The 52,652-nt window shown below is 68.9% G+C and carries 47 protein-coding genes, 1 tRNA gene and 1 pseudogene (1 of these 49 running past the window's edge); 22 read left to right on the top strand and 27 right to left on the bottom strand.

Translation table 11 applies throughout. The features are described from left to right. From O7R11_RS06820 to O7R11_RS06800, 5 genes and pseudogenes are all read right to left on the bottom strand, one after another. Positions 1–297 (bottom strand): annotated as a pseudogene (locus tag O7R11_RS06820) (2-oxoglutarate decarboxylase); the annotation flags it as partial. Between the two features lie 182 nt (positions 298–479). Further along, positions 480–1,145: a glutathione S-transferase family protein gene (locus O7R11_RS06815; RefSeq protein ID WP_337996750.1), complete on the bottom strand. Its 666-nt coding sequence runs from the start codon at positions 1,143–1,145 to the stop codon at positions 480–482. 48 nt (positions 1,146–1,193) lie between these two features. Further along, positions 1,194–2,006: a hypothetical protein gene (locus tag O7R11_RS06810; protein ID WP_337996749.1), complete on the bottom strand. Its 813-nt coding sequence runs from the start codon at positions 2,004–2,006 to the stop codon at positions 1,194–1,196. A gap of 163 nt (positions 2,007–2,169) precedes the next feature. Further along, positions 2,170–6,750 carry a glutamate synthase large subunit gene (gene gltB, locus O7R11_RS06805; RefSeq protein WP_420792974.1) on the bottom strand — a complete coding sequence of 1,527 codons (4,581 nt, stop codon included), beginning with the start codon at positions 6,748–6,750 and terminating at the stop codon, positions 2,170–2,172. A 13-nt stretch (positions 6,751–6,763) separates the two neighbouring features. Further along, complete coding sequence (locus O7R11_RS06800; RefSeq protein ID WP_337996748.1) at positions 6,764–8,212, bottom strand: NAD(P)-dependent oxidoreductase; 1,449 nt, start codon at positions 8,210–8,212, stop codon at positions 6,764–6,766. 326 nt (positions 8,213–8,538) lie between these two features. Here O7R11_RS06800 and O7R11_RS06795 point away from each other — a divergent pair, with 326 nt between their 5' ends. After that, complete coding sequence (locus tag O7R11_RS06795; RefSeq protein ID WP_337996747.1) at positions 8,539–9,366, top strand: undecaprenyl-diphosphate phosphatase; 828 nt, start codon at positions 8,539–8,541, stop codon at positions 9,364–9,366. A gap of 185 nt (positions 9,367–9,551) precedes the next feature. Here O7R11_RS06795 and O7R11_RS06790 read toward each other — a convergent pair whose 3' ends face one another. Next, positions 9,552–10,535: a complex I NDUFA9 subunit family protein gene (locus O7R11_RS06790; protein ID WP_337996746.1), complete on the bottom strand. Its 984-nt coding sequence runs from the start codon at positions 10,533–10,535 to the stop codon at positions 9,552–9,554. Between the two features lie 277 nt (positions 10,536–10,812). On the opposite strand from O7R11_RS06790, the gene O7R11_RS06785 reads away from it, so the two are divergent. The 10 genes from O7R11_RS06785 (at position 10,813) to O7R11_RS06740 (ending at position 18,698) form a co-directional block, all read left to right on the top strand. Then, a tRNA-Leu gene (locus O7R11_RS06785) sits at positions 10,813–10,899 on the top strand. Positions 10,900–11,013: 114 nt separating this feature from the next. Next, the gene (locus O7R11_RS06780) at positions 11,014–11,622 is read left to right on the top strand and encodes a ribonuclease D (RefSeq protein WP_337996745.1); all 609 of its coding nucleotides are present in this window, start codon (positions 11,014–11,016) and stop codon (positions 11,620–11,622) included. Positions 11,623–11,648: 26 nt separating this feature from the next. Further along, positions 11,649–12,650, top strand: a complete 1,002-nt coding sequence (locus O7R11_RS06775) for a KpsF/GutQ family sugar-phosphate isomerase (protein WP_337996744.1) — start codon at positions 11,649–11,651, stop codon at positions 12,648–12,650. Beyond that, positions 12,647–13,378 carry an LPS export ABC transporter periplasmic protein LptC gene (gene lptC / locus O7R11_RS06770; RefSeq protein ID WP_337996743.1) on the top strand — a complete coding sequence of 244 codons (732 nt, stop codon included), beginning with the start codon at positions 12,647–12,649 and terminating at the stop codon, positions 13,376–13,378. The genes O7R11_RS06775 and lptC overlap by 4 nt, the downstream gene beginning before the upstream one ends. Beyond that, positions 13,362–14,306 (top strand): LptA/OstA family protein, encoded by a 945-nt coding sequence (locus tag O7R11_RS06765; protein WP_337996742.1) that lies wholly within the window; start codon positions 13,362–13,364, stop codon positions 14,304–14,306. The genes lptC and O7R11_RS06765 overlap by 17 nt, the downstream gene beginning before the upstream one ends. A gap of 161 nt (positions 14,307–14,467) precedes the next feature. Then, a complete protein-coding gene (gene lptB, locus O7R11_RS06760; protein WP_337996741.1) occupies positions 14,468–15,256 on the top strand; it encodes an LPS export ABC transporter ATP-binding protein in 789 nt (262 codons plus the stop codon). Between the two features lie 12 nt (positions 15,257–15,268). Beyond that, a complete protein-coding gene (gene rpoN / locus O7R11_RS06755) occupies positions 15,269–16,765 on the top strand; it encodes an RNA polymerase factor sigma-54 (protein ID WP_337996740.1) in 1,497 nt (498 codons plus the stop codon). A 259-nt stretch (positions 16,766–17,024) separates the two neighbouring features. Then, positions 17,025–17,603 carry a ribosome hibernation-promoting factor, HPF/YfiA family gene (gene hpf / locus O7R11_RS06750; RefSeq protein WP_337996739.1) on the top strand — a complete coding sequence of 193 codons (579 nt, stop codon included), beginning with the start codon at positions 17,025–17,027 and terminating at the stop codon, positions 17,601–17,603. Between the two features lie 146 nt (positions 17,604–17,749). Beyond that, entirely contained in the window at positions 17,750–18,214 is a 465-nt protein-coding gene (gene ptsN, locus O7R11_RS06745; protein ID WP_337996738.1) for a PTS IIA-like nitrogen regulatory protein PtsN, read from the top strand. A gap of 73 nt (positions 18,215–18,287) precedes the next feature. Next, the gene (locus O7R11_RS06740; protein ID WP_337996737.1) at positions 18,288–18,698 is read left to right on the top strand and encodes an acyl-CoA thioesterase; all 411 of its coding nucleotides are present in this window, start codon (positions 18,288–18,290) and stop codon (positions 18,696–18,698) included. A gap of 242 nt (positions 18,699–18,940) precedes the next feature. Here the strand turns inward: O7R11_RS06740 and O7R11_RS06735 are convergent, their stop codons facing one another. Next, on the bottom strand, positions 18,941–19,399 hold the full coding sequence (locus O7R11_RS06735; RefSeq protein ID WP_337996736.1) for an Hsp20 family protein: 459 nt from the start codon (positions 19,397–19,399) through the stop codon (positions 18,941–18,943). Between the two features lie 316 nt (positions 19,400–19,715). Between O7R11_RS06735 and O7R11_RS06730 the strand changes: the two genes are divergently transcribed. From O7R11_RS06730 to O7R11_RS06720, 3 genes are all read left to right on the top strand, one after another. After that, on the top strand, positions 19,716–21,362 hold the full coding sequence (locus tag O7R11_RS06730) for a SulP family inorganic anion transporter (protein WP_337996735.1): 1,647 nt from the start codon (positions 19,716–19,718) through the stop codon (positions 21,360–21,362). Between the two features lie 221 nt (positions 21,363–21,583). After that, a complete protein-coding gene (locus O7R11_RS06725) occupies positions 21,584–23,110 on the top strand; it encodes an inorganic phosphate transporter (RefSeq protein ID WP_337996734.1) in 1,527 nt (508 codons plus the stop codon). 36 nt (positions 23,111–23,146) lie between these two features. Beyond that, a complete protein-coding gene (locus O7R11_RS06720) occupies positions 23,147–24,169 on the top strand; it encodes a substrate-binding domain-containing protein (protein WP_337996733.1) in 1,023 nt (340 codons plus the stop codon). 174 nt (positions 24,170–24,343) lie between these two features. Here the strand turns inward: O7R11_RS06720 and O7R11_RS06715 are convergent, their stop codons facing one another. Further along, the gene (locus O7R11_RS06715) at positions 24,344–26,608 is read right to left on the bottom strand and encodes a methyl-accepting chemotaxis protein (protein WP_337996732.1); all 2,265 of its coding nucleotides are present in this window, start codon (positions 26,606–26,608) and stop codon (positions 24,344–24,346) included. Between O7R11_RS06715 and O7R11_RS06710 the strand changes: the two genes are divergently transcribed. After that, positions 26,607–26,834, top strand: a complete 228-nt coding sequence (locus O7R11_RS06710; protein WP_337996731.1) for a hypothetical protein — start codon at positions 26,607–26,609, stop codon at positions 26,832–26,834. The two genes, O7R11_RS06715 and O7R11_RS06710, sit on opposite strands and share 2 nt — an antisense overlap. 261 nt (positions 26,835–27,095) lie before the next feature. On the opposite strand, the gene modC is transcribed toward O7R11_RS06710, so the two are convergent. From modC to ccmA, 13 genes are all read right to left on the bottom strand, one after another. Next, positions 27,096–28,187: a molybdenum ABC transporter ATP-binding protein gene (modC, locus tag O7R11_RS06705; RefSeq protein WP_337996730.1), complete on the bottom strand. Its 1,092-nt coding sequence runs from the start codon at positions 28,185–28,187 to the stop codon at positions 27,096–27,098. Continuing rightward, a complete protein-coding gene (gene modB / locus O7R11_RS06700; protein WP_337996729.1) occupies positions 28,184–28,849 on the bottom strand; it encodes a molybdate ABC transporter permease subunit in 666 nt (221 codons plus the stop codon). Before modB ends, modC begins: the two co-directional genes overlap by 4 nt. Positions 28,850–28,872: 23 nt before the next feature. Continuing rightward, positions 28,873–29,622: a molybdate ABC transporter substrate-binding protein gene (modA, locus tag O7R11_RS06695; protein WP_337996728.1), complete on the bottom strand. Its 750-nt coding sequence runs from the start codon at positions 29,620–29,622 to the stop codon at positions 28,873–28,875. Positions 29,623–29,648: 26 nt separating this feature from the next. After that, positions 29,649–30,452 (bottom strand): TOBE domain-containing protein, encoded by an 804-nt coding sequence (locus O7R11_RS06690; protein WP_337996727.1) that lies wholly within the window; start codon positions 30,450–30,452, stop codon positions 29,649–29,651. A gap of 206 nt (positions 30,453–30,658) precedes the next feature. After that, on the bottom strand, positions 30,659–31,282 hold the full coding sequence (locus tag O7R11_RS06685; RefSeq protein ID WP_337996726.1) for a cytochrome b: 624 nt from the start codon (positions 31,280–31,282) through the stop codon (positions 30,659–30,661). Positions 31,283–31,326: 44 nt separating this feature from the next. After that, positions 31,327–32,337, bottom strand: coding sequence for a cytochrome c-type biogenesis protein CcmH (locus tag O7R11_RS06680; RefSeq protein WP_337996725.1), 1,011 nt, complete (start codon positions 32,335–32,337; stop codon positions 31,327–31,329). After that, entirely contained in the window at positions 32,337–32,852 is a 516-nt protein-coding gene (locus tag O7R11_RS06675) for a DsbE family thiol:disulfide interchange protein (RefSeq protein ID WP_337996724.1), read from the bottom strand. The genes O7R11_RS06680 and O7R11_RS06675 overlap by 1 nt, the downstream gene beginning before the upstream one ends. Then, entirely contained in the window at positions 32,849–34,744 is a 1,896-nt protein-coding gene (locus O7R11_RS06670) for a heme lyase CcmF/NrfE family subunit (RefSeq protein WP_337996723.1), read from the bottom strand. Before O7R11_RS06670 ends, O7R11_RS06675 begins: the two co-directional genes overlap by 4 nt. Then, complete coding sequence (gene ccmE, locus O7R11_RS06665; RefSeq protein ID WP_337996722.1) at positions 34,726–35,157, bottom strand: cytochrome c maturation protein CcmE; 432 nt, start codon at positions 35,155–35,157, stop codon at positions 34,726–34,728. Before ccmE ends, O7R11_RS06670 begins: the two co-directional genes overlap by 19 nt. Then, on the bottom strand, positions 35,154–35,306 hold the full coding sequence (ccmD, locus tag O7R11_RS06660; protein WP_337996721.1) for a heme exporter protein CcmD: 153 nt from the start codon (positions 35,304–35,306) through the stop codon (positions 35,154–35,156). Before ccmD ends, ccmE begins: the two co-directional genes overlap by 4 nt. Further along, on the bottom strand, positions 35,303–36,031 hold the full coding sequence (ccmC, locus tag O7R11_RS06655) for a heme ABC transporter permease CcmC (RefSeq protein WP_420792976.1): 729 nt from the start codon (positions 36,029–36,031) through the stop codon (positions 35,303–35,305). Before ccmC ends, ccmD begins: the two co-directional genes overlap by 4 nt. Before the next feature lie 40 nt (positions 36,032–36,071). Then, complete coding sequence (ccmB, locus tag O7R11_RS06650; protein ID WP_337996719.1) at positions 36,072–36,737, bottom strand: heme exporter protein CcmB; 666 nt, start codon at positions 36,735–36,737, stop codon at positions 36,072–36,074. Further along, complete coding sequence (gene ccmA / locus O7R11_RS06645; protein WP_337996718.1) at positions 36,734–37,381, bottom strand: heme ABC exporter ATP-binding protein CcmA; 648 nt, start codon at positions 37,379–37,381, stop codon at positions 36,734–36,736. Before ccmA ends, ccmB begins: the two co-directional genes overlap by 4 nt. 129 nt (positions 37,382–37,510) lie before the next feature. Between ccmA and O7R11_RS06640 the strand changes: the two genes are divergently transcribed. The 5 genes from O7R11_RS06640 to O7R11_RS06620 all read left to right on the top strand — a co-directional run bounded on the left by O7R11_RS06640 (position 37,511) and on the right by O7R11_RS06620 (position 42,913). Continuing rightward, positions 37,511–38,086: a YeeE/YedE thiosulfate transporter family protein gene (locus tag O7R11_RS06640; RefSeq protein WP_337996717.1), complete on the top strand. Its 576-nt coding sequence runs from the start codon at positions 37,511–37,513 to the stop codon at positions 38,084–38,086. Between the two features lie 12 nt (positions 38,087–38,098). Further along, complete coding sequence (locus O7R11_RS06635; RefSeq protein WP_337996716.1) at positions 38,099–38,674, top strand: YeeE/YedE thiosulfate transporter family protein; 576 nt, start codon at positions 38,099–38,101, stop codon at positions 38,672–38,674. A gap of 360 nt (positions 38,675–39,034) precedes the next feature. Further along, positions 39,035–41,707, top strand: a complete 2,673-nt coding sequence (gene acnA / locus O7R11_RS06630; RefSeq protein ID WP_337996715.1) for an aconitate hydratase AcnA — start codon at positions 39,035–39,037, stop codon at positions 41,705–41,707. Between the two features lie 201 nt (positions 41,708–41,908). Then, positions 41,909–42,097 carry a hypothetical protein gene (locus O7R11_RS06625; RefSeq protein ID WP_337996714.1) on the top strand — a complete coding sequence of 63 codons (189 nt, stop codon included), beginning with the start codon at positions 41,909–41,911 and terminating at the stop codon, positions 42,095–42,097. A 93-nt stretch (positions 42,098–42,190) separates the two neighbouring features. Then, positions 42,191–42,913, top strand: a complete 723-nt coding sequence (locus O7R11_RS06620) for a transaldolase (RefSeq protein ID WP_337996713.1) — start codon at positions 42,191–42,193, stop codon at positions 42,911–42,913. A 114-nt stretch (positions 42,914–43,027) separates the two neighbouring features. Here the strand turns inward: O7R11_RS06620 and O7R11_RS06615 are convergent, their stop codons facing one another. After that, the gene (locus tag O7R11_RS06615) at positions 43,028–43,978 is read right to left on the bottom strand and encodes a LysR substrate-binding domain-containing protein (protein WP_337996712.1); all 951 of its coding nucleotides are present in this window, start codon (positions 43,976–43,978) and stop codon (positions 43,028–43,030) included. Between the two features lie 98 nt (positions 43,979–44,076). On the opposite strand from O7R11_RS06615, the gene O7R11_RS06610 reads away from it, so the two are divergent. Continuing rightward, positions 44,077–45,051 carry a TDT family transporter gene (locus tag O7R11_RS06610; protein ID WP_337996711.1) on the top strand — a complete coding sequence of 325 codons (975 nt, stop codon included), beginning with the start codon at positions 44,077–44,079 and terminating at the stop codon, positions 45,049–45,051. Between the two features lie 185 nt (positions 45,052–45,236). Here O7R11_RS06610 and O7R11_RS06605 read toward each other — a convergent pair whose 3' ends face one another. The 5 genes from O7R11_RS06605 to O7R11_RS06585 all read right to left on the bottom strand — a co-directional run bounded on the left by O7R11_RS06605 (position 45,237) and on the right by O7R11_RS06585 (position 50,730). Then, on the bottom strand, positions 45,237–46,049 hold the full coding sequence (locus O7R11_RS06605; RefSeq protein ID WP_337996710.1) for a metallophosphoesterase family protein: 813 nt from the start codon (positions 46,047–46,049) through the stop codon (positions 45,237–45,239). Between the two features lie 92 nt (positions 46,050–46,141). Continuing rightward, positions 46,142–46,636: a CarD family transcriptional regulator gene (locus tag O7R11_RS06600; RefSeq protein ID WP_337996709.1), complete on the bottom strand. Its 495-nt coding sequence runs from the start codon at positions 46,634–46,636 to the stop codon at positions 46,142–46,144. Between the two features lie 342 nt (positions 46,637–46,978). Further along, entirely contained in the window at positions 46,979–47,311 is a 333-nt protein-coding gene (gene fdxA / locus O7R11_RS06595; RefSeq protein WP_337996708.1) for a ferredoxin FdxA, read from the bottom strand. A 69-nt stretch (positions 47,312–47,380) separates the two neighbouring features. Then, positions 47,381–47,770, bottom strand: coding sequence for an RNA-binding S4 domain-containing protein (locus O7R11_RS06590; protein ID WP_337996707.1), 390 nt, complete (start codon positions 47,768–47,770; stop codon positions 47,381–47,383). Then, the gene (locus O7R11_RS06585; RefSeq protein WP_337996706.1) at positions 47,770–50,730 is read right to left on the bottom strand and encodes a helicase-related protein; all 2,961 of its coding nucleotides are present in this window, start codon (positions 50,728–50,730) and stop codon (positions 47,770–47,772) included. The genes O7R11_RS06590 and O7R11_RS06585 overlap by 1 nt, the downstream gene beginning before the upstream one ends. A gap of 209 nt (positions 50,731–50,939) precedes the next feature. Between O7R11_RS06585 and htpG the strand changes: the two genes are divergently transcribed. Then, on the top strand, positions 50,940–52,652 hold the 5' portion of the coding sequence (gene htpG, locus O7R11_RS06580) for a molecular chaperone HtpG (RefSeq protein ID WP_337996705.1). The gene runs 171 nt beyond the window's last position; 1,713 of the gene's 1,884 nt are visible here — the first part of the coding sequence; the start codon lies at positions 50,940–50,942; its stop codon lies off the right edge, out of view.

The following is a 52,652-nucleotide window of genomic DNA, read 5'->3' as shown; positions in this document are numbered from 1 at the left end:
CACCACGCCGTCCTCGTAGTGGCGGTAGCCGAGCAGGTTCTGCCCGCGCAGCAGCATCTGCAAGGGCGTCTTCGGCAGCAGCTTCTTGAAGGCGCGCAGGCGCTCCCACGGATCCTCGTTGAGGAAGCGGATACAGGAGTCGAAGGTCGCGCCGCCCCAGCACTCCAGCGACCAGTAGCCCGCGTTGTCCAGATCCTCGCAAGCGGGGACCATGTCCTCCATGGCCATGCGCGTCGCCAACAGGCTCTGGTGCGCGTCCCGCAAGATCACGTCCGTGATTTCCACCACCCGTCCCATGTCGATCCTTTCCTGCAATGCCGTGCGCCGGGGCGCTGCGCGCCCTCCATCCGGTCGATTCAACGTGCGACTCCTCGCCCGGCTTTTCAACCGGGGGCGAGCGAACCGGAAACATATTACCCCTGAAGGCGGAAGGGCCAAACACGATTCTCCCACCCGACCGGGCGGGGCGCGCCGCAGGCTCAGAAATCCAGATCGGCGTAGTGGGCGGGCGGCAGGACGCCGGGCAGACGGTCGGCGAGCAGCGGGCGGAAGGCGGGGCGGGACTTGATGCGGGCGTACCAGTCCTTCGCCTCCGGGTGGCGGCCCCAGGGCACCTCGCCCGCGTAGTCGAGGATGGAGAGCTGCGCCGCCGCCGCGATGTCGGCCAGCGTCATGTTCTCCCCGGCAAGCCAGCGGCGGCGTTCCATCAGCCAGGCGACGTAGTCGAGGTGGACGTGGATGTTGAGCCGCCCGGCGGAGATGGCGCGGGAATTCGGCGGCCCGGCCAGGGCGATGCGCTTGCCGATCTTCTCGCCCGCCACCGGCTGGGTGACCTCCGCCTCGAATTTGGTGAGGAACCAGTGGAGCAGGCGGCGCACCTCCGCCCGCTGTCCCGAGTCGCGGCCGAGAAGCGGCGGCTCGGGGTGGAGTTCCTCGACGTATTCCAGCGCCGGTCCGGCGCCCGCGATCACCTTGGCCCCGTCCAGCAGCACCGGCACCTCGCCCGCCGGGTTGAGGCGCAGGAATTCGGGCGCGCGTTCCCACGGGCGCTCCGGCCGCAGCTCGAAGGAGAGCCCCTTCTCGGCCAGCTGCACCCGCAGCGTGCGCGACGCCGCGTTCAGAAGATGATGCACGCAAACGATCATGACACCGTCTCGACCCTGGGGCGCATCCAGCCCCTGGTGAAAGGTGTGTTAGAATAAACGCTTATCGTCAAGCAGCTTGACGTCCATCTTGACCCGCTCCACCGTCTTCAGGCGTTCCTCGCCGATGTTCTTGAGGAGTTCGGCCTTTCCCCCCGCGTCCATGCCCGAAGGATCGACGCGGCGGATCATCGCCATCATCAGGATCTTCAGCCGCCCCTCGTTGAACAGATACGAACTGGCCACGCTGCCGCGCATGTCGCCGCCGCCGGCGTTGTAGTTGAGCGCCTTGACGATCCACACCTTCTTCTTGTCGAAGTCCTCGCGGAAATAGACGATGAAGCGCGAGATCGCGCGCTGCTGCACGCGGCGCACCGCGGCATCGGCGAAGAAGACATCCCAGGTGAAGGCCTCGCCGTCGCGCGCCTGGATGACGCGGCGCACCTCGCGGCAGGTGAAGGCGGACTTCTCGAGGAACTCGGTGCCGAGAATCTGCCGCACCGCGTGGAAGAAGGCGGGCAGCACCTCGCGCGGAACGCGGTCCGCCGGGGTCTTCGCGCCCTTGGGCACGCTGCGGTCCACCAGATAGTCCTCGAAACTTTCGACGAGCAGGCGGTTGAACTCGTCGGAGCGCATGCGGTTCATCGCCATCGCCGCATTGACGCGGTCATAGGCGGAAAACAGCTGTGCGTAGAAGGCGTCGAGTTCCGGACTGCCGGCACGGAAATAGGCCGTGATCGCCTCCACCTCCTCGCGGGAGAGGGTGGTGTCGCCCGAGCGGCTGAACTTCTCCAACAAGGCGTTGGAAAACAACTGGAACAGCGCCTCGATGGTGGCGCGGTACGGCGGTTCCCTTGGCGGCATTCGGCCGGAACTTTCCCTGTTGGTCCGAAGTCTTTTTCTGATTTTGGGCGCAAGCTACCATTACCGCCACGCCAAGGAAACCCCTGTCCACCGCCGTTCGATGAAAAAACGCCGGACCCGCAGCGCGGGTCCGGCAGCAGGGCGTTCGCCGCGGACGGACGGTCTATTCCGCCGCCACCGCCACGGTCACCGGCACCGCGAGCTTGTCGAGCATCTCCTTCGGCACCACCTGCCAGAAGCGCTTCACGAAGAGGTCCCAGTTGAGCAGGATCTCCTGCGCGTGGCGCGAGGCGGTCTCCTGCACGTGCTCCTCGACCAGGGCCTTGAGCTTCTCCTCGTAGAAGGGCGCCTCGATGCGCTGGAAGATCACCGAGCCGGAATTGACCAGCTCCGCGAAGCGGTTGTCCGGGTCGTAGACGAAGGCCATGCCGCCGGTCATCCCCGCCCCGAAATTGTGGCCCACCGGGCCGAGGATCACCGCGGTGCCGCCGGTCATGTATTCGCAGCCGTTGGAGCCGCAGCCCTCCACCACCACCTCGGCGCCGGAGTTGCGCACGCAGAAGCGCTCGCCCGCCTGCCCCGCGGCGAACAGCTTGCCCGCCGTCGCGCCGTAGAGCACGGTGTTGCCGATGATGGTGTTGTTGTGGCTTTCGAGCTTGCTGGCGATCGGCGGGCGGATGGTGATGAGGCCGCCGGAGAGGCCCTTGCCCACGTAGTCGTTGGCGTCGCCCTGCACCTCGAGCTTCAGGCCCTGCACCGCGAAGGCGCCGAGCGACTGCCCGGCGGAGCCGCGCAACTGCACGGTGATGTGGCCGGGGCGCAGCCCGAACATGCCGTAGCGGGTGACGATGTGGTGCGACATCCGCGTGCCGATGGCGCGCTGCACGTTGCGCACGTCGTAGGAGAGCTGCATCTTCTCGCCGTCTTCCAGCGCCTGGCGGGCGTCGTGGATCATCTGCGCGTCCAGGGTGTCCGGCACCTCGTTGCGCTCGCCCTCGGCGAGGGTGCAGCGGCTCGGCCAGCCGCCGACGTCCGGCTGCACCAGGATCGGGTTGAGGTCGAGGTCGTCGAGGTGCGCCGCGCCGCGGCTGACCTGATGCAACAGGTCGGAGCGGCCGACGACTTCGCCCAGGCTCTTCACGCCGATCCTGGCGAGGATTTCCTTCACCTCCTCGGCGAGGAAGGTGAAGAGGTTGACGACGCGCTCCGGCGTGCCCTTGAACTTGGCGCGCAGGTCCTCGTCCTGGGTGCACACCCCGACCGGGCAGGTGTTGGAATGGCACTGCCGCACCATGATGCAGCCCATGGAGATCAAGGACAGGGTGCCGATGCCGAATTCCTCGGCGCCCAGCATCGCGGCGATGACGATGTCGCGGCCGGTCTTGATGCCGCCGTCGGTGCGCAGCGTCACGCGGTGGCGCAGGCGGTTCAGCGTCAGCATCTGATGCGCCTCGGCGAGGCCCAGCTCCCACGGCAGGCCGGCGAACTTGATCGAGGTCATCGGCGAAGCGCCGGTGCCGCCGGAGTTGGCGGAGATCGAGATGATGTCCGCCTTCGCCTTGGCCACGCCCGCGGCGATGGTGCCGATGCCCGAGCGCGCCACCAGCTTGACGCACACCCGCGCCTTGGGGTTGATCTGCTTCAAGTCGTAGATCAGCTGCGCCAGGTCCTCGATCGAGTAGATGTCGTGGTGCGGCGGCGGGCTGATCAGCATCACCCCGGGGGTGGAGTGGCGCAGCTTCGCCACCATCTCGGTGACCTTGAAGCCGGGCAGCTGGCCGCCCTCGCCGGGCTTCGCGCCTTGGGCGACCTTGATCTCGATTTCGCGGCACTGGTTGAGGTATTCCGCGGTGACGCCGAAGCGCCCGGAGGCCACCTGCTTGATCGCCGAGTTGGGGTTGTCGCCCTCCGGCGTCGGGTGGTAGCGCTCGCGCACCTCGCCGCCCTCGCCGGAGCACGACTTCGCGCCGATGCGGTTCATCGCGATGTTGAGCGCGCCGTGCGCCTCGGGCGACAGCGCGCCCAAGGACATCCCCGGGGTGAGGAAATGCTTGCGGATCTCGGTGACCGATTCCACCTCCTCCGACTGCACCTCCGGACCGGCGGACTTGATCTCCAAGAGGTCGCGCACGTTGATCGGCGGCATCGCGTAGACGCCCTGGGCGTATTCCTTGTAGAGCGCGTAGTTGCCGGTGGCGCAGGCCTTCTGCACCAGGTGGATGAGCTTGCCGTCCCAGGCATGCGCCTCGCCGCCGTTGCGGTAGCGGTAGAAGCCGCCCATCGGCAGCATCGGATGCTCCATGACGTAGGCGCGCTGGTGCTGCTCCACCAGCTTGTGCTGCAAGCCGGAAAGCCCGATGCCGGAAATGCGCGAGTTCATCCCGGGGAAGAACTCGGCGACCAGGGTGCGCGAAAGCCCCACCGCCTCGAAGTTGTAGCCGCCGCGGTAGGAGCTGATCATCCCCACGCCCATCTTCGACATGATCTTGAGGAGGCCCTGGTCGATCGCGGTCTTGTAGTTCTTCAGGCACTGCTCGAAGGCGAGGCCGGGGAAGAGGCCGCGGCGGTGGCGCTCGGCGATCGCCTCCTGGGAGAGATAGGCGTTGACCGTGGTCGCGCCGACGCCGATGAGCACCGCGAAGTAGTGGGTGTCCATGCACTTGCCGCAGCGCACGTTGAGCGAGGTGAAGGTGCGCAGCGAGTTGCGCACGAGGTGCGAATGCACCGCGCCGACGGCGAGAATCATCGGAATCGGCGCACGCTGCTCGCTCAGGCTGACGTCGGTGAGGATGAGGTGGACGCAACCGCCGCGCACCGCGTCCTCCGCCTCGCGCTGAATCCGCATGATCGCGGTGCGCAGCGCATTGGGGCCGCCGTCGGGGTTGAAGGTGGCGTCGATCTCGTACGCGGTGTCGCCCATGTAGGCGCGCATCGCGTCGAATTCCTTGTTGGTCAGCACCGGGCTGTCGAGTTGCAGCAGGTTGCACTGGCCCTCCTCTTCCGCGAGGATGTTGCCGAGGTTGCCGAGCCGGGTCTTGAGCGACATCACGCGGGTCTCGCGCAGGCTGTCGATCGGCGGGTTGGTCACCTGCGAGAAGTTCTGGCGGAAGAAGTGGTGCAGGCCGCGGTAGTTGTCGGAGAGCACCGCGAGCGGCACGTCGTCGCCCATCGAGCCGATCGCCTCCTTGCCGTCCTCGACCATCGGCTGGAGGATCAGCTCCATGTCTTCCATGGTCAGGCCGTAGACCAGCTGGCGGCGGCGCAGTTCGGTCTCCTCCAGCTCCGGGGTCTCCGGGGTGTCGGGCTTGATCAGGTCGTCGATCTGGGTGATCCGCTTCACCCATTCGGTGAACGGCTTCTTGGCGGAGAGCAGGTCCTTGATCTCGCGGTCGTGGTAGAAGCGCCCCTCGGCGAGGTCCACGGCGATCATCTGGCCGGGGCCGATGCGGCCCTTCTCGAGGATCGTCTCCTCCGGCACCCGCACCATGCCCGCCTCGGAGCCGACGAACAGCAGGCCGTCGGCGGTGACGGTGTAGCGCATCGGGCGCAGGCCGTTGCGGTCCATCCCCGCGATCGCCCAGCGGCCGTCGGTGGCGGCGATCGCCGCCGGGCCGTCCCACGGCGTCATCACGGTGTTGAAGTACCAGAACATCGCGCGGTGCGCCTCGGGCATGCCGCTGTTCTGGCCGATCGATTCCGGGATCATCATGCACTTGACCATCGGCGCGGTGCGCCCGGCGCGCACCAGAAGCTCGAACACGTTGTCGAGGCAGGCGGAGTCCGAACCGCCCGGCTGGATCACCGGCTTCAAGTCCGGAATCGCCGCGCCGAAGGCCTCCTCGGCCATGCGCGCCTCGTAGGACTTCATCCAGTTGATGTTGCCCGCGAGCGTGTTGATCTCGCCGTTGTGCGCCAGCATGCGGAAGGGCTGCGCCAGCCGCCAGGTGGGGAATGTGTTGGTGGAATAGCGCTGGTGGAAGATCGCGAAGCTCGAAACGAAGCGCTCGTCCAACAGGTCGGGGTAGAACGCGGTGAGCTGCTCGGCGAGGAACAGGCCCTTGTAGATCACCGAGCGGCACGACATCGAGCAGATATAGAAGTCGGGGATGTTGTTCTGCCGCACCTGGTTCTCGATGCGGCGGCGGATGATGTAGAGGTCGCGCTCGAACTCGTCCTCACCGGTGTGCTTGGTGTTGACGATCATGATCTGTTCGATCTCGGGGCGCGTCGCGTTCGCCTTTTCGCCGATCACCGAAACGTTCACCGGCACCTGACGCCAGCCGTAGAGGCCGTAGCCGAACTGCAGCACCTCGTTCTCGACGATGGCGCGGCAGGCCTCCTGCGCGTTGAGGTCGGTCTTCGGCAGGAAGATCATGCCGATGGCGAGGCGGCCCTTCTCCGGCTCGTGGCCGGTGCGGCGCACGTGGTCCTTGAAGAAGTCCTGCGGAATCTGCACGTGGATGCCCGCGCCGTCGCCGGTCTTGCCGTCGGCGTCCACCGCGCCGCGGTGGAACACCACCTTCAGCGCCTCGATCGCGGCCTCCACCACGCGGCGGCGCGGCTTGCCGTCCAGCGCCGCGACGAGGCCGACGCCGCAGGCGTCGTGCGCATCCATCGGGTCCGCCGCGCCCGCGGCGAGCATGCGGTTGCGGTTTTCGGCGAAACCGCGGACGAACTGTTCGCCGCTTTCCGGCTGCCCATCGTCCCAGGCCGAGGACCAGGCGTTCATCATCTTCTCCGTCATCGTCGGTTCCTCCTCAACCCGCGTTCGCCAGGGACGGCGCCGCCGCCGCCCGCCGCACATAGGCGTGCACGTGCTGCGCCACGTCGCGCCCGTCGCGCACCGCCCACACCACCAGGGAGGCGCCGCGCACGATGTCCCCCGCCGCGAACACCCCGGGCAGGCTGGTCATCAGCGCATCGTCCACCGCGAGCGTGCCGTTGCGCTTCACCTTGAGTTCCGGCGCGCCGAAGATCGTCGGCAGGTCCTCCGGCTCGAAGCCGAGCGCCTCGATCACCATCTCGGCGGGCAGGGTGTATTCCGAGCCCGGCACCGGAGTGGGGCTCTGGCGGCCCGAGGCGTCGGGCAGGCCGAGGTGCATCTTCACCGTGCGCACGCCGGAAACCCGGCCGGAGGCTCCCTCCACCGCTTCCGGAGCGGCCTGCCAGATGAACTCCGCGCCTTCCTCGATGGCGTTGTCCACCTCGCGCTGCGAGCCGGGCATGTTGGCGCGGTCGCGGCGGTAGAGGCACTTCACCGAGGTCGCGCCCTGGCGCAGCGCGGTGCGCAGGCAGTCCATGGCGGTGTCGCCGCCGCCGACCACCACCACCCGCTTGCCCGCGGCGTTGAGGCGGCCGCTGTCGAAGTCGGCCACGCTGTCGCCCATGTTGAGGCGGTTGGAGCAGGTGAGGAACTCCAGCGCCGGGATCACGCCGTCGAGCGTGTTGCCGGAAATCTCCAGCCCGCGCGCCGCATAGACGCCGGTGGCGATGACCACCGCGGCGTGCTTCCTGCGCATTTCGGCGAGGGTGACGTCGCGGCCGACGTCCACGTCGGTGTGGAAGATCACGCCGCTCTCCACGAACACCGCGACGCGGCGGGCGACCACGTCCTTTTCCAGCTTGAAGCCGGGAATGCCGTAGGTGAGCAGGCCGCCCGCACGGTCGTGGCGGTCGTACACCTCGACGCGGTAGCCGAGCATGCGCAACTGTTCCGCCGCGGCCAGGCCCGCCGGACCCGCGCCGATGACGCCCACCGATTCCAGGCGCTCGATGCGCGGGGAGAACGGCTTCACCCAGCCCGCCGCGAAGGCGGAGTCGGTGATGTGCTTCTCCATCGCGCCGATGGTCACGCCGCCGTGGGAGGACTGTTCGAGCACGCAGGAGCCCTCGCACAGGCGGTCCTGCGGGCAGATGCGGCCGCAGATCTCCGGCAGGGTGTTGGTCGCCGAGGCGACCGCGTAGGCCTCCTCCATGCGCCCGGTCGCCGCCAGCATCAGCCAGTCGGGAATGTTGTTGTGCAGCGGGCAGTGCAGGCTGCAGAAGGGAATGCCGCACTGTTCGCAGCGCGATGCCTGTTCGCCCGCGCGCGGCGTGGCGAAGCCGCCGTAGATCTCGGCGAAGTCCTCGGTGCGTTCGGCGGCCGGACGCTTGTCCGGGGTGCGGCGGTCCACTTTGGTGAACTGGAGCATCTTCTGCTGCGCCATGGTGTGTTCCTCTTCTTCTGCGCCTGCCTCGCGGCGCGCGAACGGCCCCGACCCCACCCCCGCCCGCGCGAAGGCAGTCGAGCGGATTCTTAGTGGATTTTCTCCCTGATTGCGAGTGAAAAAACGCATATAGGTCAGCTCTACTGACCTAAAGTAACAAAAATTCGCGAGAACGAGGCGTGTTCCGAGGATGCCCCCAAAATATAGTCATCATGTGTTTACTATTTACCCGTTTGGGGGCAGGCGACGCATCGTGATATGAAGAAGCCGGTCCGCGCCGGACGGAGGCGCGCCGGACAAGAAAAACACCCGAGGGAAACACCATCATGACCTGGCTGAACCTGATCGTTCTGGCGGTCGTCCAAGGGATTACCGAGTTCCTGCCGATCAGTTCCTCGGCGCACCTCATCCTCGTGCCCTGCCTCGCCGACTGGCCGGATCAGGGCCTCGACATGGACATCGCGCTCCACGTCGGAACCCTCGGCGCGGTGATGCTCTACTTCTGGCGCGACATCTGGCAGATGCTCGCCGGCCTTTGGGCCGCGCTGCGGATGCGCCGCTCGCCGGGGGCGAAACTCGCGCTCCACATCGTCGTCGGCACCATCCCGGTGGTCGCCGCCGGGCTGCTCGCCAAGGACATGGTGGAAACCATGGCGCGCTCCATCCTCGTCCTCGGCTGGACGACGCTCGGCTTCGGCATCCTGCTCCACATCGCCGACCGTATCGGGCTGACCGTCCGCCGCATCGAACACATGGGCCTGCCCGACGCCCTGGTCATCGGCATCGCCCAGGCGATCGCACTGATCCCCGGCACCAGCCGCAGCGGCATCACCATGACCGCCGCCCGCCTCCTCGGCTACGAACGCGGCGAAGCCGCCCGCTTCTCCATGCTGCTCTCCATCCCCACCATCGTCGCCGCGGGAACCCTGGCCGGGCTCGATATCTACCGCCTCGACCAGCCGGTGCTCACCACCGCCGCCCTCTACGCCGCGGGGTTCTCCTTCCTCACCGCGCTCGTCGCCATCGCGGTGCTGATGCACTGGCTGAAACGCGCCAGCTTCGCCCCCTTCGCCCTCTACCGCCTGATCCTCGGCGCAGCCCTGCTCGCCGCCGCCTACGGCTACATCCCCGGCTTCGACCGCTGCCTGGGGTGAAAAACCAGGTCAGGGCGCTGCCCTGGACCCGCAAGGGGTCGCAGCCCCCTTGACCCCTTAAGTGGTTTTTGCCGCGCAGCGGCCATCAACCGCCACGCCGCGTGACGGCGCTCTCGCGCTACGCGCAAAAACCATAAAGCCATGGGGAGCGCGAGGGGACCGAATCCCCTCGCAACGTTTTCACTCTACCGCTTGATGATCTGGCGGTGGTCTTTGCGGAAGCGGTTGAGGTAGGTAGGCAGGATGGTTTCCGCGGTGGTGGGTTCGATGCCGAGTTCGGCGAAGCCCGGGCAGCTTCCGGAAACCACGTTGTCGCGCATCATCATCAGCACCTGGTCGCGGGTGAGCAGGGGCTTGGGCATCAGGCGCATCAGCGCCGCCTGGCAGCGCGCCATGCCGAAGGTCATCGGCAGCAGCCGGCGCTCGCGGCGGATTTCGGCGAGCGTCATTTCCATGATTTGACGCATCGAGTAGACGTGCGGCCCGCCGAGTTCGTAGGTCTTGCCGCCGTGGGCGGCGCTTTTCAGCGCGGCGAGGATGGCGTCGGCGACATCGCCGACGTAGACCGGCTGGAACTTCGGCCCGCCGTCGCCGAAAAGGCCCTTGCCGCCGAAGCTCCAGGCGTTCTTGTCGATCACCGGCAGGAAGGGGGAGAAGGTCGCCATCCGGGCGAAGAGGTTGAAGAAGTTGTCCTCCGGGCCGAAGACGACGCTCGGACGGACGATCGTCGCCTCGGGAAAGGCGGCGAACACCGCGGCCTCGCCTTCCGCCTTGGTGCGGGCATAGGCGGATTCCGCATCGGCGGTCGCGCCCATGGCGGAGATATGGACGAAGCGCGAGGCTCCGGCGGCCTTGGCCGCGGCGGCGATTTCGCCCGGCGCCTTGGCGTGGAGGTTTTCGAAGGTATGGCGTCCGCGCGGATGGAAGATGCCCACCAGGTTGACCACCCAGTCCGCACCCTCGGCGGCGCGGCGGATTTCCTCCGGGTCGGCGATGTCGGTTTCCAGCGTGGTGATCTGCCCGACGTCGCCCATGGTCTTGAGGAAATGGGCGTCCTCGCGGTAGCGGATGGCGATGCGGATCACCGCGCCGGTGGCTGCGAGACGTTGCACCAGGTGGCGCCCGATGAAGCCCGATCCGCCGAATACCGTCACCAATCGCCGTGTCATTCCGGTCGTCTCCCTGGATGTCTTTCGGCCCGCGCGTTCCGGCCTCTCGCCTTTATAGGAAGCGGCCAGGCATCTGTCCATATGGGCAGGTCGCGGCAAATGTCATTTCCCTAACCAACGGCCGGGCTTTCTTATGCCTTTCGGCATGGGCCGCGCAAACGAAAAAAGGGAGTTGACTTTGCCCCGCCAAGCCCGCATAAACCCTCCCTCACTGACCGGCTGCTCCGGTCGGGCGGCGGTCTTGACCGCAGTGCCCGGATGGCCTTGGCGGATCAGTGCCCAGGTGGCGGAATTGGTAGACGCGCAGGTTTCAGGTACCTGTGGTAGAAATACCGTGGAAGTTCGAGTCTTCTCCTGGGCACCACCGCTCGCGACGGCATCGCGCTCCCCGATGATTTTTACCCTTTGATCCCGGCGCGCCCGGTCGTATGACTTGAGACGCCCGCGCGTGGGGGGGCAGGCTTTCAAGAGGGCGGCAATGGCGATTTTCCTGCATCACGGCGACCTTCCCGAGGGTGTGCGGTTTTCCGGCTCGATCGCCGTGGACACCGAGACCATGGGCCTCAACCTGCACCGCGACCGCCTCTGCCTAGTGCAGCTTTCCGCGGGCGACGGCGACGCCCACCTGGTGAAGATTTCTCCCGGCGTGGACCCGGTGCGCCTGAAGGCGGTGCTGGCCGACCCGGCGATTCTCAAGATCTTCCATTTCGCGCGCTTCGACGTCGCGATGATCGCGCGCCACCTCGGGGTGAGCTGCGCGCCGGTGTTCTGCACCAAGATCGCCTCCAAGCTCTGCCGCACCAACACCGACCGCCACGGGTTGAAGGACATCTGCCGCGACCTCCTGGGCGTCGAGCTTTCCAAGGAGCAGCAGACCTCCGACTGGGGCGCGCCCGACCCGACGGAAGAGCAGCAGAAATACGCCGCCAACGACGTGCTCTATCTGCACCCGTTGAAGGACAAGCTCTCCGCCCTGCTGGAACGCGAGGGCCGCCGCGCGCTGGCCGACGCCTGCTTCGGCTTCCTCTCCGCCCGCGCCGCGCTGGACCTCAGCGGCTGGGCCGACGAGGACATCTTCGCCCACTGAAATAAAGCCTCATGGATACGCTGCCGATGCCCTGCCCCGCCCCCGATCCCGCCCGCGTCGCCTCCGACCTCACCGCGGCGCGCCACGTCCTGGAAGCGGAGGCGAAGGCGCTTGCCGAAATGAGCGCCGCGCTGGGCGCGGAGTTCACCCGCGCGCTCGACCTGCTGGAGAACCGCCTGCTCGCCTCCGAGCACGGCCGGGTGATCGTCTCCGGCATGGGCAAGAGCGGCCACATCGGCCGCAAGATTTCCGCGACGCTCGCCTCCACCGGCACGCCGTCGTTCTTCGTCCACCCGGCGGAGGCGAGCCACGGCGACCTCGGCATGATCACCCGCGACGACGCGCTGATCCTGCTCTCGAAGTCGGGCGAGACGCCGGAGCTTGCCGACATCATCGCCTATTCGCGGCGCTTCTCCATCCCGCTGATCGCGATCACCGAGGGCCGCGGCAGCGCGCTCGGCTCCGCCGCCGACGTGGTGCTGGCGCTGCCGGTCAACGGCGAGGCCTGCCCGCTCGGGCTCGCGCCCACCACCTCGACCACCGCGACGCTGGCCATGGGCGACGCCATCGCCGTGGCGCTGTTGGAGCGGCGCGGCTTCTCCGCCAGCGACTTCAAGACCTTCCACCCCGGCGGCAAGCTCGGCCAGCGCCTGCTGCGGGTGCGCGAGCTGATGCACCCGCTGCCCGAGGCGCCGCTGATCCCGCCGGAAACCCGCATGGCCGACGCGCTGATCGTGATGTCGGCCAAGAGCTTCGGCTGCGTCGGCATCGTCGATGCGGCGGGGGTGCTCGCCGGCATCATCACCGACGGCGACCTGCGCCGCCACATGTCCCCCGACCTGCTGGAGGCGAAGGCGGGCGCGGTGATGACCGCCAGCCCCAAGACCGTCTCGCCGGACGCGCTGGCCGCCGAGGCGCTGGGGATCATGAACGACCTCAAGATCACCAGCCTGTTCGCGGTGACGCCGGAGGGCAACCCGGTCGGGCTCATCCACATGCACGATTGCCTGCGCGCCGGGGTGTCATGACGAGACGCCAGGCCGCGAGGAAGCCCGCCGCCGCGCCGGCGCCGCCCGGGGCGGGCGCGCCGCCCGACCTGCGCTTCCTCTCCGCCGGCGCCGCAGCGAACCGCAGCCTGCCGAACGGCGCCTCGTTCTACAGCCGCTTCGTGCGGGTGATGAAGCTGGCGCTGCCCGCCGTCGCCGCGCTGCTTCTGGGGGCGATTCTGCTGTGGCCGCAGTTCCAGGCGGAGCGCAACCGCTTCCACGTTGCGCTGTCGGGCCTCGATCCGCGCCACCCCGACCGCCTGCGCGTCGTCAACGCCCGCTTCCAGGGCACCGACTCCGATTCCCAGCCCTACACCGTGACCTCCGAATCCGCCCACGAGGTGGCCCCCGGCAGCCGCGTCATCGCGCTCGAGGCCCCCACCGCCGACCTCGCGCTCAAGGACGGCACCTGGGTGATCGCCCGCGCCCCCGAGGGCAAGTTCGACCGCGACCGCGACCTCCTCGACCTCTCCGGCGGGGTGTCGGTGTTCCACGACAGCGGCTATGCCTTCTCCTCGCCGACGGCGCGCATCCTGCTGCATGAGGGCGCGGCCGAGGGCGACGACCCCGCCACCGCATTCGGCCCCGCCGCCGACATCAAGAGCGACACCGGCTTCCGCATCACCGACCGCGGCCGCCGCATCCTGTTCAAGGGAAAGTCCCGCCTGATCCTCCGACCGGGAGTGAAGAACGATGCCCCAATCCAGTGATCCGCGCCGCGCCCTGCTGCTGGCGGGCCTGATCCTCTGCCTTGCGCCGGTCGCGGCGCAGGCCCAGACCCTCGGCATGGGAGCGCCGGACGACCCCGCCCCGGTGGAGGTTCTGGCCGACAACGGCATCGAATGGATGCGCGACGGCAAGCGCTTCGTCGCCCGCGGCAACGCCTCGGCGGCGCGCAACGACACCACGGTCTATGCCGACACGCTGACCGCCCACTACCGCGAGAACGCGGCGGGCAAGTCGGAGCTGTGGCGTCTCGACGCCGACGGCCATGTGCGCATCGTCTCCCCCACCGAAACCGCCACCGGCGACACCGCGGTCTACGACATCGGCGCCGCGGTTCTGGTGCTGCGGGGCAAGCCCAACGCCAAGCTGGTCACCCCCGACACCACGGTCACCGCCACCGAGCAACTGGAATACTGGGATGCCAAGCGCTTCGCCGTGGCGCGCGGCAACGCGGTGGTGGTGCGCGCCGACCGCACCCTCAAAGCCGACACCGTGATCGCCTACTTCGCGGCGAAGACCGCGGCGAAATCCGGCAAGAAGGCGAAATCCGGCAACTCCGGCGCGCCGGGCCAGGGCAGCGACATCGACATCGTGGACGCCCACGGCCATGTGGTGATTACGACAAAAACCGAGACGGTGACCGGCGACAAGGGCCGCTACAACGTCAAGACCGGCATCGCCACGCTTTTGAACAACGTCGGCCTGACGCGCGGCACCGACACGCTGAACGGCGCCTACGCGGTGGTCAACATGAACACCGGGGTGAGCACGCTCTACTCTCAACTGCCTGGAGCGAAAGCCGAAAAACCGTCGCCGGTGCGCGGCCGCTTCATCCCCAAGAAGGCGGAGCCGCTGCCCGAGGAGGACAAGGGCGGCGCAGAGGGCAAGAAGTCCGCTCCGGTCAAGCCCTAACTTCCCGCGCCGACAAGCAAAAATCCGGCCAAAACCGAGAAAAGCGTTGCGCCGCCGCCGTGGTATCGGATAATCCGAACGGTAAGCGCCGATCTTCTCTCCCGTCTCCGACGGCAACAGGCGCACCGGATTTTTTGGCGTATGCGAGGGAAAGCGAACACATGACCAAGGCCAAGCCGCAGCCGACCGCTCCCGCCGGAGCCCCCTCCCCGGCGCCGATCCTGCCGTTGCGCGGCCTGGAAATCCAGGGCCTCGGCAAGAGCTTCAAGCGCCGCCCGGTGCTGCGCAACGTCTCGCTTTCGGTGCGCCGCGGCGAGGCGGTGGGTCTTCTCGGCCCCAACGGCGCGGGCAAGACCACCTGCTTCTACTGCGTCACCGGCCTCATCGCCCCCGACGCCGGGTCCATCTCCCTCGACGGCATGGTGATCACCGGCCTGCCGATGTACCGCCGCGCGCGCCTGGGCATCGGCTACCTGCCGCAGGAGGCCTCGATCTTCCGCGGCCTCTCGGTGGAGGACAACATCAAGGCGGTGCTCGAAGTGGTGGAGCCCGACGCCGACGTCCGCGAGGCGCAGCTCGAAGCGCTGCTCGCCGAGTTCTCGGTCACCCACCTGCGCCGCGCCGCCGCGCTGTCGCTGTCGGGCGGCGAGCGCCGCCGCGTCGAGATCGCCCGCGCGCTCGCCTCGCGCCCCAGCTTCATTCTCCTCGACGAGCCGCTGGCGGGCATCGACCCGATCGCGGTGGGCGAGATCCGCACCCTCGTCGCCCACCTCAAGGACCGCAACATCGGCGTCCTGATCACCGACCACAACGTCCGCGAGACGCTGGACATCATCGACCGCGCCTACATCCTCTACGACGGCGCGGTGATGATGGAAGGCGCGCCCGCCGAGATCGTCGCGCACGAGGGCGTCCGCCGCGTCTATCTGGGCGATCACTTCAGCCTGTAGGAGGAAACAGGCATGGCGATCACCCCGAAACTCGAGCTCCGGCAGTCGCAGTCGCTGGTGATGACGCCGCAGTTGCAGCAGGCGATCAAGCTGCTGCAGATGTCCAACATCGAACTCTCCGCCTTCGTCGAAACCGAGCTCGAACGCAACCCCCTGCTCGAACACGAGGACGACCGCGCCGCCGAGGCGGAGCCGCAGGCCGAAGCCGTGGAGGCCCCGGCGGAAGCCGCGCTGCTCGATGCCGTGGCGGGCGCGGCGGAAACCCCCTTGGACATCGAGGTGGACAACACCTTCACCAACGACGCGGCGGAGGACGCCTTCGCCGCGGGCATGGCGGGCTTCGGCGGCACCGACAATCTCGGCCGCTACGGCAACGGCGCCTACGAAGGCGACGGCAACATCCTGGAACAGACCGTGGGCGAATCCCTCAGCCTGCGCCAGCACCTCACCGCGCAGCTCGGGCTCTCCTGCGCGAAGCCGCACGAACGGATGATCGGCGCCTACCTGATCGACCTGCTCGACGACGCGGGCTACCTCACCGGCAGCCTCGCCGCGGCGGCGGCGGCGCTCGGCTGCGCCGAGGCGGAGATCGAGGCGGTGCTCGACATCGTCCAGGGCTTCGACCCGGTGGGCGTGTTCGCCCGCTCGCTCAAGGAATGCCTGGCGCTGCAACTCGCCGACCGCGACCGCCTCGACCCCGCGATGGCGGCGCTTCTCGACAACCTCGACCTCCTCGCCAAGCGCGACCTCGTACGGCTGAAGAAGGTCTGCGGCGTGGACGACGAGGACCTCGCCGAAATGATCGCGGAGATCCGCGCGCTCGACCCCAAGCCCGCGGCGAGCTTCGAGCCGGTGCGCGAACAGCCGGTGGAACCCGACATCCTGATGCGCCAGAGCGCCGACGGCGGCTGGGTGATCGAACTCAACACCGACACCCTGCCGCGCGTCCTGGTGTCCAACCGCTACTATGCGGAGGTCAGCACCAAGGCCGACCGCGCCACCCGCTCCTTCCTCAACGAGCAGTTCCAGTCCGCCAACTGGCTGGTCAAGTCGCTGCATCAGCGCGCCACCACCATCCTCAAGGTGGCCAGCGAGATCGTGCGCCAGCAGTCGGGCTTCTTCACCCACGGCGTCTCCGCGCTCAAGCCGTTGATCCTGCGCGACATCGCCGAGGCGATCGGCATGCACGAAAGCACCATCAGCCGCGTCACCACCAACAAATACCTCGCCTCGCCGCGCGGCATCTTCGAGCTCAAGTATTTCTTCACCCAGGCGCTCGCCGCCACCGGCGGCGGCGAGGCCCACTCGGCGGAGGCGGTGCGCCACCAGATCAAGACCCTGATCGACGCGGAAAACGCCGAGGACGTGCTCTCCGACGACCGCATCGCCGCCATCCTGAAGAGGGACGGCATCGACATCGCGCGGCGCACCGTGGCGAAATACCGCGAGTCGATGAAGATCGCGCCGTCGTCGCAACGCCGCCGCGAACTCAAGATCAAACTCCCCTGAATCTTTCGCCTTCCCCCGCGAAAAACCCCGCGCTCATGCCCATATCCTGATGTATGGGGTTCAACAACATGCGCGAGGCAGAACGGATGACTTGACGAAACGGAGAGAGAACTCTAGCTTCCCGCCTCCGCCCGCGGCCCCGCCGCAGCGGGGCAACACGGCAAAGGGTTCGATCCGAAAGGAAAATCGTGATCAGATGCGGCGCGCCGCCGCGTTTTCCGGATGCGCCGGAGCGCCCGAGTCAGGTAGGACGAACGCCATGGAAATCACCGTCAAAGGGAAACAGATCGACCTCGGGGACACCTTTCGCACCCATGCGGAAGCGACCTTGACCCAGTTGGTCGAGAAGTACTTCGACCGCGCCATCGACGCCGCCGTCATCATCTCGAAAGACGCGCACCTGGTGAAAGCCGACATCTCGGTCCATCCGATTCGCGGCATCACCCTGCAGTCGGCTGCCGGCGCGGCCGATTCCTACGCCGCCTTCGACGCCGCCAGCGAAAAAATTTCCAAGCAGCTGCGCCGCTACAAACGCCGCCTGACCGACCACGGCAAGCCGCGCCCCGAGGACAGCATCCTCGCGCAGCAGTTCATCATCCGCCCCGAACCCAGCGATGCCGAGCTTCCCGCCGAGGAGGCCGGGCCGGTGATCGTCGCCGAGATGAGCCAGGACATTCCGCTCTGCACCGTCTCCGGCGCGGTAATGCGACTTGACCTTTCCGACACAAACGCCATTCTGTTTCGGAACAGTTCCCATGGCCGCTTGAACATGGTCTACCGTCGGCAGGATGGAAACATCGGCTGGGTGGACCCCGAAGCAACCAACAGCAGAGGCTGAACCTCCATACGCCGCATGCACCGGACGACATGATCGCCCAGGACCGGAGCCGTGCCCAAGCGCGGCTCTCGGTCCGTGCAAGGAAGATCGCGGCGGGCGTTCCCGGATCGGGGGACCGGGACCGCGGCAATGGATTGAGGATAACGATGACCCTGGCTGACCTGATCGCACCGAACGCCGTGATTCCCGCCCTGCGGGCGAACAGCAAGAAACAGGCGCTGCAGCTGCTCGCCCAGAAGGCCGCCGACGTGACCGGCCTTGCGGAAGGCGATATCCTGGAGGGCCTGCTGGACCGCGAGCGCCTGGGCTCCACCGGGGTCGGCAACGGCATCGCGATTCCGCACGCCAAGCTCACCGGCATCGACCGCCTCTACGGCATCTTCGCGCGCCTCGACCAGCCGGTGGACTTCGACTCCATCGACGACCAGCCGGTGGACCTGATCTGCCTGCTGATCGCCCCCGAAGGCGCGGGCGCCGACCACCTGAAGGCGCTTGCCCGCGTCTCCCGCCTCTTGCGCGACAAAAGCATCTGCGAAAAGCTGCGCGGCGCCACCGAGGCCGACGCGCTCTACGCGCTGCTGCTCGACTCCGAGCGTTCCCGCGCCGCCTGAGACAACTGCGGAAAAACCGGACTGACGGACCGCCCAAAGGGGCCTATGGTCTAGCCCAACGAGGAGGCAGGCCATGTTCGCGCAAGCCACCCAATATTTCGTCTATCACGTCGATGTCGCCGACGCCGACATCGACGCCATGGGACATGTCAACAACGCCGTCTATCTCTCCTGGGTGCAGACCGCCGTGCTGCGCCACTGGCGCCGTTTCGCGCCCAAGGAGGCGATCTCCACACGGCTGTGGGTGGCACTCGCCCACGACATCCGCTACCGCCGCCCCGCGCTCGCCCACGACCGCGTGGCGGTGCGCCTGCTCCTGGAAAAACTCGATGGCGCCAAGGCGTTCTACCGCACCACCATCGAACGCGGCGGGGAAACCCTGGCGGAGGTCAAAAGCTGCTGGTGCTGCCTCGACGCCGCCACCCGCAGGCCCGTCCGGCTCGCCCGCGACATCGTCGCCCGCTTCCTGCCGCCGGAGTCGTAGAGGGAAAAACCAGGCCGGGCTCCGCCCGGACCCGCAAGGGGACTCGGTCCCCTTGACCCCCTAATCTGTTTTTCACCGCACAGGGGCGATCAACCGTCACGCCGCGTGACGGCTCTATGGCGTTGCGCGCAAAAACCAAAAGTCATGGGGAGCGCGAGGGGATTGGAGCCGACCGCCGGAGGCGGTGGGAACGCCCGGTGGGCGTTCCCAAGGCGGAAATGTCCCCTCGCAAGGTTTTGGCGTTACTCGCCCTTGCCGTCGATGGTCATGCGCGAGGGTTTGGGCGCGGATTTGCCGATCTTAATTTCGCGCACCTGGGTTTCCGGCGGCGGGCGCATCAGGTCGATGTGCAAGAGGCCCTTGTCGAGCGCCGCGCCGGTGACTTCGATGCCTTCCGCCAGCACGAAGCTGCGCTGGAACTGCCGCGCCGCGATGCCGCGGTGGAGGTAGACGCGTTCCGTATCGTCGGCGGCGATGCGGCCCGCGACGGTGAGCTGGTTGGCTTCCAGCGTCACGCTCAAATCGGATTCGGAGAATCCGGCGACGGCGAGCGTGATGCGCAGGCCGTTTTCCGAGATCTGCTCGATGTTGTAGGGCGGGTAGCCTTCGGCCGAGGTCTTGGAGATTCGGTCGAGCATGCGCTCGAAATGGTCGAAGCCGAGAAGCAGGGGGCTGTTGAAGGTGCCGGACATGCGGGTCATCGGTCTGGTGTCTCCCTCGCTCCGGCACGGCCGCCTGCGCGGCCGCCCCAAGGGCGCGGCCGCCGGCGGAGGAGCCGGACGGTTGCGGACCCGCGTTTGCGGCATCCGATTGCGGAAATGTCGCGTCCGCTTTTCGCCGCGTCAAGCCGCAGCGGTAGAAAGTCGCCGTTTTTTCCGCGCCAACTTATCACGTTTGTGATATGTAGCGCTTCCGGCTGGCCGCAGAGTCCTTGCGGTGGCGAGCAAGATGGCCCGGCGGTCCCGCCCTGCCTGCCCGCGCACCGGCCCGTTCGATAGCGATGAAAGAGGTCTTTTCATGGATTCCGCAAGGGGTTCCGTGCTCGGAGCCATCACCGGCGTGCGCTTCGACAACGTGCGCGGCGACATCTACGGCGGCCTGACCGCCGCGGTGGTCGCCCTGCCGCTGGCGCTCGCCTTCGGCGTCGCCTCCGGCGTCGGCGCCATCGCCGGTCTCTACGGCGCGATTTTCGTCGGCCTGTTCGCCGCCCTGTTCGGCGGCACGCCGTCGCAGGTTTCCGGCCCGACCGGGCCGATGACCGTGGTCATGGCCTCGATCTTCACCCACTTCGCGGACAATCCGGCGCTCGCCTTCACCACGGTGATCCTCGGCGGCGCGCTGCAGGTGGCTTTCGGCGTGTTGAAGCTCGGGCGGTTCGTCGCCTTCGTGCCGTTCACCGTGATCTCCGGCTTCATGAGCGGCATCGGCTGCATCATCATCGCCATCGAGGTGGCGCCCTTGTTCGGCCACCCGGCCTCGAAGCACGGTGTGCTCGACGCGCTGGCCTCGATTCCGCAGGCGGTGGGGCACCCGGTGTTCGACGCGATGGTGATCGGCCTGGTGACCCTCGCCGTCGTCACCTTCACCCCCAAGGCGGTGGCCCGCCTCGTTCCCTCGCCGTTGATCGCGCTGATCCTCGGCACCCTCGGGGTTCTGTGGTTTCTGCCCGATGCCCCGGTGATCGGCGATATCCCCACCGGCCTGCCGCAGCCGATCATGCCGACGTTCACCGTCGCCGGCATGTCGCAGGTGGTGATGTCCGCCTTCATCCTGGCATTGCTCGGCACCATCGACAGCCTGCTCACCTCGCTGATCGCCGACACCGTCACCGGCACCCACCACAAATCCGACAAGGAGCTGATCGGCCAGGGCATCGGCAACATGGTGGCGGGTCTGTTCGGCGGCATTCCCGGCGCGGGCGCGACGATGCGCACCATGGTCAACATCCGCGCGGGCGGGCGCACGCCGCTTTCCGGCGTCATCCACGCCCTGGTGCTGCTCGCCCTGGTCGCCGGTCTCGCGCCGCTTGCCGAGCACATTCCGCTCGCGGTGCTGGCGGGCATTCTGCTGAAGGTCGGCTGGGACATCATCGACTGGGACTACCTGCGCCGCCTGCGCGGCGCCAGCCGTTCCGGCATTCTGGTGATGGTCACGGTGCTGGTGCTCACCGTGCTGGTGGACCTGATCATGGCGGTGGGCGTGGGCATCATCATGGCCTCGCTGATCTCCGCCTCGCAGATGTCCAACGCGCAGTTGAAGCAGCTCAGGATCGTCGGCAAGGACTGGGAAAGCGTGCCGATGGACGATGCCGAGCGGGCGCTGCTCGCCGCCGCCAAGGGGCGGATCATGCTGATCCACTTCGCGGGCGCGTTCAGCTTCTGCTCCGCCAAGACGGTGACGCGCGCGGTGCCGGAGTTCAAGGACGAGCAGGCGATCGTCATCGACTGCTCCGACGTCACCGGGCTGGACACCAGTTCGGTGATGTCGATCGACGCGCTGGTGCAGCGCGCCGCTTCGCAGAGCATTCCGGTAGTGGTCGCGGGCGAGGGCAGCCCGGCCGTCTCCCTGCTCGAACGGATGAAGGTTCTGGAGGCGGTGCCCGCCGAAAACCGCCAGGCCGACCGTCTCGCGGCGCTGAAGCGCGCCGCCGCCCTGGTTTCATAAACCTCGATTCGCCGCGGGCCGCCCCTTCCGGGGCGCTGCCCGCGGTTTTCCTTCCCCCGCCAAGCCGTTGAGAACGCTGTCCGCAGCATGCGCATGCATGCCCTGCCCACGCCGCGGGTGACAGCGCGCGGCAAAGCCAGTATGACACTTCCGCGACAGTTAGATGACAGACGGGGCCGCGCGGCCGAAGCGGAGCGGCGCGTGCCCTGAAGCGGGGATTGGTGTCCGACAGCGCCCTCTACAAAGACCTCAAGCGCATCTCGCAGATCGAGGATGCGACGCATCGCCTCGGCGCCTTCAAGACCGCGGTCGGTCTCGGCGGGCTGTTCCTCATCGGCGTTCTGCTGTTCACCCTGACCCTCTCGGGCGAGGGCGACCGCTACTGGTTCGTCGTGCTCGCCGGGGTGATCGGCGGCTACATGGCGCTCAATATCGGCGCCAACGACGTCGCCAACAACGTCGGCCCGGCGGTCGGCTCGCGCGCGCTGCCGATGGTCGGCGCGCTCGTCATCGCCGCGGTGTGCGAGGCGGCGGGCGCCATTCTCGCCGGAGGCGACGTGGTCTCCACCATCTCCAAGGGCATCGTCGATCCCGGCCGCGTGCCCGACGCCGACACCTTCATCCTGGCGATGATGTCCTCGCTGCTCGCCGCCGCGCTGTGGATCAACCTCGCCACCTTCATCGGCGCGCCGGTTTCCACCACCCATGCGGTGGTCGGCGGGGTGATGGGCGCCGGGCTGATCGCCGCGGGGCCGGACGCCGTGGCCTGGGGCACGATGCAGGCGATCGTCGCGAGCTGGGTGATCTCGCCGCTGCTCGGCGGGCTGGTCGCCGGACTGTTCCTCACCTTCATCCGCGCCGCGATCATCCGCCAGCCGGACCGCATGGCCGCCTCGCGACGGTGGATTCCGCCGCTCATCGGCATGCTCGCCGCCAGCTTCACCGCCTACCTGATCTTCAAGGGGCTTTCCCACGTGTGGCGTCCGCCGCTCGCGGTGATCCTCGTCCTCGGCGCGGCAGCGGGGGTGGCCACCCACATGGCGATGCGCCCCGTCGTCGCCCGCGCCTCCGCACGGCTGGAGAACCGGCGCAAGGCGGTGAGCTCCCTGTTCACCCTGCCCCTGATCTTCTCCGCCGCGCTCCTCTCCTTCGCCCACGGCGCCAACGACGTGGCCAACGCGGTGGGGCCGCTCGCCGCCATCGTGCACGCGGCGCAGGACGGCGACATCGCGGCCAAGGTCACCCTGCCGTTGTGGGTTCTGGTGGTCGGCGCGCTCGGCATCGCCTTCGGGCTCTGCCTGTTCGGGCCGAAGCTGATCCGCACCGTCGGCGAGAAGATCACCAAGCTGGACCAGACCCGCGCCTTCTGCGTCGCGCTGTCGGCGGCGGTGACGGTTCTCGTCGCCTCCGCCTTCGGCCTGCCGGTGAGTTCCACCCACATCGCGGTGGGCGGGGTGTTCGGCGTCGGCTTCCTGCGCGAATACTGGAGCAACGCCAAGCTGCGGGCGAGGCCCGACGCCGAGGCCGCGCCCTTGCCCGCGATCGCGCCGCCGGGCGTTGCGGCGGACGGCACCGCGGTGCCCGCGCCGCCCACCCACCACAAGCGCCGCAAGGCGCAGAAGCGCCGCCTGGTGCGCCGCCGCCACCTGCAGACCATCGTCGCCGCGTGGCTGATCACCGTACCCTTGTCGGCGGTGCTGGCCGCCGGTATCTTTCTCGGTCTGAGGACCCTGATCGCCGCCTCCTGATGCCGCGCGGGGCCGAACCCGCGCCGGGAGACGCCGATGCCGCGCCTTTTCGCCTGTTCCGCGCTTGCCGCCCTGCTTGCCTTCGCCGCCCCCGCCGCCGCGGCGGAGCGCGAGACCCTGCGCATCGTCGGCTCCTCGACGATGTACGCCTTCCTCGCCGAGGTGGCGGAGGACTTCGGCCGCGACACCGCCTTCCGCGCCCCGGTGATCGAGGCCACCGGCACCGTCGGCGGCTTCAAGATCTTCTGTTCCGACATCGGGCTCAACTCGCCGGACATCGTCGCCGCGTCGCGACGCATCACCCCGATCGAGGAAGAGGACTGCCTTTCCCACAGCATCGCCGACGTCGCCGAGTTCAAGGTCGGCTACGACGGCATCGTGCTGGCGGGCAGCCAGGCCGCCCCCGACTTCGCGGTGAGCCGCGCCACCTTGTGGCGGGCTCTGGCGCGCACCGTGCGCGTCCACGGCAAGGCGAAGCCCAACCCCTACCGCGCCTGGGCCGACATCGCGCCCGGCTTCCCCAAGGCGGCGATCCGCATCTACGGCCCGCCGCTCACCTCGGGCACGCGCGACGTGTTCGTCCACCTGGTGATGAACCCGGGGTGCGAGGCCCTGCCGGTCTCCGCCCCCGACGCAAAGGTGCGCGAGGTGTGCGGCCACATCCGCGAGGACGGCGCCTACATCGACGCGGGCGAGGACGACGAGATGATCGTCAAGCGCCTGCTCGACGACCCGCAGGCGCTGGGGATCATGGGCTACGGCGCGCTCAAGCGCCACGCCGACCGCCTCAAGGGCTTGGCCGTGGAGGGCGTGCGCCCCGGCGACGAGGCGCTGGAGGACGGGCGCTATCCGCTGTCGCGGCCGCTCTATCTCTACGTCAAGGTGGCGCACGTCGGGCGCATCCCCGGCCTGCTGCCGTTCGTCGAACGCTTCCTCGCCGACCGCATGATCGGCCCGGAAGGCCGCCTCTTCCGCTCCGGCCTGATCCCGATGCGCGACGACGAACGCGGCTTCGTGCAATCCAGCTTCGCCGAACTCAAGGCCCGCACCGCGCGGTGAGACAACACCAAAACTTCGCCTATCGAATCTTCAGAATCCGTATCCGCACGCTATGGCGTAAAAAACCGGCCTCCTTGCGGAGGCCGGGACTTGGGTGGTCTCTCAGGGCCCGTTGCGTGGGGTCTTATGGTTGGGCGGTCCCGTTGCCGGGATCTTGCGCACTGTTGCGAAACCTCAGGCGACCTTCTGCTCCATCCGTCCCATCGCGTGGTCGGCGAGCGCCACGTCCGCCTTCAGCATATGGTCGCGCAGGTAGGCGGCGAGCTGCTCGAACACCTCGCGCCCGGCCTCGGTGCGGCCCGCCTGGACATCGCGGCGGATCGCCTGCAACCGCTCCAGCATCTCGCGGTGCGCGCGTCGGTGCCCCGCGGTCTGCGCATAGGCGGTGCGGACCATCAGCGCCTCCTCCTCGGCGCAGTGCTCGGCGAGCAGGCCGTCCACCTTTTCCAGCAGCGCCGCGGCGTCGCCCGCGCCCTCGCCGGACATCATCCCGGCGTAGACCGCGTTCATCAGTTGCATCAGGGTCTTGTGGTCGTCGTCGATCTGCGGCACGCCGCACTCGACATCGCGGTTCCACACCATCAGCTGCATCTGCGCCTTGTCGGCGCGCACCTGTTGCAGGAAGCGCAGCACCTCGGTCTTCAGGTACTCGGCCTGGCGGGAGAGTTCCGTCGCCGAGGCGTTGATCTGCGAGGCGGCGGCGCCGGTTTCCTGCGCCGCGCTCTCCACCGCCTGGATGTTGGAGGAAACCTCCTGCGTGCCCATCGCCGCCTGCTCGACGTTGCGGGCGATCTCGCTGGTCGCGGCGTTCTGCTCCTGCACCGCGGATGCGACGGCGGAGGCGATCTCGCCCATGTCGCCGATCACTCCGGTGATCGCCTCGACGGCGCGCACCACCGCGGTGGTGCCGTCCTGCACCGAGGAGATCTGAGCGCCGATCTCCTCCGTCGCCTTGGCGGTCTGGTTGGCCAGGGTCTTGACCTCGCCCGCGACCACGGCGAAGCCCTTGCCCGCATCGCCCGCGCGCGCCGCCTCGATCGTGGCGTTGAGGGCGAGGAGGTTGGTCTGGCTGGCGATGTCGTTGATCAGGCCGATGATCTCGCCGATGCGCCCGGCGTTCTCCGCCAGGCTCTTGATCGAGACGCTGGCGACTTCGGCCTCGCGGCTCGCCTTTGCCGCCACTTCGGCGGAGTGCGCCACCTGCTTGCCGATCTCGTTGATCGAGGCGGCAAGCTCCTCGGTGGCCGAAGCCACGGTCTGCACGTTGGAAGAGGCCTCCTCCGCCGCGCTCGCCACCGAGGTGGCCTGGGCGGAGGTTTCCGCCGCGGTGGTGGCCATCTGGCCGGAAGCCGCCTGCAGTTCGGACACCGCGGCGGCGACCCGCTCGATGACATGGCCGACGCTCGCCTCGAACTCGTCGGCCATCTTGTCCAACGCGGCGCGGCGGTCGGCCTCGGCCTGGCGCTTCTGCGCCTCGCTTTCCGCCTCCAGGCGCTTGACCCGGATGGCGTTGTCCTTGAACACCTGCACCGCCTCCGCCATCGCGCCGATCTCGTCCTTGCGGCCGCGCGCCGGGACTTCGGTCTCCAGCCTGCCCGCGGCAAGCTTTTCCATCGCGGAGGTCATCTGCTTCACCGGCACGGTGATGCCGCGCCCGATGAGGAACGCAGCGGCGACGCCGAGGAAGAGCGCCACCGCGGCCAGCGCCACCACCACGGCGGAGGACGCCTCGATGCGGGCGTTGGTTGCGGTCATCGTCTCGGCGAGGCGCGCGTCCTGGGCGTGGCGCACGTCGGCCATCTTGCCGCTGAACAGCGCGGACTGCTCGGCGATCGTCTTGTCCGCCATGGCCTGCACCGCGAAGCGCAACTCGGCAAGACGGACGAAGGCCTTCTGGTAGGTATCCGCGTCGTTGACCAGGGCGGACGCCATGGTGCGCAGATCGCCGGCCGGCAGCGCCTTCGCCAGTTCGCCCAACCGGGCGACGAAGCGCGCCATGCGGCTGTTGAGCGTCATCACGCTGTCCTCGCTCGGCTCCTTGAGGAAGCGCAGCGCCTCCAGCCGGGTGAGCATCAGGGCTTCCTGGGTGCCGCCCGCCAGGGCGATGAGGTGGGAGTCCTGGGTCATGGAGGTGCGCTCCATGATCTGGGTGAGGACGACGCGCATCTTCGGACCCAGCGCGTTGATCACCTTCTCCTCGGCGGTACGCTGCGCCTCGGCCTGCACCAGGTTGTCGAAGGTCGCGCCATAGGAACCGAGGCTCTCCACGGCCCGCTCCATCAGGCTGCGGCGGCCGACATCGTTGGTCGAGGAGATCAGCGCCTGCCCCTGCTGCCGCAGGGAGGAAAGCTCATCTTTTACGTGTTCCGCGTAAGTATCCTTCCCGGTCTGCGCAAAGAGAGCCACATACCTTTCCAGGTTGGCCACGCCCTCCCCCATGGACGCAACCTTGGCGCTATTCTCGGAAATGCGGGAGTATTCGAATATGGTCTCTCCAAATCTGTTCCCATTCAAATATGCGGTCGCGGACACGACGGCGATCAGCACGATCAGCATGGAAAAACCAGAGGCGACCTTGGTTCCTATCTTGATGTTCGACAGCATCATGATCGAAGTCCTCCAACCCCAGACCCAAGATTTCGTCGTAAATTCTTGGGAAATTTGACATCCCCTCAGAGAAACCACCGATGGTATAAGCCTTTTGCCGAACGACAACGGGGAAAATCCCGCCCTTCATACCGGGATACGCCAACCTCCGGTATATCATTGAGGTACAATATAAACTTTTTTCGCTTGATTTTTGAATTTACGGTTGATATTCGTCTGCGAGAAACCGCATCCACCCCGGCCTCGGTATTTTCCGCTCCGGAGTCGTAAAATCACCGCGCGTTTGCGGCAAATACAACCTAAAAGTGATGTCCCCGCTTCAGTCGGCGGCGGAATCGACCAGGGCGATGCCCTTGATCTGGGCGAACACCGCCTCCCCCGCGGCGAGCTCCAGAAGGTCGCGGGACTTGGCGCTGATCCGCGCGATCAGGCGCGCGCCGTCGCCCGCATCCCCCAGGCCGAGCAGCACGCCGACCTGGTGCGCCTCGCCCGGCAGCAGGGAAATCACCCGTGCGGGCAGCACGTTGAGGATCGAGGTCTGCTGCGGCGCGACGCGGCAGAGGCTGACGTCGCCCGCGGCGATGCGCAGCCGCCGCCGCGCCCCCAGCGCGCCCGCCGCGCCGGGCACCAGCATCTCCGCCCCCGCCACCGCAAGGCGGGTGAGGCCGTAGGCGGGTTCCCAGGCGGCGACCGCCGCGTCGATCACCACCGCGGCGTCGCGGCGCGCCGCGAACGGCAGGGCGGGATCGGCGAGGAGCCGGGCGATCGGCCCGGCGGCGGTGACACGCCCCCCCTCCATCAGCACCAGGCGGTCGGCGAGGCGCTCCACCTCGGCGAGGTCGTGGCTGACGTAGAACACCGGAATCGAGAGCGCATCGTGCAGGCGTTCGAGGTAGGGCAGGATCTCGTCCTTGCTCATCCGGTCGAGCGCCGAGAGCGGCTCGTCCATCAGCAGCAGGCGCGGCTGGGAGAGCAACGCCCGGCCGATCGCCACGCGCTGCCGCTCGCCGCCGGAGAGGCGGCCGGGGGCGCGCTCCAGCAGCCGGGAAAGGCCGAGCAGGTCCACCACCTCGCCGAAGGCGATCGCCCCCGCCTTGGCGCGGCGCAGGCCGAAGCGCAGGTTGCCGGTGACCGACAGGTGGGGGAAGAGGTTGGCCTCCTGGAAGACGTAGCCCACGGCGCGGCGATGCGGCGGCAGGAAGCTGCCGCCGTCCTGCCAGACCTCCTCCGACGAGAGGGAGAAATGGCCGTAGCGCAGGCGCTCCAGACCGGCGATGCAGCGCAGCACCGTGGTCTTGCCGCAGCCCGAGGGACCGAACAGCGCGGTCACTCCGGAGCCCGGCGCGGTGAAGGCGGCATCGAGGTCGAAGCCGCCGATGCGCCCGGCGAAGTGCGCCTCGATGCGGCTCATCGCAGTCCTCGAAGCAGGCGCTTTTCCAACACCGTCATCGTCAGGATGACGCAGAAGGAGAACCCCAGCATCAGGGCGGAGAGGCGGTGCGCGGTGCCCCATTGCAGGGTTTCCACGTAGTCGAGAATGGCGATGGACAGCACCTTGGTCTCGCCGGGGATGCTGCCGCCGATCATCAGCACCACGCCGAACTCGCCGATGGTGTGGGCGAAGCCGAGGATCGCGCCGGTGAGCAGGCCGGGGCCAGCAAGCGGCAGTGCGACGGCGAAGAAAGCGTCCAAGGGCGCGGCGCGCAGGGTGGCGGCGGCCTCCATCGGGCGGCGGCCCGCCGCCTCGAAGGCGTTGCGGATCGGGTTGACGACGAAGGGCAGGGAATAGACCACCGACCCCGCCACCAGCCCGGGAAAGGTGAAGGCGAGCGGCGCGATGCCGAGGGGGGCGAGGGCGCGGCTCACCGGCCCTTCCGGGCTCATCGCCACCAGCAGGTAGAAGCCGAGCACGGTGGGCGGCAGCACCAGCGGCAGGGCGACCACCGCCGACGCCACTTCCTTCACCCAGTGGCGGCTTTGCGCCAGCCACCAGGCCAAGGGCGTGCCGAGGACCAGCAGCATGCAGGTGCTGACGGTTGCGAGCTTCACGGTGAGCGCGAGAATGTCGCCCATGGCCGCCGGTCCTCCGTTACGGGTTACTTGCGGGCGCCGTAGCCGTATTTGGCGAGCACCTCGGCCGCCTCCGGCCCGCGCAGATAGTCGAGGAAGGCGGTGGCCGCCGGGTTTTTCGCCCCCTTGGTCAGCAGCACCGCGTCCTGGTAGATCGGACTGTAGAGGGCATCCGGCACCATCCAGCGCGAGCCCTCGGGGGTGAGCGCCACCTGCGAGCCCGCGACGAAGCCGAGCTCGGCCGCGCCGGTGGCGGCGAACTGGTGCGCCTGCGAGATGTTGTTGCCCTCGACGATCTTCGGCTTCAGCGCATCGTAGACGCCCATCGCCTGCATCGCCGCCACCGCGGCGGCGCCGTAGGGCGCGGCGGCGGGGTTGGCGATCGCCACCTTGTTGAATTTGCCGGTCTTCAGCACCGCGCCCTTGGCGTCCACCAGGCCGGGGGTCTTGCTCCACAGCACCAGCTTGCCCACCGCATAGGTGAAGCTGGAGCCCGGCACGCCGAAGCCCTCCTTCTCCGCCTTCGCCGGGCGCTTGTCGTCGGCGGCGAGGAACGCCTCGAACGGCGCGCCCTGGCTGATCTGGGTGTAGAGCTTGCCGGTGGAGCCGAAGCTGAACTTCACGCCATGCCCGGTCTTGGCGGTGAAGGACGCGCCGATCTCCTTGGCCGCGGCGGTGAAGTTGGCGGCGACGGCGACCAGGGTCTCCCCGGCCTGCGCCGGAAGGGGAAGCAGCGCCAGCGCGAGGGCGGCGGCGAAACGCAGTTTTCTCATCATGGGTCTCCCTTTTCTTGATCTGCCGGTCATTCGACGGCGAGGATGACGTGGGACGCCTTGACCAGGGCGCAGGCGGCGTCGCCGACATGGAGCCCCAGCGTCTCCGCGCTTTCCTTGGTGACGATCGCGGCGATGGTCTTGCCGCCGCCGATGTCGAGGACGAACTCGCTGTTCACCGCGCCGTCCTCGCGCGCCGCCACGGTGCCGAACAGCTTGTTGCGGGCGGAGATGCGGCCCACCTCGGCGGCGGGGGCGAGGAGAACGAAGCTCGACTTGATCAGGGCCAGCACCTCCACCCCCGGGGCGAGGCCGAGGTCGGCGGCGCTGCGGGCGGTGACGATCACCGCAAGCTTCACCCCGTCGGCGAGATGCAGATCGACCTCGGCGTTGACCGGGCCGGCGGTGACGGAATCGACGATGCAACGCAGGGCGTTGCGGGCGCTGGTTTTCATGGCGAGGTTCCTCAACAGGCGGGAGGCGCGGCGCGCCGGAGCGTCGCCGAGGCGGCCTTGCAGCTCGGCCATCACGGCGGCGAGTTCGCGTTCGAGCAGGTGGAAGGCTTCGATCACCTCCGATCCTTCGGCGGTGAGTTCCGCGCCGCCGCCGTGCCGTCCGCCGGGGCGGGCGACCACCAGGGGCGCGGAAAACAGGTTGTTGAGCGCCGCGACGCCGTCCCACGCGGCTTTGTAGCTGAGGCCGACGGCACGCCCCGCGGCGGAGATCGACCCATGGTCGCGGATCGCCTCCAACAGCGCGATGCGGTCCGCGCCGACGCGGCTGACGCCCTCGTCCTCGATGGTGAATTGCGGGGTCAGGCTGATGCGCGGCATGGCGTGGCTCCGGCGGCGTTATGGCGTTGGGCGACATAACGGGTGTGGCGTTATATACGCCGCCTACACAGCAAGGCTCATGCCACGGGACTTCCTGTGGTTTTTCAGGAGATTGGGGAGATCGTGGAATGTCGCGTTCGCGACAATGCGCGGAAATCCCCCCGGCGCTGCCGTGAGAAGCGGCAGCGCCGGGGGGGGGTAAACCGTCAGTGCTTGCCGCAGCCGCAGTCCTCGTCGGCGCAGGCCGCCTCGGTGCAGTCGCAGCCGCCGGCGAAGCCCGGCAGCATGCGCCGGAGGGTGCCGTCCTTGACCACGACGTGGTGCCACAGCGCCGCGCCCACATGCGCCGCGATGAGGAAGAGGCCGAGGCTGGCCAGCGTCTCATGGGTTTCCCTGAGGAAATGCGCGGTCTCCCGGTCCTGCCCGATGAGACTGGGCAGGGTGAACAGCCCGAACACCGAAACCGGGTGTCCTCCGGCGGCGGACATCAGCCAGCCGGAAAGCGGCATGGCGACCAGCCACAGCAGCAACAGGCCGTGCACCGCCTTGGCGGCGATCTCCTGCCAGCGCGGCGAATTGCCCAGCGCGCGCGGCGAAGGCTGAACCACCGTCCAGAGAATGCGGAAGAGGCCGAGCGCCAGCACCGTCGCGCCGATCGACTTGTGCAGGCCGTAGAGGCGGAACTTATCCGGCGAATTCGCCATGTCCGTCATCGTCCAGGCGAGGCCGAACCCGGCGGCGATCAGCGCGACGGTGAGCCAATGCACGCCGCGGGTGGCGGAACCGTAGGTTTCGGTGGTGTTGCCCAAGGCCATGATGCCGTTCTCCATGCAGGAAACCCTACCCGCTTAAGAAGGGTGGGTGCGGCGAAACGTCAAGGGGCGGGCAGGCGCGACGCCTGGATTTCCAGCCGCCGCCGCCAGGCCGAGCCCGCGGGCTGGCGCGCCGCGGCGTCGCGCCAGATCGCCGCGGCGCGGGGGTGGTCTCCGGCTTCCGCCGCCGCCGCGCCGAGGAACCACGCGGCGCGCGGGTCCGCCGGATCGGCGGCGCGGATCGCGCCGAACAGGCGCAGCGCCTCGGGGGTGAGCGCGTTGTCGCGCAAAATCAAACTCTCCGCCAGGTCGCCCAGGGTGTCCGCGCCGGTCTCTCCCAGCGCCGCAGCGCGGGAGAGCGCCGCCGCCGCCTCGGCGTGGCGGTCGAGGTAGCGTTCGGCGCGGCCCAGCATCGCCCAGGCGCGGCCATCGCCCGGCGTTTTGGCGATGTGCGTTTCCAGCCGTTCCGCCATCCCCTCCATCTCGGCGATCGAGGACTGGGAAACTCCCAGGCGTTCGGCCAGCCGCGGGCGGTAGGGCTGGTCGGGCAGGCCGGGCCGCCCGAGCGCCGCATAGGCCGCCCCGGCGGCGAGCAGCGCCCCCGCCGCCGCGGCCAGCAGCACCGGGGCGGCGGGGCGCGGCAGCGCCGCCGCATCCTCCGCCGGGATTTCCGCCGCCGACGCCGCACCGGGGCGGCGGAAGGCGCCGCGCCACGCCGCCAGCCCGCCGAGCAGCAGCGCCACCGGCGCGGCCCACAGCAGCACGGTGCCCACGGTGAGCGGCGGCAACAGGCGGATGAAATCGCCATAGCGCGCCTGCAGGGCGGCCAGCGCCTCGGCGTCGCTGTCCCCGGCGGACAGGCGCTCGCGCACCAGGCGGCGCATCGCCTTCGCCAGTTCCGCGTCGGATTCGTCGATCGACTGGTTCCGGCAGACGACGCAGCGCAATTCCTTCGACAGCGCGCGGGCGCGGGTCTCCAGCACCGGGTCGGGCAGCCGCTCCTCCGGCTCGAAGGCGAACGCCGGGGCGAGGCTCAAAAAGCCGAGAACCGCCGCGAGGAGGAGACGGCGCATCACTTCATCGCCTCCAGCGCGGGCAGCAGGGTCTCTTTCCACACCGTCTCGGTCACCGGCCCGGGCACTTTCGCGACGATGCGCCCCTCGGGGGAAATCAGGTAGCTCTCCGGCGCGCCCGCCACACCCATGTCCAGGGCGAAGCGGCTGTCCTTGTCCACCCCCACGGCTTTGTACGGGTTGCCGCGTTCGGCGAGCCAGGCGCGGGTCTTCGCCGGTTCGTCGAGCCAGGCGACGCCGTAGACGTCCACCCGCTTGCCCACCTCGGCCCAGATCGGGTGCTCGGCGACGCAGGCGGCGCACCACGAGCCGAAGACGTTGAGAATCGCCGGGCGGCCCTTCAGGGTGTCCGGAGTGAGCCTCCCCTCCCCCGCCAGCAGCGGCAGGGAGAAGGCGGGCAGCGGCTTGCCTTCCAGCGCCGAGGGCAGCGGCGGCTCCGGCTGCCCCAGGCGCGCCCCGGCGATGCCGAGCAGAATGACGAAGACGAACAGCGGCATCCAGGCGTTGCGATTCATCGTTCCCTCCTGCGCAGGCGCGGCAGCCGTGCGAAAAGCGCGATCCCACCGCCCATACACATCAGCACCGAAGAGGCCCACAACCAGGGCAGCAGCGGCTTGGAAAACATCCGCAGCACCGCGCCGTCCGGCCCGCCCTCGCCGATCACCGCATAGGTGTCGCCGAGCGGCGTCGAAGCGATCGCCGCCTCGGTGGTGGTCTGCGGCGGGTTCTCATAGCGCCGCGTCTCCGGCGTCAGCGCCAGGCCGCCGGGGCCGGTCACCCGCGCCCGCGTGGCGATGTAGTTGGGGCCGGGCACGGCGCGCACCTCGGCCAGGGTGAAGCTCCGCCCGCCGAGGACCAGGCTGCCGCCCACCGGCAGCCGCGCGATCGCCTCGTCCGCCAGTTGGCTGCCGCCGGTCATCCCGGCGATCGCCACGGCGACGCCCAGGTGCGCCACCGCCATGCCGAGGCCGCGCCGGGTGAGCGAGCGCCGCGACCGCCACAGCAGAAGGACCGTGCCCGCCGCCACCGCCGCGGCAAGGCCGAAGCCCGCCGCCGCCCAGCCGCCCCACGCCGCCGACGCCGCGGCGGCGAGCAGCCCCACGCCGCCGACGATCCCCGCGGGCCGCAGCAGGCGGCGCGGCGAATCCCGCCCCGGCCGCATCAGCGGGCCGATCGCCATCAGCGCGATGAGGGGGGAGAGCAGCGGCAGCACCGTGGCGTCGAAGAACGGCGCGCCGACGGAGATCCGCCCGATGCCCAGCACCTCGGCGAGCAGCGGATAGACGGTGCCGAACAGCACCACCCCGGTGGCGACGATGAGCAGCACGGTGTTGAGCAGCAGCGCGCCGTCGCGGGAGAACGGCGCAAACGCGATGCGCCCGGAAAGGCGGTGGCCGCGCACCGCGAAAAGAGCCAAAGCGCCGCCCTCGATCAGCCCGAAGAGCGCCAGGATGAACACCCCGCGCAGCGGGTCGGCGGCGAAGGCGTGCACCGAGGTGAGCACCCCGGAGCGCACCAGGAACATCCCCAAGAGGCTGAAGCCGAAGCCGAGAATGGCGAGCAGCACCACCCAGCCCTCCGCGCCGCCGCGCCGCTCCACGCCGCGCACCGCGTGCAACAGCGCGGTGGCGGTGAGCCACGGCATCAGGGCGGAGTTCTCCACCGGGTCCCAGAACCACCAGCCGCCCCAGCCGAGTTCCGCATAGGCCCAGGCGGAACCGAGCGCGATGCCCGCGGTGAGGAAGATCCAGGCGATCAGCGTCCAGGCGCGCACCGCCCGCGCCCAGCCCGGCCCGATGCGGCCGCTCCACAGCGCGGCGACGGCGAAGGCGAAGGCCACCGACACCCCGACGGTGCCGACGTACAAGAGCGGCGGATGCACCGCGAGGCCGGGGTCCTGCAACAACGGGTTGAGGCCGCGCCCCTCGAACGGCGCGGGGGAGAGGCGGTCGAACGGATTGGAGGTGAGTTCGAGGAAGGCGAGCACGCCGCAGGAAACCAGCCCCTGCACCGCCAGCACGCGCAGGCGCATGCCGCCGGGCAGGCCCTGGTTCCACAGCGCGGTGACGCCGCCGAAGGCGGAGAGCAGCGCCGCCCACAACAGCAGCGAACCCTCGTGGTGGCCCCAGGCGGCGGCCACCTTGTAGAGCATCGGCTTGGCGGTGTGGGAGTTCTCGAACACCACCCGCACCGAAAAGTCGGAGACCGCGAAGGCATGGATAAGGGCCGCCATCGCGCAGGCCATCGCCACCGCCTGACCCGCAGCGGCGAACCCGGTGAGCCCGGCGATGCCGGGACGGCGGAAGAGATGCGCCAGGCCCGGCGCGGCAGCCTGCACCAGGGCGAGCACGGCGGCGAGAATCAGCGCGAAGTGCCCGGCCTCGGCGATCATTGCGCGGTCCGCCACTCGCCGTTCTTCTTCAGCACCTCGGCGACCTCGCGCGGCATGTATTTCTCGTCGTGCTTGGCGAGCACCGTCTCGGCGACGAAGCCCGCGGGCGTCAGGCGGCCCTCCGCCACCACGCCCTGCCCCTCGCGGAAGAGATCGGGCAGCACCCCGGTGAAGGAGACCGGCATCTCCGCCTTGCCGTCGGTGACGACGAAGCGCGCGGTCGCGCCGTCGCGCATCAGGCTGCCCGGCTCCACCAGGCCGCCCAGGCGCACCCGGCGGCCCGCGGCGTCGGCGCGGGAAAGCAGGTCCGCCGGGCCGTAGAAGAAGGTGAGCGCCTCGCCGAGCGCGGAGAGCACCAGCGCCACCGCCACCGCCAGAACCGCCAGGCCGCCGCCGATCAGGATCAGCCGCTGCTTCCTGCGCGTCATGGCGCCTCCCGGCGGCCGGGCAGGCGCTCCCACGCCGCCTTCACCCGCCGCCAGTCGCGCCAGGCGAGGAGGGCGAGGCCGCCGAGAATGGCGAACGCCGCGCCGTAGGAGGCGAGAACGTAAACGGCATAGGGGGAGGAAAAGCTCATCGCCACGCCGCCCCCCGCGCCCGCGCCGCCGCGGCGCGCAGCCGCGCCGCCACCACCGAGGAACGCAGCCGCATCAGCCACAGGGTGAAGAACAGCGCCTTGAACGCTCCGAGCATCAACAGCAGGGGCAGCAGCATCGACGGGTCGATCGCCGGGCCGCCCATTTTGAACACGCTGGCGGGCTGGTGCAGGGTGTTCCACCAGTCCACGGAAAACTTGATCACCGGCAGGTTGACGCACCCGACCAGGGCGAGCACCGCCGCCGCCTTGTCGCCGCGGCGCGGGTCGTCGAAGGCGCGGGTGAGCGCCGCATGGCCGAAATAGAGGAAGAGCAGCAGCAGCATCGAGGTCAGCCGCGCATCCCACACCCACCACGCGCCCCACATCGGCTTGCCCCACAGCGAGCCGGAGACCAGGCACGCCGCGGTGAACCCCGCGCCCACCGGCGCTGCGGCGCGCGCGGCGTGGAAGGCGAGCGGATGTCCGCCGACGAGGCCGACGCCGCCCAGCGCCGCGATGAAGGCATAGACGAAAAGGCCCATCCACGCGGCGGGCACGTGCACGTACATGATGCGCACGCTCTCGCCCTGCTGATAATCGGGCGGCGACAGCACGAGGGCGGAGATCAGCCCGGCGGCGAGGCAGATCACGGCAAGCGCGAAGGCGAACGGCAAAAACCGCCCGCACAGATCGACGACGCGGGCGGGCTGCGCCTGCCGCTGCAAGAATCCTCCCATCGCCGCGATCGCCTTGCCCACTCCCGGCCTACTCCACCGCCTGCCGCAACGCCGCCGCCGCGGCGAACGGACACACCGCCAGCGCCATCAGCGCAATGCCTCCCAAGATGAGGAGCCCCGGCCCTGCCGCCAACCCCAGCATCGCCGATTCCACCGCCCCCGCGCCGAAGATCAGCACCGGCACGGCGAGCGGCAGCACCATCACCGCCAGCAGCGCCGCGCCGCGCCGGGCGCCGAGCGCCAGCGCCGCGCCGAGCGCGCCCAAGAGCGACAACGCCGGGGTGCCGAGCAGCAGCGAAACCGCCAGCGTCGGCGCCGCATTCCCCGGCAGGTGCAAAAGCACCCCGGCAAGGGGCGCGACGACGATGAGCGGCAGGCCGCTCGCCAGCCAGTGCGCCAGCGCCTTGGCGAGCACCAGCGCCTCGGGGGCCAACTCGCCGGAAAGCAGCAATTCCAGGCTGCCGTCGCGCCAGTCCGCGTCGAACAGGGTATCGAGGGAGAGCAGCGCGGCGAGCAGCGCCATCGCCCACACCACCCCCGCGGCGACGCGGGCGAGCAACTGCGGCTCCGGCCCCAGGCCGAGGGGAAACACCGCCACCGCGATGACGAAGAAGCCGAGCACCGTCCACGTCCCCGCGCCGTCGCGGTAGGCGAGCAGCAGGTCGCGCCGCACCACGGCGAGGAAGGCGGTCATCGCAGGCCTCCCAGGGTCATTTCCTGCGCGTCGGGCAGATTCATCGGCGCGTGCGTGGTGGCCACCACCGCGCCGCCGCGGCGGCGGTGCGCCGCCGCCAGCTCCCACACCGTGCGCTGCCCCGCGGCGTCGAGCGCCGTCACCGGCTCGTCGAGCAGCCACAGAGGCGCGGCGGAAAACGCCAGCCGCGTCAGCGCGACGCGGCGGCGCTGCCCGGCGGAGAGCGCCCGCAGCGGCACGTCGGCATAGGCCCACACCCCGAAGGGGTCGCTCGCCTGCGGCCAGGGGGACTCCGCAAACCCGGAAAAACCGGCCCAGAAGCCGAGGTTCTCCCCCACCGTCAACGCCGGTTTCAGCGCATCCGCATGACCGATGAAGAGCGCCCGCTCCGGCGTCTTGCGCGGACTCTGGCCGTCGCCCCAGGAAACCACGCCGCCCGCGGCACGCAGCATCCCGGCGAGCAGGCGCAACAGCGTGGTCTTCCCCGCGCCGTTGTCGCCGCGGATCAGCCACAGCGCGCCGCCCTCGATCATCATGTCGAGACCGGCGAACACCTCCGTCTCGCCGCGCCAGCACGCCGCCTCCCGCAGCATCAGCGGGAACGGCGCAAGCGGCAGGGCGGTGGAAAAGGGATTGCCAAACATGCCCGCATGATACCCGAAGCCCCAACCTTTTCACGAGAAAAGCAGATGACGCACGAGGGGCTTGACACGCCGCGCTATTATATTAGATTTCATTCATATTAGATTTTCCCAAACCACGAGGACCGACCCATGTCCGAAACCTCCTACGACGAAAACGGCCTGTCGCCGCACTGCCCCTGGCGCAAAAGCCGGTCGCTTCTGCGCCGCGCCGCCTGGTCGCCCTACGCCGCGGGCGGGCTGATCGGGCTGCTGCAAATCCCCGCCTTCCTCCTGGTCAACACCGCGCTCGGCGCGTCGTCGTCCTTCGTCACCGTCGGCGGGCACATCGCCGCGCTGTTCGACGCGGGGGCGATGCAGATCGGCTACTTCGCCGGCCACGCCGCGGGCGCGAAGAACTGGTGGCAGGTGGCGCTGGTGGCCGGCATCGCGCTCGGCGCGTTCCTCTCTTCCCGGCTTTCCGGCACCAAACGCGCCGCCGTCGCCCCGGTGTGGAAGCGCGCCACCGGCGTCGAAAGCTTCGCCGGGCGCGCCGCCATGGCCTTCGCGGGCGGCTTCATCCTGCTCATCGGCGCGCGCCTCGCCGGGGGATGCACCAGCGGCCACGGCATCTCCGGCATCGCGCAGCTCGCGGTCAGCTCGATGATCGCCGTCGCCTTCATGTTCGCGGGCGGCATCGCCACCGCCATGCTGTTCCGCAAGGTCTGAGGAGACACCGTCATGGAAACCTACCGCTTCGTCGTGCTCGGCCTCCTCATGGGCGTCGCCTTCGGCTTCGCGCTGGAGAAGGGCCGCGTGTTCGAACCCGGCGTGATCGTCGGGCAGATGCAGTTCCGCACCTTCACCATGCTCAAGATGTTCCTCACCGCCACCGCCACCGGCCTCATCCTGCTCGCGGTGATGAACGGGGTTTACGGCGTGGCGCTGCACCCCAAGGCCACCTACGTCATCGCCAACGCCGTGGGCGGCGCGCTCCTCGGCATCGGCATCACCCTCGCCGGGGCGTGCCCCGGCACCCTGCTCGCGCAGATCGGCGTCGGCTACAAGGACGCCTGGTTCGCCCTCGCAGGCGCGCTCGCCGGGGCCGTCGCCTTCGGCTACGCCGAACCGGCGCTCAAGCCCCTGCTGCTCTCGGGCGGACCGGGCAAGCTCCGCCTCGACACCCTGGTCGGACTGCCGTTCTGGGCGGTCGCCCTCATCCTCGCCGCGGCGCTGATCGCCGGACTCGTCGCCCTGGAACGCATGCGCCCCTGGCAAGACGACCTCGGCCCCGATTACGACGGCCTGCGGGATTAACACAAAAACTTTGCGAGGGGACTCGGTCCCCTCGCGCACCCCATGAGTTTGATTTTTGCGCGCAGCGCCATAAGCCTGCGGCGGTTGCAACGAACGCATCGCCTGCCGCTGCGCGGCGAAAAAAGTTAGGGGAGGCGCGGAGGGACCGAGTCCCTCCGCAAAGTTTCGGTTTTTTACCCTTCCCGCCCGGATTTTTTGCATCTGCCGCGCGCGGGGGTTCTTGTCCTCATCCGTCAAAGGGTTAAATGTAGAGCCGTTCCGACGTGCCGATCGGAGTCGCCACTCGCCACCGGTCTCCCGGTGTTTTCGCACGTCCTGTCATCGCGCATCCCAACCCGAGAAAAAATCGGAGGAACTTTCATGTCGCTGTGTGGCCAGGACACCCTGAACACCCGAAAATCCCTCACCGTCGAAGGCAAGGCCTACGACTATTTCAGCATTCCCGCCGCCGAGGCCGCGGGCATGCCCGGTCTTTCCCGTCTGCCGTTCTCGCTCAAGGTTCTGCTGGAGAACCTGTTGCGCTACGAAGACGGCAAGACCGTCACCGTCGCCGACATCAAGGCGATCGCCGCGTGGCTCAAGGACCGCACCTCCGAGCAGGAGATCGCCTACCGCCCCGCCCGCGTGCTGATGCAGGACTTCACCGGCGTGCCCGCGGTGGTGGACCTCGCCGCGATGCGCGACGCCATGGCCGCGCTGGGCAAGGACCCGCAGAAGATCAACCCGCTCTCCCCGGTGGATCTGGTGATCGACCACTCGGTGATGGTGGACGTCTACGGCAACCCCACCGCGCTCGCCCGCAACATGGAGCTGGAGTTCGCCCGCAACGGCGAGCGCTATGCCTTCCTGCGCTGGGGCCAGACCGCGTTCGACAACTTCCGCGTGGTGCCGCCCGGCACCGGCATCTGCCATCAGGTCAACGTCGAGTACCTGGCGCAGACGGTGTGGGTCGGCGAGGAAGGCGGCAAGACCATCGCCTATCCGGACACCCTGGTCGGCACCGACAGCCACACCACCATGGTCAACGGGCTTTCGGTTCTCGGCTGGGGCGTCGGCGGCATCGAGGCCGAGGCGGCGATGCTGGGCCAGCCGGTTTCCATGCTGATTCCCGAGGTGGTGGGCCTCCGCCTCACCGGGCGGATGCAGGAGGGCACCACCGCCACCGATCTGGTGCTCACCGTCACCGAGATGCTGCGCAAGAAGGGCGTGGTCGGCAAGTTCGTGGAGTTCTTCGGCCCCGGCCTCGACAACATGCCGCTCACCGACCGCGCCACCATCGCCAACATGGCGCCGGAATACGGCGCGACCTGCGGCTTCTTCCCCGTCGATGCCGAGACGCTGCGCTTCCTCGCCTTCACCGGCCGCGACGCGCACCGCATCAAGCTGGTGGAGGCCTATGCCAAGGCGCAGGGCCTGTGGCGCGATTCCGCCACGCCGGACCCGGTGTTCACCGATACGCTGGAGCTCGACATGGGCACGGTGCAGCCCTCGCTCGCCGGGCCGAAGCGGCCGCAGGACCGCATCACCCTCGCCGCCGCGGCGTCCGCCTTCCGCACCGCCTATCCCACCGCCGACATGGCGGCGCGCTTTGCGGTGCAGGACCGCGACCACACCATCGGCCACGGCGACGTGATGATCGCCGCGATCACCAGTTGCACCAACACCTCCAACCCCTCGGTGCTGATGGCCGCGGGCCTTCTCGCCAAGAAGGCGGTGGAAAAGGGCCTGACCTCCAAGCCATGGGTCAAGACCTCGCTCGCCCCCGGCTCCCAGGTGGTGACCGACTACCTTGCCGCCGCGGGGCTGATGGAGCCGTTGGAGAAGCTCGGCTTCGACCTCGTGGGTTACGGCTGCACCACCTGCATCGGCAACTCCGGTCCGCTCGCCGACGAACTCATCGCCGCCATCGACGCCAACGACCTCACGGTGTGCGCCGTGCTCTCCGGCAACCGCAACTTCGAGGGCCGCGTCTCCCCCAACACCAAGGCGAACTACCTCGCCTCGCCGCCCCTGGTGGTGGCCTATGCGATCGCGGGCAGCATGGCGGTGGACCTCACCACCCAGCCCTTGGGCACGGGCGCGGACGGCAAGCCGGTGTTCCTCGCCGACATCTGGCCGTCTCCGGCGGAGATCCAGTCGGCGATCGTCGCCAACCTCTCGCCCGAGATGTACCGCAACCGCTATGCCGACGTCTTCGTCGGGCCGCAGGAGTGGCAGGCGGTCAAGGTCGCCGAGGGCGAGACCTACGCCTGGCAGGACGGTTCCACCTACGTCAAGAACCCGCCCTACTTCGAGGGGCTGACCATGGACCCGCCGGGCATCGACGACATCATCGACGCGCGGCCGCTCGCCATCCTCGGCGATTCGGTGACCACCGACCACATCTCGCCCGCGGGCAACATCAAGGCCAGCGGCCCGGCCGGGACCTATCTCTCCGAACGGCAGATCGCGATTTCCGACTTCAACAGCTACGGCGCGCGCCGCGGCAACCACGAAGTGATGATGCGCGGCACCTTCGCCAACATCCGCATCAAGAACGAGATGGCGCCGGGCACCGAGGGCGGCGTCACCCGCCTGATGCCCGACGGCAAGCAGATGTCGATCTACGACGCCGCCATGGCCTACGAAGAGCGGGGCATTCCGCTCGTCGTCGTCGCGGGCAAGGAATACGGCACCGGCTCGTCGCGCGACTGGGCGGCCAAGGGCACCAAGCTTCTGGGCGTGCGCGCGGTGATCGTGGAAAGCTTCGAGCGCATCCACCGCTCCAACCTGGTGGGCATGGGCATCCTGCCGTTGCAGTTCAAGGACGGCATGACCCGCAAGAGCCTCGGCCTCGACGGCAGCGAGACCTTCACCATCAAGGGCCTCGCCGAGGTGCAGCCGCGCCAGGACATCGCGGTGGAGATCACCCGCGCCGACGGCGGCAAGGAGACGATCTCCGTGACCTGCCGCATCGATACGGCGGACGAGATCGCCTACATGAACCACGGCGGCATTCTGCCCTACGTGCTGCGCAACCTCGCCGTCGCCTAGGCGGCGAAATCCCCTCGCGGCAAGCGGGCGGCGGAGAAATCCGCCGCCTTTTTCGTGAAGGATTTCACACCGGAATGTAAGGAAAGCGTGAAATCGTCGGCGGCATGATGGACATCACAGCCGGTCTGACCCAGATGATTCAGGGTAGGCCGCAAGACCAGGCCCGAACCGCCCACCCGCGACAGGAGGAGGACCCAGCCGATGCAGACCGCAAACCCGCCGTCCCCGGGCAGCTCTTCCCGCGCTTCCGCCTTCATGGACCTGCGCGAACCCAGCCTCGCCGAACTCTACGGCGACCCCGTCCTGCACGCCATGCTGCGCCGTGACGGCATCGACCTTTCCGCGCTCAAGGCGGTGGTCGCCAACGCGCAAAAACGCCTCGCCGCCTAGGCCGGAAAGCCTTTTTCCGGGCGCGCGCCCTTGATCGAATCCCGGGATTGGTCTACAGCACTAACGGACCCACAGAACCCAGGATTTCGCCAGATGACAGACCCGAAGGCGCTCCAGGTCGCGCTGTTCGTTGACAGCGCCGACTTCGACAGCATCGTCCGCTTTTCGAAGAACCCGCTGATCAAGGGGTTCACCACCAATCCCTCGCTGATGCGCAAGTCCGGCGCCGCCGACTACGAGGCCTATGCCCGCAAGGTTCTGGCCGCCGTGCCCGGCCACGCCGTCGCGGTGGAGGTGATCGCCGACGACCTCCCCACCATGGAGGCCGAGGCCCGCGCCATCGCCACCTGGGGACCGAACGTCAACGTCAAGATTCCGGTGACCAACAGCAAGGGCGAGCTCACCGGCCCGATCATCAAGCGCCTCTCCGCCGACGGCATCTTCATCAACGTCACCGTGGTCTTCACCACCGAGCAGGTGCGCGCGGTGGCCGAGTGCCTGTGCCCGGACACCCCGGCCATCGTCTCGGTGTTCGCCGGGCGCGTCGCCGACACCGGGGTGGACCCGCTGCCGCTGATGCGCGAAACCCTCGCCATCCTCGCCCCCCTGCCCCAGGCCAAGGTGATCTGGGCGAGCACCCGCGGCCTCTTGCACATCGTGCAGGCCAACGACATCGGCTGCCACATCATCACCGTGCCGCCGGATATCCTCGACAAGCTGCCGATGCTGGGCAAGGACCTGACCGGCTATTCCCTGGAAGGGGTGCAGGCGTTCTTCCGCGACACCCAGGCGGCCAACTTCGCCATCCGGCTCTAGGCAACACTTTGCGAGGGGTCTTGGACCCCTCGCGCACCCCATAACCGGTTTTTCGCCGCGTAAGCGGCCATCGACCGTCACGCCGCGTGATGGCTCTATGGCGCTGCGCGCAAGTTACGGGAGGTCCGGAGGGACCGAGTCCCTCCGGGCGGGGCGCGGGGCGGCAGCCCCGCCGAGAGGCGACCAGCCGCGGCAGAATTCGAGAAACCGGGCGAGCAGCGGGCTCTGATATTTCCCCGGCGCCACCACCAGGTCGAGGCTGCGCCCGTATTCCTCGGCGAGCGCCACCGCCGCGATGCGCCCCGCCGCCAGCGCGTCCGCGATCGCCAGTTCGGAGAGGAAGCCGAGGCCCAGCCCGGCGGCCACCGCGTTGACGATCGCCTCGTTGGTGTTGAACTCCAGGCCGAGCGTCCAGCCCGGCAGCGCGCCTTCCAGCCGCAGCATGAACTGCTCCCGCGTGCCGGAGGACGCCTCCCGCAGAATCCAGGTGCCGCCCCCAAGCTCGGCAAGCGCGTGCGCCCGCCCGTCGGCGAGCGCATGTCCGGGCGCGGCGATCACCCGCAGGCGGTCGCGCCACAACGGCTCGACGGCCAGCGCCGCGCCGTGGGTGCCGCCTTCGACGAAGGCGGCGTCGAGATCGAAGCCCTCGATCATCCGGCAGAGCTGCGCGGTGTTGGCGATGATCACCTCCGGCCGCGGCATCTCCACTTCGCGGAGAAAACCGCCGAGCAGCCGCGGCAGCAGGTGGTTGCCGATGGTCACGCTCGCGCCGATGCGCAGCCGCCCGCCGACGCTCTCCCCCGAGAACAGCCCCTCGATGGTGGCGAGGCGCTGCAAAACGTCGTCGGCGAGCGGCCGCAACTGCGCGCCGCAGGCGTTGAGGATCAGGCGGTTGTTGCGGCGGTCGAACAAGGGGCTGCCGAGCTGGTTCTCCAACTCGCGCAGCGCCACCGAGACCGCCGCCTTGGTGACGAACAGCCCCAAAGCGGCGCGGGTGAGCGACCCATGCCGCGCCACCGCATCGAAAACCCGGAGCTGCTTCACCGTGATCGCGGATACGTTCATTTCGATTAAACATATCGTCGAATATGTTTAGTTTCAATTTCCGCCTGCGAGTCCCTAGGTTTTGCGGACGCCCCCTCGCACGCCGGAGACCGCCCGCGATGCCGCTCAAGACCCGCCTCGACGCCTTTCCCTCCCCCGCCGGGGGCCTCGCCCTCGGCATCGCCAGCCTTTCCTGGGCGTGGGAAACCCAGATGCCGAGCGGCGGCGCGATCCGGACCGCGGGCGCGCTGGTCGCCGTCACCATCGCGGCGCTGCTGACGCTGAAATTCATTCTCAACCCGCGCACCCTCTTCACCGAACTCGCCCACCCGGTGGTCGGCTCGGTGGTCCCGACCATGGCGATGGCCTCGATGGTGGTCAGCGTCAGCCTCGGCAAGGTCTCGCACGGCGCGGCGAGCGCCCTGTGGCTCGCCGCGATCGCCGCGCACCTCTGCTTCCTCGCGCTGTTCACCCTGCACCGCGTCCGCGAGCCGCGCCTGCACCACATGGTGCCGAGCTGGTTCGTGCCGCCGATCGGCCCGGTGGTCGCGGTGCTCTCCACCCCCGACCCGGCGTTCCTGCCGGTCTCCGAGGCGCTCCTGTGGTTCGGCATCGCCTCCTACGCGGTGATGCTGCCGCTGATGCTGCACCGCCTGATCTTCGCCGCCGAGGTGCCCGCGCCCGCCAAGCCCACCATCGCCATCCTCGCCGCGCCGCCCAACCTCTGCCTCGCCGGATACCTCACCTTCCCGGCGGAACCGAACCTGCTGCTCGTCATCGTGCTGCTGGGCATCGGCGCGCTGATGGCGCTCGTCGTCTACATCGCCTTCTGGGAACTGCTGCGCCTGCCGTTCTCCCCCGGCTACGCGGCCTTCACCTTCCCCACCGTGATCGCCGCCACGGCGAGCTTCAAGACCGCCGCCTTCCTGGAACGCCACGGCCACGCCGCCGACACCGTCGCCGCGATCCGCCACTGGGGAACCCTGGAACTTGCCGTCGCCACCGCCGTGGTCTCCTACGTCGCCCTGCGCTACGCCCTGCACTACGGCCGCTTCGCCCCGGTGCGCGCCGCCGCCCCGGCGGCGGAAAACTAAAAACCAGGTCAGGGGCCTTGCCCCTGGACCCCACTGGGGCCTTGGGCCCCAGACCCCATGACTGGTTTTTCGCCGCGCAGCGGTCATCGACCGTCACACCGCGCGATGGTTCTATGGCGCTACGCGCAAAACTTAAAAGTTATGGGGAGCGCGAGGGGTCTAAGACCCCTCGTGAGGTTTTAGCTCTACGCCTCGACCACCTGAACGGTGCTGCCTTCCGGGCCGAACAGGGCAGCGCAGATGCCGCCGCCGCGGCCCGCGCCGCCGTCCAGGGTGGCGGTATGGCGGCCGAAGCGGACGCCGGGGTTGCCGTGGGTGGCGCCGCGCACCACCAGGCGGTAGCCCGAGGCTTCCGGCGTCAGGGTGTCGAAGTCGGCGCCGCCCCACCAGAAGCTGTCGAGCTGCTTGTCCAGCGAGACGCCGCGGTCGAACCCGGCGTTGACGACGAGCAGCGAGTTGTCGGCGACCACCGCGGCATGGAGGAGGTGCGCCATCAGCGAGCGGTGGCCGTCGTGGTCGTCCATGCTGTCGGCGGCGTGGCCGGTCCAGCGGGAAAGCGCGGTGCGGCCGTCGCGCGCGGCGTCCAGCGCCGCCTCGGCGGACAGGCCATAGGCGGAAAGGCTGGCGCGCATGCCGCGGCCGAGCATCCAGTCGAGCACGTTGGCCGGATCGGGGGCGAAGTGGAGTTGCAGGAGCTTGCGCCACATTTCCTCCTGCGCGCCGCGCAGGAGGACGATGTCGTTGGGGTCGGCGTCGCAGCGCGCCATCAGGGCGCGGCGGAAGAGCAGGACCTCGTTCAAGGCGCCGATGACGTCGGGGCCGTAGCCCATGAGGTTTCCGGCATAGACCAGGCGGTCGCCGGGGCGGTACTGGCGGCCGAGCTCCTCATGCACCCGCCGCAGGCGCTCCGCCTCGCCGTGCACCGCGCCTACCACCCAGGTCCGCCCGGGTTCGACGAACGTGCGCCACACCTCCGCCTGTCCCATTCCCGCCCTCATGTGCAGTCACCTGATTGGTTTTACACCGCAAAAACCCCCGCGACAACGCGTGTCGCGGGGGTTTTCGGCAAACTGCGGCAAGGAAGGCGGGTTCAGGCCGCTTCCAGCAGGGTTTCCAGACGGCGGGTCGCCTCGGCATGGCCGATCTGTTCGACCGCGGCGACCTCGTGCGCCAGGCGCTCCAGCGCCTGCTCATAGATCTGCCGCTCGCTGTAGGACTGTTCGGCATTGCGGGCGTTGCGGTGCAGGTCGCGCACCACCTCGGCGATCGACACCGGATCGCCGGAATTGATCTTCGCCTCGTATTCCTGCGCGCGGCGCGACCACATGGCGCGGCGCACCGTGGCGCGGCCCCTGAGCGTGGTGAGCGCGGTCTGCATGATCTTCTTGTTGGAGAGCTTGCGCAGGCCGGCCTGCTGCGCCTTCATCACCGGCACCTTCAGGGTCATGCGGTCCTGTTCGAAGGCGATGACGATCAGCTCCAGCTCCATCCCGCCGATGCGCTGCGTCTCGACCGCAAGGACCGCCCCGACGCCGTGCGTCGGGTACACCACGTGATCGCCCGTCTTGAACTGTTCCTTGGACATTTCGTCTCTCTATCCCGTCTTGCGCGCCGGGGCGGTCGGAATCGCCCCCACGCCATCGTGGCCCAACGGCGGATTGCCGCGCCTCGGCATCCGCCATCCCCGACACGAAGCCCCCTCCTCACGATCAGAAGCGATCCAACCGTGGGCGAGTCCAGCTGTCGGTATTAAAAAAATTCGCGTCCGGACTTCCGGTGCTGGGGTGGAAGTCGCCGCGACGCAACCCCCATGATATAGCATGACCGGCGGCCAAAAACCACCGGAAATCCCGGGTTTCACGCGCTACCGCGAAAAAGTGAAGGTTTCGAGACGGATGCGCCCAAGGTGGGCGCGCGGCCCGCCGCCTCAGCGCGGCGCGGGCTTGGCGCTCATCAGGTCGGCCTTGCCGGGCTTGCCTTTCCAGTCGTCGGCATCGGCGGGCGGGGTGCCCTTGGATGTGATGTTCGGCCATTGCTCCGCATACTCGCGGTTGACCGGCAACCACTTGGCGGCGACGTCCTCGCTGTCGGGGAAGATCGCCTCGGCGGGGCATTCCGGCTCGCACACGCCGCAATCGATGCACTCGCTGGGATTGATCACCAGCATGTTCTCGCCCTCGTAGAAGCAGTCCACCGGGCAGACCTCGACGCAGTCCATGAACTTGCACTTGATGCATGCGTCGGTGACGACATAGGGCATGGCAGGAACTCTCCTTTCGATCGCGGATGCGGCGCCGCGCCCCTCACCGGAGAGGGGAACGCCTTGGCGTCACTCGATAAATGGGTCGATCAGCGCGTCCGTCAAGCGGCGTTCCCGCTTCGTCGGACGGCCGCTGCCGCGCGGCCTGGCGGCAGCGGGGCGATCCTCGGCGGGGCCGAGGCGGCGCGGCGGCGTGATCTCGACGTAAAGCGCCTGCGCCTCCGGCGCGGGACCGCGGCGGGAGCCGAAGGCGGCCACCGTCACCTCGCGGCGCACCGTCCCCAGCAGAACCTCGATGGAATCGCCCAGGCGCACCATCCGGTGGCCGCGGCGCACCGCCTCGCCGTTCACCCGCACATGGCCCGAGGCGCAGAGCGTCTGCGCCTGGCTGCGGGTCTTGGCGAATCGCGCGAACCACAGCCACTTGTCCAGGCGCGGCGCTTCGCTGGTTTCGGCCATCACGACTCCGGCTTGGTCTTTCCCCAGTTCTTCAGCACCGCGAACGGCGAATCGGGATCCACCTCGAAGCGGCGGGCGGGCTTGGCCGCCTCGGCGGGACGCGGCCCCTTGTCCGGGCGCGGACCCTTGCCCTCGGGCCGCGGACCGCGCGGGCGGTCGCCGCGCTCGGGACGGTCGGGCCGGGGGCCGCGCTCCGGGCGGTCGCCGCGCTCCGGGCGCGGGCCGCGCTCGCGCGGCGGGGCCCCCTCGGGGCGGGGCTGGCCTTCCGCCGCGGCCGGTGGGCGGCGGCCGGGAAACGCCTTCTTCGGGTTCTTCTTCGGCTGCACCGCCAGGCCTTCCTGCGCGTCGGTGACGCGGTAGCCCAGGGTGCGCAGGATGGCCATGGTGTCTTCCGCCCCGACGCCCAAGAGCGACATCAAGGCGGGCGGCAGAATCTTCGCGCCCTGCGGCGCGGCGGGCTTCTCCGGTTCCGTCTCGGCGGCAGGCGCCGCCGACGCTTCGGCGGGCGCGGCGTCGGGGGCCTCGGCGGGGGCTTCGGCGGCCGCTTCGGCGGCGGGCGTTTCGGCGGGGGCTTCGGCGGCCGCTTCGGCGGCGGGCGTCTCGGCGGGGGCTTCGTCCTCCGCCTTGAGCTTGGCGGGCGCGCTGTCCACCTTGGTGGTCAGCGCCTCGTCGCGCAGGAAGCGGCGGACCTCGGCGGCGAAGCGCTCCAGCATATCGACGCGCGCGGCGCGGCGGTCGAACACGCGGTAGCCCTGCAGTTCCACCCACTCGGCGGCCACCCCCTCGGCGAGCGGGAACGACACCTGGCCCGGCGTCAGCGGCGAATGCGCCCCGACGAAGGCGGCGGGGTCCTCCACCTTGCGGTCGATCGCGGTGAGGACGAGCAGCAGGCGCTGCGCCGCGGGCTTCAGCATGTCGGGCAGATACACCGTCTCCACGCCGAAACGCACACCGAGCTTGCCCATCGCCTTGCGGTCGTCGTCGCTGAGGTGCGCGAGATCGCCGCCCAGCGCGCCGCGCCGCAGCGTGCCGCCCGCCTCGACGAGGCGGAAGGCGATGCCGCGGGAAAGGCCGGGCAGCTCCGCTTCCGACAGGGTGACGAGGGGGCGCAGCACCGTCTTCACCTGCGCGTCGATCCATCCCTGGATGCGGGTATGCACCATCCCGGCCAGGACGTCGTCGAGAAGCTCGTTGGGCAGGACCTCGACACGGGGTTTCAGCCGCGAGGCCCCGGCGAACAGGCGCGCCACCGGCGTGCCGTGCCAGGCGATGCCGCCGTCCGGCGCGAGCGAGAACGTCGCATCCGGCGCCACCGACAAAGCCTGGGCGCGCGCCGCGATCTCGCCCCGCAACGCCTTGGAGGCGGCGATGGCGACGACCTTCTCGGCCTGATCCGAGGCTTCACCCAACTCCGCGATGAAACCCAACCCCTCGATGCGGCCAACACGCTGGCCTTCGATATGAACGTCCCCGTTCGGCGTGACGGTTGCTTCCAACGTGTTCTGCCCCTTTAAACGACTGAGGAGGATGGCGGTGCGCCGGTCCACGAACTTTTGCGTCAGACGGTCATGTAGCGCATCCGATAGGCGGTCTTCAATCAATCTTGTGCATTCCCGCCAATGATTCGTATCGGAAACCCACGCGGCATGGTTCGCCACCGTGGTCCACACCCGAATCTGGGCGATTCTCTGCGACAAATGCACGATGTCGCCGTCGGTGCGGTCGATCCGCGCAAGGTGCCGCGAAAGGAAGGCGTCGGGGATCACCCCGTCGTCGCCGGTGAGGTAGAGGAAGAGGCGGCGCAGCAGCCGCGCGTGCGCCTCCGGCATGATCTTCTGGAAGTCGGGAATCTGGCAGATATCCCACAGCAGGCGCACCCGGTCCGGGTGCGCCGCGCGCGCCGCCACCTCGGGCATGCGGGCGAGCGACTCCAGCGCCGCCACGTCGTCGGCGCGCCGCGCCCGCAAAAAATCCGCCCCGGGCGGCGACACCAGGAGACTCTTCAGCAGCGACTCCACCGACTGGAACTTCAGCACCCGGCTGCGCCAGAACAGCGCCCGCACCGCGCGGAACTCGTGAGACTCGACGCGCTCCACCGTCTCGGCGTCGAACGGCGGCGCATCCGCCGTGGTGCCGAAGGTGCCGTCGTTCATCGCGCGCCCGGCGCGCCCGGCGATCTGGCCGATCTCCGCCGCCGAGAGGCGCCGCGGCGCGTCGCCGTCGAACTTCACCGTCTGGGCGAAGGCGACGTGGTCGATGTCCATGTTCAGGCCCATGCCGATGGCGTCGGTGGCGACCAGGAAGTCCACCTCGCCGGACTGGTACATCTCCACCTGGGCGTTGCGGGTGCGCGGGCTGAGCGCCCCCAGAACCACCGCCGCGCCGCCCCTGTGGCGGCGCACCATGTCGGCGATGGCGTAGACGTCGGCGGCGGAAAACGCCACCACCGCGGTGCGCCGCGGCAGACGCGCGAGCTTCTTCGACCCGGCGAAGGACAACCGGGACAGGCGCGGCCGGGTCTGCACCTCGATCCCCGGCACCAGGCGGGAAATCACCCCGCGCATGGTGTCGGAGCCGAGAAACAGCGTCTCGTGCACCCCCCGCGCATGCAGCAGCCGGTCGGTGAAGACATGGCCGCGCTCCGCATCGGCGCACATCTGGATCTCGTCCACCGCGAGAAAATCCACCACGCGGTCGAGCGGCATCGCCTCCACGGTGCAGATGAAATACCGCGGATTCGGCGGGATGATCTTCTCCTCGCCGGTGACCAGCGCCACCTGCGCCGCGCCGCGCACCCGCACCACGCGGTCGTAGTTCTCCCGCGCCAAGAGGCGCAGGGGAAAGCCGATCATGCCCGAGGCATGCGCCATCAGCCGGTCGATGGCATAGTGCGTCTTGCCGGTGTTGGTGGGCCCCAGAATCGCGGCGACCCGCGCCCGGGAGGATTGGATGTTCGCCATGACCCCGGAGACTGCGGGGTGCACGCAGCGTTGTCCAGGGCAAAACACGGGGTTCCCGCCGGAAAACAAAAACTTTGCGAGGGGGCTCCCTTCGGAACGTTTTGGTTTTATGCACTCCGCCCCGCGCACCCGGCCATTGACAGGAGCGTCGGCGATTCCCTACATGGCTCACGGATATTTCCGGCAAATCATTTGGAGCGACCCACGCCATGACCGTGGAAACCCTGCATTTCCAAGCGGAAGTTTCGAAGCTCTTGGACATCGTGGTCCACGCGCTTTATTCGCAGAAGGACATCTTCCTGCGCGAGTTGATCTCCAACGCTTCCGACGCCTGCGACCGGTTGCGCTATGCCGCGATCACCGAACCCGCGCTCGCCGAGGGCGACGCCGCCTTCAAGGTGCGCCTGGTCTCCGATGAGGCCGCCGGGCTGCTCACCATCGCCGACAACGGCATCGGCATGAACCGCGCGGAGCTGATCGAGAACCTCGGCACCATCGCGCATTCCGGCACCCGGCGCTTCGCCGAGGCGCTCGCCGCGCAGAACGGCAAGCCCGACGCGAAGAAGGCGCTCTCCCTGATCGGGCAGTTCGGCGTCGGCTTCTATTCCGCCTTCATGGTCGCCGACCGCGTGGACGTGATCAGCCGCAAGGCGGGCGAGACGGAAGGCTGGAAGTGGTCCTCCGACGGCGCGGGCGACTTCACCGTGGAGCCCTTCGACGGCGCGCCGCGCGGCACCCGCATCGTCCTCACCCTCAAGGACGACGCCAAGGAGTACCTGAAGCCCGAGGCGCTGCGCCGCATCGTCAAGACCTACTCCGACCACATCGACCTGCCGGTGGTGCTGGCCGACGGCGAAAAGGAGGAAACGGTCAACACCGCCTCCGCCCTGTGGGCCCGCCCGAAGTGCGAGGTCACGCCGGAACAGTACGCCGAGTTCTACCACCACGTCGGCCACGCCTTCGACGACCCGTGGCTCACCGTGCACATGCACGCCGAGGGCGCGATCGAATACTCCGGCCTGGTGTTCGTGCCCACCGAGCGGCCCTTCGACCTGTTCGATCCGGACCGCAAGCAGCGCCTCAAGCTCTACGTGCGCCGCGTCTTCATCACCGACGACTGCGAAGGGCTGGTGCCCTCCTACCTGCGCTTCCTCAAGGGCGTGGTGGACACCCCGGACCTGCCCTTGAACGTCAGCCGCGAAACCCTGCAGGACAACCCGCTGGTCCGCAAGATCGGCCGCGGCCTGGTCTCCCGCGTGCTCGCCGAGATCGGCAAGACGGCGGAAGACAAAGAAAAATACGCCGAGTTCTGGGAGGCCTTCGGCGCGGTGCTGAAGGAAGGCATCTACGAGGACTTCGAGCGCCGCGCCACCCTGCTCGACCTCTGCCGCTTCCAGTCGTCGCTCAAGGACGGCTGGATCGGCCTCGCCGACTACCTGGCGGAGATGCCCGAAGGGCAGGAGCACATCTACTACCTCACCGGCGATTCGGCAGAGGCGCTCAAGGCCAACCCGCAGATCGAGGGCTTCACCGCCAAGGGGGTGAACGTCCTGCTGCTCACCGACGCCATCGACGAGTTCTGGACCGCCATGGCGCCGCCCTACAAGGACCGCAAATTCGCCTCCGTCGGCGGTGCGGGCGCGGACCTCGCCAGGATCAAGGGCGCCGCCGCGGACGAAACCGCGCCGGAGGCGGAAAAGCCGGAAGACGACAAGCCCAGGGCCGATATCGCGGCGCTCGCCACGATGATGAAAACCGCCCTCGGCGACGAGGTGACGGAGGTCAAGCCCTCCAGCCGCCTGACCAGCAGCCCGGTGTGCCTGGTCTCGGGCGACGCGGGCGTCTCGCTGCACCTGGAGCGCCTGCTCAAGGCGCACAACCGCACCGGCGCGCATGCCGCCCGGGTGCTGGAGATCAACCCC

This window comes from Oleispirillum naphthae, from assembly GCA_027864655.1.
Classification (GTDB): Bacteria; Pseudomonadota; Alphaproteobacteria; order Rhodospirillales; family Rhodospirillaceae; genus Oleispirillum; species Oleispirillum naphthae.
This window is presented reverse-complemented; position numbering and strand designations above follow the sequence as displayed.

Bases quoted from the DNA above. Each gene is read 5' to 3' on its own strand.
- O7R11_RS06815 (WP_337996750.1), bottom strand. From the start codon at position 1,145: ATGATCGTTTGCGTGCATCATCTTCTGAACGCGGCGTCGCGCACGCTG.
- O7R11_RS06810 (WP_337996749.1), bottom strand. From the start codon at position 2,006: ATGCCGCCAAGGGAACCGCCGTACCGCGCCACCATCGAGGCGCTGTTC.
- gltB (WP_420792974.1), bottom strand. From the start codon at position 6,750: ATGACGGAGAAGATGATGAACGCCTGGTCCTCGGCCTGGGACGATGGG.
- O7R11_RS06800 (WP_337996748.1), bottom strand. From the start codon at position 8,212: ATGGCGCAGCAGAAGATGCTCCAGTTCACCAAAGTGGACCGCCGCACC.
- O7R11_RS06795 (WP_337996747.1), top strand. From the start codon at position 8,539: ATGACCTGGCTGAACCTGATCGTTCTGGCGGTCGTCCAAGGGATTACC.
- O7R11_RS06790 (WP_337996746.1), bottom strand. From the start codon at position 10,535: ATGACACGGCGATTGGTGACGGTATTCGGCGGATCGGGCTTCATCGGG.
- O7R11_RS06780 (WP_337996745.1), top strand. From the start codon at position 11,014: ATGGCGATTTTCCTGCATCACGGCGACCTTCCCGAGGGTGTGCGGTTT.
- O7R11_RS06775 (WP_337996744.1), top strand. From the start codon at position 11,649: ATGCCCTGCCCCGCCCCCGATCCCGCCCGCGTCGCCTCCGACCTCACC.
- lptC (WP_337996743.1), top strand. From the start codon at position 12,647: ATGACGAGACGCCAGGCCGCGAGGAAGCCCGCCGCCGCGCCGGCGCCG.
- O7R11_RS06765 (WP_337996742.1), top strand. From the start codon at position 13,362: ATGCCCCAATCCAGTGATCCGCGCCGCGCCCTGCTGCTGGCGGGCCTG.
- lptB (WP_337996741.1), top strand. From the start codon at position 14,468: ATGACCAAGGCCAAGCCGCAGCCGACCGCTCCCGCCGGAGCCCCCTCC.
- rpoN (WP_337996740.1), top strand. From the start codon at position 15,269: ATGGCGATCACCCCGAAACTCGAGCTCCGGCAGTCGCAGTCGCTGGTG.
- hpf (WP_337996739.1), top strand. From the start codon at position 17,025: ATGGAAATCACCGTCAAAGGGAAACAGATCGACCTCGGGGACACCTTT.
- ptsN (WP_337996738.1), top strand. From the start codon at position 17,750: ATGACCCTGGCTGACCTGATCGCACCGAACGCCGTGATTCCCGCCCTG.
- O7R11_RS06740 (WP_337996737.1), top strand. From the start codon at position 18,288: ATGTTCGCGCAAGCCACCCAATATTTCGTCTATCACGTCGATGTCGCC.
- O7R11_RS06735 (WP_337996736.1), bottom strand. From the start codon at position 19,399: ATGACCCGCATGTCCGGCACCTTCAACAGCCCCCTGCTTCTCGGCTTC.
- O7R11_RS06730 (WP_337996735.1), top strand. From the start codon at position 19,716: ATGGATTCCGCAAGGGGTTCCGTGCTCGGAGCCATCACCGGCGTGCGC.
- O7R11_RS06720 (WP_337996733.1), top strand. From the start codon at position 23,147: ATGCCGCGCCTTTTCGCCTGTTCCGCGCTTGCCGCCCTGCTTGCCTTC.
- O7R11_RS06710 (WP_337996731.1), top strand. From the start codon at position 26,607: ATGGACGCAACCTTGGCGCTATTCTCGGAAATGCGGGAGTATTCGAAT.
- O7R11_RS06715 (WP_337996732.1), bottom strand. From the start codon at position 26,608: ATGGGGGAGGGCGTGGCCAACCTGGAAAGGTATGTGGCTCTCTTTGCG.
- modC (WP_337996730.1), bottom strand. From the start codon at position 28,187: ATGAGCCGCATCGAGGCGCACTTCGCCGGGCGCATCGGCGGCTTCGAC.
- modB (WP_337996729.1), bottom strand. From the start codon at position 28,849: ATGGGCGACATTCTCGCGCTCACCGTGAAGCTCGCAACCGTCAGCACC.
- modA (WP_337996728.1), bottom strand. From the start codon at position 29,622: ATGATGAGAAAACTGCGTTTCGCCGCCGCCCTCGCGCTGGCGCTGCTT.
- O7R11_RS06690 (WP_337996727.1), bottom strand. From the start codon at position 30,452: ATGCCGCGCATCAGCCTGACCCCGCAATTCACCATCGAGGACGAGGGC.
- O7R11_RS06685 (WP_337996726.1), bottom strand. From the start codon at position 31,282: ATGGAGAACGGCATCATGGCCTTGGGCAACACCACCGAAACCTACGGT.
- O7R11_RS06680 (WP_337996725.1), bottom strand. From the start codon at position 32,337: ATGCGCCGTCTCCTCCTCGCGGCGGTTCTCGGCTTTTTGAGCCTCGCC.
- O7R11_RS06675 (WP_337996724.1), bottom strand. From the start codon at position 32,852: ATGAATCGCAACGCCTGGATGCCGCTGTTCGTCTTCGTCATTCTGCTC.
- ccmE (WP_337996722.1), bottom strand. From the start codon at position 35,157: ATGACGCGCAGGAAGCAGCGGCTGATCCTGATCGGCGGCGGCCTGGCG.
- ccmD (WP_337996721.1), bottom strand. From the start codon at position 35,306: ATGAGCTTTTCCTCCCCCTATGCCGTTTACGTTCTCGCCTCCTACGGC.
- ccmB (WP_337996719.1), bottom strand. From the start codon at position 36,737: ATGACCGCCTTCCTCGCCGTGGTGCGGCGCGACCTGCTGCTCGCCTAC.
- ccmA (WP_337996718.1), bottom strand. From the start codon at position 37,381: ATGTTTGGCAATCCCTTTTCCACCGCCCTGCCGCTTGCGCCGTTCCCG.
- O7R11_RS06640 (WP_337996717.1), top strand. From the start codon at position 37,511: ATGTCCGAAACCTCCTACGACGAAAACGGCCTGTCGCCGCACTGCCCC.
- O7R11_RS06635 (WP_337996716.1), top strand. From the start codon at position 38,099: ATGGAAACCTACCGCTTCGTCGTGCTCGGCCTCCTCATGGGCGTCGCC.
- acnA (WP_337996715.1), top strand. From the start codon at position 39,035: ATGTCGCTGTGTGGCCAGGACACCCTGAACACCCGAAAATCCCTCACC.
- O7R11_RS06625 (WP_337996714.1), top strand. From the start codon at position 41,909: ATGCAGACCGCAAACCCGCCGTCCCCGGGCAGCTCTTCCCGCGCTTCC.
- O7R11_RS06620 (WP_337996713.1), top strand. From the start codon at position 42,191: ATGACAGACCCGAAGGCGCTCCAGGTCGCGCTGTTCGTTGACAGCGCC.
- O7R11_RS06615 (WP_337996712.1), bottom strand. From the start codon at position 43,978: ATGAACGTATCCGCGATCACGGTGAAGCAGCTCCGGGTTTTCGATGCG.
- O7R11_RS06610 (WP_337996711.1), top strand. From the start codon at position 44,077: ATGCCGCTCAAGACCCGCCTCGACGCCTTTCCCTCCCCCGCCGGGGGC.
- O7R11_RS06605 (WP_337996710.1), bottom strand. From the start codon at position 46,049: ATGAGGGCGGGAATGGGACAGGCGGAGGTGTGGCGCACGTTCGTCGAA.
- O7R11_RS06600 (WP_337996709.1), bottom strand. From the start codon at position 46,636: ATGTCCAAGGAACAGTTCAAGACGGGCGATCACGTGGTGTACCCGACG.
- fdxA (WP_337996708.1), bottom strand. From the start codon at position 47,311: ATGCCCTATGTCGTCACCGACGCATGCATCAAGTGCAAGTTCATGGAC.
- O7R11_RS06590 (WP_337996707.1), bottom strand. From the start codon at position 47,770: ATGGCCGAAACCAGCGAAGCGCCGCGCCTGGACAAGTGGCTGTGGTTC.
- O7R11_RS06585 (WP_337996706.1), bottom strand. From the start codon at position 50,730: ATGGCGAACATCCAATCCTCCCGGGCGCGGGTCGCCGCGATTCTGGGG.